This window comes from Nonomuraea sp. NPDC005501 (assembly GCF_040605905.1).
In the GTDB taxonomy this organism is placed as follows: Bacteria; Actinomycetota; Actinomycetes; order Streptosporangiales; family Streptosporangiaceae; genus Nonomuraea.
The window spans coordinates 1-56,378 of sequence record NZ_JBEXDT010000048.1 but is presented as its reverse complement, the minus strand read 5'-3'; the positions used below and the strand labels follow the sequence as shown (position 1 = coordinate 56,378).

Here is a 56,378-nt window from a genome sequence, read left to right as displayed (position 1 = left end):
AGCGCCGGGTCGCGCCGGCCGACGACCTGTTCAGCGTGATGGTCCGGGCCCGCGACACCGAGGCGGTGATGAGCGAGCAGGAGCTGGTGACGTTCGGCGTCACCCTGCTCGTGGTCGGCCACGAGACCACCGTCAACGAGCTCGCCGACATGATGTTCGTCATGCTCCGCGACGGCCTCTACGCGGAGCTGGCCGAGGGCCGCGGCGCGCCGCTGCCGAGGGTGGTCGAGGAGTTGCTGCGCTTCATCCCGCTGGAGAGCCCGGGAGGGTTCGCCCGGGTCGCCACCGAGGACGTCACCATCGGCGACACCCTCATCGCCAAGGGGGAGGCCGTCTACACCCAGTTGTCGGCGGCCAACCGCGACCCGCGGGTCTTCTCCGACCCCGACGAGATCGACGCCGAGGCGGCCAGGGAGCAGCACCTGACCTTCGGTTTCGGGCCGCACCGGTGCATGGGCGCGGCACTGGCCAAGGTGGAGATCGAGCTGGCTATCGAGGCCCTGCTGCGCAGGTTCCCCGGTCTGCGGCTCGCCGTCGATCCGCAGCAGATCACCTGGAAGGCCGACCGGCTGGTACGAGGGCCTGAGGCGCTGCCGGTGACGTGGTGAGCCGGCCGGCGACAGGGCGGCCGGGGGGTGATCCAGCAGCCCGCCGGCGCCGGGCGGATCGGCGGGCCGCGTTGACAGGTAGGATAGCCCCTACTGATAATGTACTGGAGTCGACGGATATCGGGCCGCCGACGACAGTGCGATCAGGGGCTGCGAACCATGCCGCGGAGCGGGAAGACGACGACGCCGGACGGTGTCCCCACCCTGCTCGACGACGTGTTCCCGGCGCTGGCCAACCCGGTCCGGCGCCGCATCCTCCAGCTCCTGCTGCAGGGCCCGCAGTCGGTCAACAGCCTCGCCGCGCACTTCGACATGGCCCGCCCCAGCGTGTCGGAGCACCTCAAGGTGCTGCGGGACTCCGGCCTGGTGACGGAGCGCAGGGTCGGCCGGGAACGCCACTACTCACTGTGTCAGGCGCCCATGCAGGAGATCTCCGACTGGCTGCACCCGTACGAGGCCTACTGGAGAGATCGGCTGAGGCTCCTCCGCGACACCGTGGTGGAGGAGGAAGGCGATCATCAGGGCGGGTAGGGCCGCCCCTCACGGGCGACGTCCTGCCCGGCGACCTTGTCCGCGAGGACCGCTGCCAGCCGGCTGAACAGCCACGAGCGCCAGCCGCCGCCCATGATCCGGCGCGCCCGCTGCTGCAGCTCGTTGTCCGGGTCGAAGCCCTCGTGGTCGAAGAACAGGCGGGTGCCGTGGCCCTCGGCCACCAGCCGCCAGGTCGCCGTGCACCGCGCCCCGCTGGGACCGTGGTCGTCCCAGCTGATCCGCAGCATCCGCTCCGGCTCGACGGCCAGCACCTGGCAGTGGATGACGCCGCCGAACTTCGTCGTCGGAACGGCCTGCGCCACGATCGTGAACCGGTGGCCGACGATCGGCCGGAAATCCTCCGGCCCGAGCCACTTCATCACCAGCCGGGGCTCCGCGAACGCCCGCCACACGCGATCGGGGGGATACGGCAGGAACTCATCCAGTCTGATCGCCTGGGGGTCGTCCGTCATATCCGTCAGCTCTCGATCAGGGACTGAATGACCAGAGCGATTCTATCGCCACAGCCAAGACGGCGCACTGACGAAGGGGACACCCATGAAGATCGGAATCGGGTTGCCGGGTGACGAGCCGGACCTGTTGCTGGACTGGGCGCGGCAGGTGGAGGCGGGGCCGTTCAGCACGCTCGGACTGCTCGACCGCTTCATCTGGCGCAACCCGGAGCCGCTGGTGATGCTGGCCGCCGTCGCCGCCACCACACGACGGGTCCGGATCCAGACCGAGGTGCTGATCGGCCCGCTGCGCGACACCGCCCTGCTGGCCAAGCAGGTGGCCACGCTCGACCGGCTGGCCCACGGCCGGTTCACGCTGGGCATGGGCGTCGGCAGCCGGACCGACGACTTCGCCGCGGCCGGGATGCCGCTCAAGGGGCGTGGACGCCGGCTCGACGACCAGCTGATCGCGCTGCGGCAGCTGTGGGCGGGGGAGCGTACCCCGTGCGGACTCGGGCCGGTCGGGCCCGCGCCGGTGAGCCCGGGGGGCCCGGAGATCCTGTTCGGGGCGTTCGCGCCGGCGGCGCTGGCCCGGGTGGCCCGGTTCGGCCACGGACTGCTGTGCGCCGCGCCTCCGCCGTGGGCCGGCGACCTCTTCCGCGCCGTCGACAAGGAGTGGTCGCAGGCGGGCCGGGCCGACCGCCCGCGCAACGTCGGCCAGCTCAACGTCGCCTTCGGCTCGGACGAGACGGTCGCCACGGCCAAGGCGGCGATCAGCGAGTGCTACGCCATCGTCGGCGCCTCCCACTGGATGGTGGAGGGCATGCTCACCACCGAGGACCAGATCCGTACGGCGCTGCGAGGCTTCGAGGAGCTCGGGGCGGACGAGGTCATCCTCTACTGCTGGTCGCCCGAGGTCGGCCAGGTGGCCCGGCTCGCCGACCTCGTCGACCGATACACCGCCGACAACCCCGGCCATCATCAGCACACGAAGTCATGACGAATTCGGCCGCCGAAAACCCGCTTATCCATAGTCAAATCGCTGAGTCGGCGACATTCCACTTCAACCACGCCTTCTCTGTGGTTACCATCTCATCGACCCCGGTATCTCCCACTTCCACGAGATCGGGCGATGATGGCGACGCAGGAAGAGATAGACGCCGCCCGGCGTCATATCGAGCGATTACGCGACGAGCATGCGAGCGACGTGATCGCGCTCGTCCGGCTGGTCGATGACGGCGCGCTGAAAGGCGAGGCCGGGGACAGGCTGGCCGCCGATCTGCGCGCGTGGGACCGGGGCTTCAAGGACCTGTTCACCCGGGCCCTGTCCGTGCTGGACTCCGTCCGGCCGTCCGAGGGGGCGGCCCCCCGGTGAGCCCCATGGTCGGCATCAACCCCGCGCTGATGACGCAACTGATCAACGGCATGAAACGGGTGAGCGGCACGATCCCGGACGTCGGCCTCCAGGTGGAGCGGGCGCTGACCTCGTTGGACATCCCGCTGTGGGGCCCGACCCCGCTCGGCTCCATCGGCCGGCAGATGAGCGAGCAGATTCCCGCACTCCAGGGCCGCCTCGACCTGATCCTCGCCACCCCCGACCGCGAATCCGGCAAAGGCGGCACCCTGTGGGCCAACGAGTCGGACTGGCTGTCGAAGTCACCCGCCGAGGGCGCGGCCTCGGCCAAGGCCGTGGCCGCCGAGCTACGCGAACAGCTCGAAGGCCACACGCTCGACGCCAAGACGGTGGCCGAGCTCGAACGGCACAAGAACGACCCGTACTTCGCCCTGGCCCTCGCCAAGGAGATACCCGCGCGCGAGCTCAAGGCCCTGGTCGCCAGGGCGTACGGGACCGGCCTGCCGCGCTCGGAGCGCCCTTCCCAGCGCGACGTCCGGACCCAGGACAGGCTCGCCACCATGCTCAGCAGGATCCTGGGCGCGGCCTCGCACGGCGTGGGCTCGATGAAGCTGCCCGCCGACTACGCCGATCGGCTGGTCGAGGACATCGACGACCCGCAGAACGCGTTCGCGCTGAAACGGCTGCTCCAGGACGGGGACTTCGACCACACGTTCCTGCTCACGCTGGCCCGCAAGCTGTACGACAAGGACGTGGCGCATCCACCCGACCCGAGCCTGCCGCGTGACCCGTGGACGATGCCCGGCCCCAAGGACATCTCACCAGGCGACCTCAGCCCCATGGGCACGGCCCTGGTGGCGCTGGCCCACCATCCCGCCGTCGCGCAGGACTTCTTCACCGACCCGCAGCGCCGGCCGCTGGCCTACCTGATGCGCAAGCACGCTTGGGACGGCGACGCGGACGGGGATCTGGGGTGGGCGATCCAGGCGGCGAGTACGGAGTTCCGCGACCATGATCTGCCGCCGGGGGGTTCGCGGGGGTACAAGTCCGCGCTGATCGCCTCGTGGGCGGTCCGCTTCTGGAGCGACCCCAAGGTCCAGGCAAACCTGCCCCACACCCGCGCCCACCTCGGTACGGTCTTGGCCCAGTACACGGGGGACGTGCACCGTGATCTGCAGTCCTTCAGCACGAAAATGCCTGCCGTGGTGACGAAAGCGGATGCGGACAAGAACCTGCAAAGCGCGGAGCCCTATGGGAGCCAAGTTCAATGCGCAGGACACCAAGAGCGCCATGAAGTGGGCATTCGACGATGATGAGGCGTTCCAGACCGTGGCGGCTGCTCACGGGCTGTATGCCGCCAGGATGCTGGACGAACTGGCCGGCAGAATCGCGGGCGAGGTTGACGCTGACTTCGCGGAGTGGCGGAAGTCGCATCCGGACGCCACGCGGCAGCAGCTCGACGCCAAGCGCCAGGACATACTCGAAGAGCGTATGAGCCGCAGCGGAGGTGCCGCATTCTCCTGGGCAGCGGGCAACCTCAGCAGAACGACGTTTGTGATCACCGATGCCGCCAACCTCTCCGCCATCGAAGCGGCGAAGGCCGAAGATGCGCGCTTCGCTGCTTTCAAGGAAATGGCCGAGAAGGTTGCCGGACTGGCGCCGGGCCCTCAGGGGAAGTTCATGGGGCTCATGGTTGACAAAGCCAAAGAGGCCATCTTCGGAAAAGTGAAGTCCAGCAGCGAGGACAAGGCTCGTGAAGGAGCGGACACCGCGCTGGAAGTGTCCCAGGGCATGTTCACCGATCTCACGGTGGCCACGATGATGCGACACGGCCTCTTCGGTGATCCGGCTGTGCCCGCCAAGACGCACCCATACCACTACAAGGACTTCTCTCCCGGCGCTGACGGCCACTTCATGGATGACGGGAAGGTTCTGGCTCGGGACGAGATGAATGCCGACCAACTCGACAGCTACAAGGAGTGGCTGGGCCTGAGTGACGTCGGTCGCGTCCTCGGCCGGCCGGGTGACGCCATTGAGGACGGCTTCGACGCTGCCAAGAACTACTACGGGCGTGGCTCATGAGGATGACAGCGGCGGTGGGATCCATCCTGGCTGTTCTTGCCTTGGCGGCGGCTTGTTCGGCCCCCTCACCTCCGCCGCCGGACCAGCGGCCGCTGGGCGACGTGACCGCAGCCCCACAAGAATGCGATCTGATCTCAGCGGACGCCATCAAGATCGCCACAGGTCTCCATGACTACAAGGCCTCTGGCACGAAAATGGATATGGGCCGGCGTTTCGCGTCATGCACAGTGCGTGAGAAAGGCGTGTCCGACAGCAGTCTGGGCCTCCTGATCGAAGTCTTCGACCCGTCGCCGGATGACGCGGAAGACTTGGAGAACACCAAGCTGTCCACTCGGGGGAGTGATCTGCCCGAGGCATTGGGGCCAGGCTTCGCAGCGCGGCGGAAGAACGCCAAGGACAAGACCATCGCTTTCGTCTACGGATGGACGCCCGACTACAAGCGTCTTCTCACCGTCAACATCATCGAGCACGCCCCCGGCCGGGACTCGCTGGCCGACGCGACCGAGTTCTTCCGCCAGCTCAAACCCCTCCTCCTCGACAAGCCCGTACCATCGTGACCTGAGTCACATCCTCCTCCCCGACGTCACACCACAAGCCCTGGTTTCTCTCTCATATGCGCCATCGAACTCCTGCCCACGAGAGAGAACCCCATGATCCTCATAACCGGCGCGACCGGCACCATCGGACGTCTCATCACCGAGCAGCTCTCCGCCGAAGGCGTCCCCGTGCGCGCCGTCAGCCGCTCACCCGAGCACGCCGGCCTCCCGGCCGGGGTGCAGATCGTCCAGGGCGACCCGGCCCGGCCGGACACGATGGCCGCCCACTTCGACGGCGTCGAGGCCGTCTTCCTGCACCCGCGCACCTTCGGCGACACCGCCGACCGGCTGCTCGCCCTGGCCGCCGAGCGGGGCGTGAGGAAGGTGGTGGCCCTCTCCGCCATGAACATCGACGACCCGTTCGACCTACAGCCCTCCCGCTGGCGGGGCGACCGCAACAAGGAGGCCGAGGAGGCGGCCGTCGCCAGCGGCCTGGCCTGGACCAGCCTCCGGGCCGGCAGCTTCGCCGGCAACACCGCGCAGGCGTGGGGCGCCCAGATCCGCGCGGGCGACGTCGTCCGCTACGTGTACGCCACGTTCCGGGAGCCCCTGATCGACGAGCGGGACCTGGCCGAGGTCGCGGTTCGCGCGCTGCTCACCGACGAGCTCGTGGGCCGCAGGCTGGAGCTCACCGGGCCGCAGTCGCTGTCGCACGAGGAGATGGTCGGTGTGATCGCCTCCGCGCTCGGCAGGCCGCTGCGCTTCGAGGAGATCCCGGCGCAGGTCGCCGCCCGGCGCCTGGCCGGCAACGGGTTTCCCGAGCCATGGGCCGGCGCCCTGATGGCCAGGTATGCCCACTACCTGGGCCGGGACCAGAATCCCGTGACCGGGGACGTGGACAGGGCCCTCGGCCGTCCGGCCCGGAGCTACGCCGACTGGGTGGCCCACCACCTCTCCGCCTTCCGGAACGGATGAGTCTCCCCGTGTCGACCGCCTACGTCGTCACGGCTCTGGTGACCGTCGCCGTCAACACGTTCTCCGGATTCGCGGCCATGACCCGGTTGGCGCCGATCATGCGTACCCTCGGCCCGGCACTCGACCGGGCCGGCGTGCCGGAGTCGTGGCTGTTCTGGCCGATCGGCGCGCTCAAGGCCCTGGGCGCGCTCGGGCTGGCGCTGGGACTGCTCGGCGTGCCGCTCATCGGCACGGCGGCCGCTGCGGGGCTCGTCCTGTACTTCGTCTGCGCGCTGTACACCCACCTGCGCGTCGGCGACTTCTCCCCGCAGTTCTACCTGGCGATCGTGTTCCTCGGCCTGGCGGTCGGCACCCTGGCCCTCGACCCCGCGCTCGTCCTGGACACGACACGCTGAGAGCCCTGGTCGAACCCTACGCTCGGCGGGGCAGACCCAGCTCGCCCGCGCGCAGCCCGGCCTGGAAGCGGGAGTCGGCCTCCAGCTTGGCCATCAGCTCGGCGACGCGCCGCCGGTAGGTGCGCAGCGAGACGCCGAGCCGTCTGGCCGCCGCCTCGTCGGTGAGTCCCGAGCCGAGGGCTTCGAGGATGGTGCGGCCGTCGGCGTCGAGATGGGGGAGGTCGCCGCGCAGATAGGTGTCGAGGTCATGGGAGTTGTCCCAGATCGCCGAGAACAGGGAGTAGACACCGTCGACCAGGATCTGCGACGTCGTCACGGTGTACTCGCGGCCGGCGGGGGTGTCCTTGCCGGCGAGGATCATCACCCGCCGGTCGATGATGATCGTCTCGTGCGGCAGCGGCGAGCCGCTGATCCGGACGACAGCCCCCTGGCTCTGCACCTGTCTCAGGTGCGCGCGGGCCTCCTCCTCGGCGAGCGCCACCGGGCTGAGCAGCTTGCGGGAGGTGAAGCCGGGGGAGTCCGGGGCCCGCATCCGGTGCCGGATCGCCGCCCTGGCCTCCGGTTGCGACCAGGTCCTGAGGTCCCGGGCGGCGCACAGGAACTCGGTGTACGCGGACTCGAAGAGATGGCCGGCACGCGCGAGCAACTCCGCGTCCCCTTGGACGGAGAACACCTGTTCATTGCGCACCCTGCCAGTCTGGCAGCAAGCTGCCACCAGCTCGCCGGGCGAGGTGGCGGCGGACACCATGAGCCTCATGACGACGAAGACTTTCTCCCTCGGCGGAGACCTGACGGTCAACCGGCTCGGCTTCGGCGCGATGCGCCTGGCGATGGGCACCTTCGACGGTCCGACGCGAGCCCCCGAGAACGGCGTCGCGGTGCTCCGGCGCGCCGTGGAGCTGGGCGTGAACCACATCGACACGGCCGGCTTCTACGGCCGGGAAGGGGTGTGGGCCAACGAGCTGATCCGTACGGCGTTGACCCCCTACCGTGACGACCTGGTGATCGCGACGAAGGTCGGGCCGCTGCTCGCGCCGGACGGTGTGCCGAGCGGGCAGGCGACCCCTGATCAGCTGCGCGGTCTGGTCGAGGCGGATCTGCGCTCCCTCGGGCTGGACCGGCTCGACCTGGTCTACCTGCGGGTGGGCGGGATCACCGGGCCGGGGGGCGAGTCGATCGCCGAACGCTTCGCGGTGCTGGCCGAGCTGCGGGCGGAAGGGCTGATCCGGCACCTGGGCGTCAGCAACGTCGACGCCGCCCAGCTCGCCGAGGCCCGGGCGATCGCGCCCGTCGCGGCGGTGCAGAACGCCTACAGCGACGACATGGGGCTGCTCGCGGAATGCGAGGAGGCGGGTATCGCGTATGTGCCGTTCTTCCTGCTCGGCGGTGGCCGCGACCCTCTCGACGTCGAACGGCTCGGCAAGGTCGCGGCACGCCTGGGCGCCACCACCGCGCAGGTGCAGATCGCCCTGCTGCTGGCGACGTCACCGTCGGTGCTGGCGATCCCGGGCACCGGTGCTCTCGATCACCTGGAGGAGAACCTCGCGGCGAACGAGCTCAGTCTCAGTGAGGAGGACCTGTCCGACCTGCGCGGCTGACGGGCCGGACCGCCAAGGACGCCTGTGCGGCTGACGGGCCGGACTGCCAACGACGCGTGCGCGGATGACGGGCCGGACCGCTAAGGACGCCTGCGCGCGAAGGCCGGCGCGTGCTCCGGCCGCGGGCCGAAGCCCACGAACCGCGCCGGTATCGCGCGAAGCCGGGGAACCAGGCGGCTGAGAAGCAGGAGCGTCCTGGGGGGCCCGGAGAACCTCCCCGCGAAAAGCGGCTCGAAGACGACCCGCTGGAGCATCCGCTGGAACGCCTGGACGATCACGGTGGGCCGGTGCCTGCGCCGCTGCACGGCGGCCAGGTCGGCCGGCGTGACGGCGTGCCGCCGCAGGGGCTCGGCGAGGATGGCGGCGGCGGCCACCGCGTCCTGGACGGCGAGGTTGATGCCCACGCCGCCGGCGGGCGACATGGCGTGCGCGGCGTCGCCGATGAGCAGCAGCCCGTCGAAGTGCCAGCGTTCGAGGCGGTTCAGCTTCACGTCGAGCACGAACACCTCGTCCATGCTCCTGAGGTGGTCCACGTGGCCGGCGAAGTCCGGCCGCAGGCGGGCGACCCGCTCACGGAACCGCTCGATCCCCTCGGCCCGCAGCCGCGCGTCGGAGCCTTTGGCGGTGAAGTACGCCACCTGGTAGAAGTCCTCGCGAGTCAGGGAGATCAGCGCCTCGGAGCCCCGCGCGACCGGCACGATGCCGGCGGGCACGCCTGCGTCGCTCTCCCACTTGGGCAGGCGGAACCACCAGACGTCGAACGGCACCCGGAACTCCTCCGGCACCAGGCCCGCGGCCCGCCGGAGGGTGGAGTGCCTGCCGTCGCACCCCACCGTCAGCTCGGCGCGGATCTCCCCTTCCTCGCCGTCCGCCGTGCGGTACCTGACTCCGGCGACCTTCTCGCCGTCTCTGACCAGCGCGGTCGCCTCGGTGTTCATGCGCAGGGAGAAGCCCGGCTCGTCGCCGGCCGCCTCGGCGAGGAAGGCGAGCAGGTCCCACTGGGGCACCATCGCGACGTAGTCGTACGGCGCGGGCAGCATCCCGAAGTCGGCGAAGGCGATCATGCTGCCGTCGGAGGCGGGGAACGACAGGTTGCCCAGGCGGCTCTGCGGCAGGGCGCGGAAGCCCTCGCCGAGGCCGAGCTCGTCCATGAGGCGGACGGTGGAGGGATGGACGGTGTCCCCTCGGAAGTCGCGCAGGAAGTCGCCGTGCTTCTCCAGCACGGTGACCTCGATCCCCGCCCTGGCCAGCAGCAGGCCCAGCATCATGCCCGCCGGCCCGCCGCCGCACACCAGGACGCCGGTGTTTCGCGTGATCATGGCTCTCCCTTTCCAGGCTTTAATTCATCGTACGATGAAATGCCGGGAAAGAGTAGAGGGCCGATCACGCGGGCACGGCGCGTACCCTTCAATGGCAGCGGTCGCCGATCCGAGGGAGCACTGCTTGCCCAGCAACCCGGCCGAGTTACGCGCCAGAACGGCGACCGCGATCTACCCCGCGGGCGTGCTCGCGACGCCGCCCCGCACCCTCGTCGACGTCCTCGACGACACCACGCGCCGGCACCCGCACGCGCTCGCGATCGACGACGGAACCGTGCGCCTCGACTACCGCTCGCTGCGCGCCGAGGTGGACCGGCTCGTCGCCGAGCTGGGCGCGGCAGGGGTCGGCCACGGCGACCGGGTCGGCGTGCGCGTCGCGTCGGGAACCGCCGAGCTGTACCTGTCCATCCTCGCCGTGCTCGCCGCCGGCGCCGCGTACGTGCCCGTCGACGCCGACGACCCGGCGGAACGGGCCGCGCTGGTCTTCGCCGAGGCCGAGGTCGGCGCGGTCATCTCGGGCGAGCTGACGGTGAGCGGCAGCGCCGCGTCGGCCCCCGCGCCGCCCGCCCTCGACGACGACGCGTGGATCATCTTCACCTCCGGCTCGACCGGCCGGCCGAAGGGCGTCGCGGTGACGCACCGGTCGGCGGCCGCGTTCGTGGACGCCGAGGCCGGGCTCTTCCTGGGGGAGCGGCCGCTGGGCCCCGGCGACCGGGTGCTCGCCGGGTTGTCGGTGGCCTTCGACGCCTCCTGCGAGGAGATGTGGCTGGCGTGGCGGCACGGCGCCTGCCTGGTGCCCGCGCCCCGAGCCCTCGTACGCACCGGGATGGATCTCGGCCCCTGGCTGGCGGAGCAGCGGATCACCGCCGTCTCGACCGTGCCCACGCTGGCCGCGCTGTGGCCCGCCGAGCACCTCGACGGCATCCGGCTGCTCATCTTCGGCGGGGAGGCCTGCCCGCCCGAGCTGGCCGAGCGGCTCGCCGTACCGGGGCGTGAGGTGTGGAACACCTACGGGCCCACCGAGGCGACGGTGGTGGCCTCCGCGGCCCGGCTCACCGGCGACGGCCCGGTACGCATCGGCCTGCCCCTCGACGGGTGGGACCTGGCGGTGGTCGACGGCGCGGGCGAGCCGGTCGCGATGGGGGAGACCGGTGAGCTGGTGATCGGCGGCGTGGGCCTGGCCCGCTACCTGGACCCGGTCAAGGACGCCGAGAAGTACGCGCCGCTGCCGTCGCTGGGCTGGGAGCGCGCCTACCGCAGCGGCGACCTGGTACGGGCCGACCCCGAGGGCCTCGTCTTCGCCGGCCGCGCCGACGACCAGGTGAAGCTGGGCGGGCGCCGGATCGAGCTGGGCGAGGTGGACGCCGCGCTGCGGGCGCTGCCCGGGGTCGCGGGCGCGGCCGCGGCCGTCCGCACCGCCGGCGGCGGCCACCAGGTGCTCGTCGGCTACGTCGTCGCCGAGCCCGGCTTCGACCTCCGCCGGGCGCGGGAGCTGCTCGCCGACTCGCTGCCCGCGGCCCTGGTGCCGCGCCTGGCGCCGATCGACGCGCTCCCGGTCCGGACCTCGGGGAAGATCGATCGTGACGCGCTGCCCTGGCCGCTGGCCACGCCGCCGGTCACGCCGGAGGGCGGGCTGAGCCCGGCCGAGGCGTCGCTGGCCGAGCGGTGGACCGCCGTCCTCGGCGTGGCGCCGAGCGGACGGGACGCCGACTTCTTCGCCGACGGCGGCACGAGCCTGGCGGCGGCCCGGCTGGTGTCGGCGCTGCGCGCCGACCATCCCGACGTGGCCGTGGGCGATGTGTACGCGCGGCCGACGCTCGGCGGGCTGGCGCGGTTGCTGGACGGCCGGGGCGAGGCGGAGCCGGGCCGGCGGCCCGTGACGCCGATGCCCCGACGGGCCGCGCTGGCGCAGTCGGCGCTCATGATCCCGCTGCTGGGCGTGGGCGCGATCCGCTGGATCGTGCTGCTCGCCGCGGTCGGCAACGTCCTGGCGCCCGCGTGGGCCCCGGCCCTGTCGTGGTGGTGGGTGACACTGGGCGCTCTGCTGTTCGTCACCCCTCCCGGGCGGATGGGACTGTCGGCGGCCGTGGCCCGGCTCCTGCTGCGCGGCGTGCGGCCGGGCAGTCATCCGCGCGGCGGGGCCGTACACCTGAGGTTGTGGTTCGCGGAGCGGTTCGCCGAGCGGCTCGGCGTTCCCGACCTGGCCGGCGCCCCCTACCTGGCGTGGTACGCCCGGCTGCTGGGCGCGCAGGTGGGGGACGACGCCGACCTGCACTCGCCGCCGCCCGTCACCGGGCTGCTCAAGCTGGGCCGGGGCGCGTCGGTCGAGCAGGAGGTCGATCTCTGCGGCCACTGGTACGACGGCGACCGGCTGCACATCGGCGAGATCAGGATCGGCGCCGGCGCGAGGGTCGGCTCCCGCTCGACGCTGCTGCCCGGCACGAGAATCGGGAAGAACGCCGAGATCGCCCCCGGATCGGCGGTCGCCGGGAGCGTGCCGGCGGGGCGGCTCTGGGCCGGCGCCCCCGCGTTCAGGCAGGGCAAGTCGCGCAGGTCGCGGCCGGCGGAGCGGCCCGCCCGCTCCCGGTTCTGGGCCGCGCTGTACGGGCTGACCGCCGTCCTGCTCAGCCTGCTGCCGGTGGTCGCGGCCGCAGCCGGGCTCGCGGTGCTGGCCGGGTTCGCCGGCGACGCGCGCACGCTGGGCCAGGCCCTGGCCGCCGCCCTGCCGGGCGTGCCGCCGGCGACGATCGCCGGCATGGCCGCCTTCGCGCTGGTCACACTGGTCAGCGTGCGGCTGCTCGGCATGGGACTGCGCGCGGGACGCCATCCCGTGCACAGCCGCCAGGCGTGGCAGGCGTGGGCGACGGGCCGGCTGATGGCCTCGGCGCGCGTCTGGCTGTTCCCCCTGTACGCCAGCGTCCTGACGCCCGCGTGGCTGCGGGCGCTCGGCATGAAGGTGGGCCGCGGCGCCGAGCTGTCCACGGTCCTGGCGCTGCCCTCGATGACGTCCGTCGGGGACGGCGCCTTCCTGGCCGACGACACGATGGTCGCCCCGTACGAGCTGGACGGCGGCTGGATGCGCATCGCCTCGGCCCGCATCGGCAAGCGCGCCTTCCTCGGCAACTCGGGGATGACCGCGCCCGGCCGCAAGGTGCCCAAGGACGGCCTGGTCGGGGTGCTGTCGGCGACGCCGAAGAAGGCCAGGTCCGGCTCGTCGTACGTGGGCATGCCGCCCATGGAGCTGCGCCGTACCGCCGAGGAGGGCGACCGGAGCCGCACCTACGACCCGCCCGCCCGGTACAAGGCGGCCAGGGCGCTGGTCGAGGCGTTCCGGGTGGTGCCCGCGATGTGCGCGGTCGCGCTCGCGGTCCTGGTCGCGGCCGCCTTCGAGTGGCTGGCGGCCGGCTACGGCTTCGCCGCGGCGCTCGCGCTGGGCGGCGTGGTGCTGGCGGTCGCCGGAGTGGCCGCCGCGACGGTGGCGACGGCCGCGAAGTGGGCGCTGGTCGGCCGGATCAGGGCGGGCAGCCGGCCGCTGTGGAGCTCGTTCGTGTGGCGCAACGAGCTCGCGGACAACTTCGTGGAGGTGCTGGCGGCGCCCTGGTTCGCGCGGCCGTGGCTGGGGACCGCGCCGTTGAACGCGTGGTTGCGTTCGCTCGGGGCGCGCATCGGGCATGGGGTCACCTGTGACACGTACTGGCTGCCGGAGGCGGATCTGGTGACGCTCGGGGACGGCGCCTGCGTCAACCGGGGCTGCGTCCTGCAGACCCACCTGTTCCACGACCGGGTCATGAGCATGGACACGGTGACCCTGGAGGCCGGCGCGACGCTGGGCCCGCACGGTGTGGTGCTGCCCGCCGCGCGGGTGGGGGCCGACACCACGATCGGGCCCGCGTCGCTGGTCATGCGCGGTGAGGCGGTGCCCGCTCGCACGCGCTGGTTCGGCAATCCCATCTCGGCGTGGCGATGACGTCGTACTTCCCCGCGCACGGCGACCATCGGTACGGGGTGTCGCACTACGACCTGACGCTGAAGTACCGGGTGGCGGGCAACCGGCTCGACGGCACGGCCCGGCTGACCGTGTCGGCCGCCGAGCCTCTCGGCGTGCTCGACCTGGACCTCGGCCGGTTCCGGGTCTCGGGCGTCACCGTGGACGGGGTCCGGGCCCGCCACCTGCACGGCCGGGGCAAGCTGCGGGTCACCCTGCCCAGGCCGCTGCCCGCTGGAGGCGGCGCGGTCGTCGAGGTCCGCTACTCGGGCAACCCCGTGCCGGTGCCGAGTCCCTGGGGCGGCGTGGGGTGGGAGGAGCTGACCGACGGCGCGCTGGTGGCCGGCCAGCCGATCGGCGCGCCCTCCTGGTTCCCGTGCAACGACCGGCCCGACGACAAGGCGTCGTACCGGATGACCGTGACGACCGCGTCGCCGTACCAGGTCGTCGCGAACGGCGTGCTCGCCGGCCGGCGCCGCGGGGCCGGGACCACGACCTGGATCTACGACCAGCCGGAGCCCATGGCCGGCTACCTGGCCAGCGTGCAGATCGGGCGGTACGAGCTCGCCGAGGTCGCGGGCACCCGGCTGGCCCACCCGGCGCGCCTGGGCGCCCGCGTCCGGCACGACTTCGGCCGGCAGGGCGAGATGATGGCGGTGTTCGCCGACCGGTTCGGCCCCTACCCGTTCAGCGGCTACGTCGCCGTCGTGGCCGATGACGACCTGGACATCCCGGTCGAGGCGCAGGGCATGTCGATCTTCGGCCGGAACCACGTGGACGGCCGGCGCGGGTTCGAGCGGCTGGTCGCGCACGAGCTGGCGCACCAGTGGTTCGGCAACAGTCTCACGGTGTCCTGCTGGAGCGACATCTGGCTGCAGGAGGGCTTCGCCACGTACGCCGAGTGGCTCTGGTCCGAGGCGTCCGGCGGCCCGCCCGCCGCCGAGCACGCCCGGCGCTGGCATCAGCGGCTCGCCGGGCTGCCGCAGGATTTCGTGCTGGCCGATCCCGGCGTGGATCTGCTGTTCGACGACCGGGTGTACAAGCGGGGCGCGCTGACCGTGCACGCGCTGCGGCGGACGCTGGGCGACGGGGACTTCTTCGCCGTCCTGCGCGCCTGGACCGCGGCGCGCCGGTACGGCAACGTCAGCACGCGGGACTTCGCCGAGCACGTCCAGCGGCACACCACGCGGCCGGTGGGTCCGCTGCTGTCCGCCTGGCTGCACGACAAGCCTCTCCCACCGGCCGCCTGAGGTCACGGCGCCGCCGTCACCAGGTGACGGGCAGCTCGTGCATCCCGTAGACGGTGGCCTCGTCCTTGAACGAGAGCTGCTCGGCGGGGACGGCCAGCCGCAGGCCGGGAACCCGCCGGAACAGGGTGTTGAAGACGATCTCCAGCTCCACGCGGGCCAGGTTCTGGCCCAGGCACTGGTGCGGGCCGTAGCCGAAGGCCAGGTGGCTGCGGGCGTCGCGCTCGATGTCGAACGTGTCCGGGTCGGCGAACACCTCCGGATCGCGGTTGCCGGCGTTGGCGAGCGTGAGCACGCCTTCCCCCGCCGGGATGACCGTGCCGCCGAGCTCCACGTCCTCGACCGCGATCCGCATGATCGCGAACTCCGCGATGGTGAAGTGCCGCAGGAGCTCCTCCACCGCGCCCGGCGTCTTGGCCGGGTCCTCGCGCAGCGCGGCGAGCGCGTCGGGATGCCGCAGCAGCATGTACGTGCCCAGCGAGATCATGTTCGCCGTGGTCTCGTGCCCGGCGATCAGCAGCAGGAACGCCAGGCTGAGCAGCGCTCCATGGTCCACCTGGCCGCTCTCGCGCTGCTTGACCACCTGGCGGCTGAGCAGGTCGTCGGTGGGGTTCTCCTCCTTGACCCTGATCAGCTTGTCCAGGTAGACGGCCAGTTCGAGGGCCGCGTGCTGCCGCTCCTGCGCCGTGATGGTGCGGTCGAGCAGCTGCGCGGAGTGCGTCTGGAAGAACTCGTGCTCGTCGTACGGCACGCCGAGCAGCTCACAGATCACCAGCGAGGGCACCGGCAGGGCCAGCGCCTGCACCAGGTCGGCCGGGCGCGGGCCGGCCAGCATGGCGTCGAGGTGCTCGTCCACGATCTGCTGGATGCGCGGCCGCAGCGCCGCCATGCGCCTGACCGTGAACTCCCCGACCACCGCGCGCCGCGCCGGGCCGTGCTCGGGCGGGTCCATCTCCAGCATCATCTTGGGCAGCGGCGACTGGCCGGCCTCCGTCTCGCCGTTCAGCCTGGGGGCGTTGGGGTGCCGGCGGTCGGCGCTGAAGCGCGGGTCGCTCAGGACCGTGCGGATGTCCTGGTAGCGAGTGGCGATCCAGGCGCTCGAACCACCGGGCAACTCGACCTTGGCGACCGACTCCTCGCGCAGGAATCGAAGGTGCTGCTCCGGCGGAGCGTAAGGGCAGGTGCGGGTGATCTGGAGCGTCTCAGCGGAGTCAGTGGTCACGGGTGTCCCCCATCAGACATGCCAATCCAACTTCCCTACAAGTGCAGGCTAACCTACAGATGTAGGCGTCAGTACACTGAGGCGTGGCCCTCACCAGAGACAGAGACCGGGACCGAGGCGGTGACCTGGGCGACCCGCGGGTGCGCCGCACGCAGGCGGCCCTGCGGCACGCGCTGATCGACCTCGTCCAGGACCGCGAGCTGTCCCGGATCAGCGTGGCCGACGTCGCCGAACGCGCCGGGGTTAGCCGCTCCACGTTCTACGACCACTTCCGTGACGTGCACGAGCTGGCCGACGCGGCCTGCACCGCCATGATCGACGGGCTGATCGAGGCCATCCCCAACCCCGGGGCCGGCGACGTCCCGGACACGACGACCGGCACCCTGCTGACCTTCTTCGCGCACCTCGCCGAGCACGCCCGCCTCTACCGCAGGGTGCTGGGGCCGGAGGGGAGCGCGCGCGTCGTCGATCACGTGCGCCGCCGCGCCACCGTCGCCGCGCACGTCGGCGCCCACCGGACCGCCACCGGCGACGACGCCCCCGCGGACTACCCGGCTCAGACCCCGCACGACGTGCCCGCCGCGTTCACCGCGGGAGCGCTCATCGGCGTCGCCACGGACTGGCTTCAGCGTGGATGCCCGCGCCCACCCGACGAGATGGCCGCCCTGACCCGGCCGCTGCTGATGGCCCTGTACCGGGGAGACGGCTCTACGGATTGAGGACGACCTTTCCGGCGACGGTGCCGGACTCGGCCAGCCGCACGGCTTCGGCGACGCGGGCCAGCGGGAGCTGGGCGGCGATCTGGGCGGTGACGTCGCCGCGCTGGAGGGCGGCGAAGACCTGGGTGAGGTCGGCGCGCAGCCGGGCCCGGAACCGGTTCCGGGCCAGCGCCCGGCCGGCCCAGACGTTGAAGAAGTAGGCGCGGCGGCGGTTGGGCAGGGCGTTCCACAGCCACACCCGGCCGAGCAGCTTGAGCACGGGCCACTGCTTGGACCCCTCGTCGTCCCGGGTGGAGGCGCTGCCGTACGAGACGAGCGTGCCGCCGGGCGCGAGGAGGCGCCAGGAGTCGACGACACCGCGGCCGCCGACGTGGTCGAAGACGGCGTCCACCCCGCCGGGGGCGAGCTCGCGGACGCGCGTGGCGACGTCCTCGGTGCGGTAGTCGACGGGGAGCACGCCGCGCTGCCGCAGGGCGTCGTGGTGGCGCGCGGACGCCGTGCCGATCACCTTCACGCCCGCGGCCCGCGCCAGCTGGACCAGGACCGAGCCGACGCCGCCGTTGGCGCCGTGGACCAGAACGGTCTGACCCGCGCGGACCCGTGCCTTGCGGTGCAGCATCTGCCAGGCGGTGATGCCGTTGACCACCACGGTCTCCGCCTCGGCCGCGCCGACCCCCTCGGGCACCTCCACCACGTCGGCCGCGTCGACGATCACATGGCTGGCCCAGCCGCCGACCTTGACCAGCGCGGCCACCCGGGTGCCGGCCAGGCCCGGGTCGACGCCCGCACCGGTCGCCAGCACCGTGCCGACCAGGTCGTAGCCGGGCACGAACGGGAACGGCGGCTGGTCGTAGTAGCGGCCGCGGCGCATCTGCTGCTCGGCGAACGAGACCCCGGTCGCCTCCATCCGGATCAGGACCTGGCCCGGTCCGGCGGTGGGGACGGCTCCGTGCCTGATCCGCAGCCCTTCCGGCTCCACCTTGCCCGGCAGGACGACCTCGACGAGTCCTTCGGTGCTCATGACGACCTCCACGGTGTTGTGCGTTACGTGCTATCTCGTTCGTTATAGGTTCTAACTCACGGGGAGGGGCGGTGTCAACGGGCAGCGTGATACCTTCTAACCAATCCTTGAGGATGTAACCGATCGGGTGCGGAAGGCGGCGACGGCAGGTCATGGCGCAGACAGGCACGAAGGCCCCGCGGGAGCGCTACCGCACTCAGGTGCGGGCGGAGATCAAGGAGCGCGCGTGGGAGCAGATCGCCACGGCGGGGGCGTCCGCGCTGTCCCTCAACGCGATCGCCAAGCACATGGGCATGAGCGGGCCCGCGCTCTACCGGTACTTCGCCGGCCGCGACGAGCTGATCACCGAGCTCATCAGGGACGCGTACCGGAGCCTCGCCGACACCTTCCGCGCGGCCTCCGAGGCCGGCCCGGACGCCGCCGCGCTGGCCCGCGCGCTGCGCGGATGGGCGCTCGACGACCCTCAGCGGTACTTCCTCATCTACGGCACACCCGTCCCCGGCTACCACGCGCCCGACGACATCACCGCGATCGCGTCCGAGATCATGGCGACGCTGCTCGACGCCTGCGCCGCGCTGCCCTCCGACGGCCCCGCGACGCCGTTCGACGCCCACCTCGACGAGCACCGCCAGTGGGCGGAGGGCCACCCCGCCTCACCGGCGGCCCTCCACCGGGCCCTGCGTTTCTGGACCCGGCTGCACGGCGTCCTGTCGCTGGAGCTCGCCGGTCACTTCACCGGGATGGGATTCGACCCCGCGCTGCTCTTCCAGGCCGAACTGGACGACCTGGCGGCGCGCTGACCACGATCACCGGGTTCCGATGATCTGCGGCCACAGTCTGCGCACCGTCTCGGCGCGCTGCTCGATGAGCCGCATGCGCAGGGTCCACTCGGCCGGCGCGTAGTGGCCGGTGGCCGCCGTCTCCTGCCCCGGCCACTTCCGGTAGAGCAGGCCCACCTCGCTGTGGAAGTAGCCGTAGCTGACGACGCTGGCCGGTACGAGCAGCCCGGTGTCGTCCGATCCCGGCACCCCCATCCAGCCACCGAGGGCGACGGCTAACTCCCGCCGGATGCAGATGGTGGTGGGGTGCACCGGAAGCCGGTAATCGTGCGTGCGCCAGTGTTCGAGCACGAATCCCGGTTCCATCCGGCCCGGCGCCGGGTCGGTGTCGAACCCGACCGTCGAGCCGTCGGGCATCAGGTCGAGAGCCGGGGAGGTGGTCCACTGGACAAGGGGGTCCGACGACAGGACGTCGATGTCGCGGGCGAGCGCGCCGGGGGTGAGCACGTCGTCCTGGTCGAGATTCCGCACCAGCTCACCACCGGCGCGGGCGAGGGCGATGTTCCGCGTCAGCGCGACCCCGCCTCGGCGCCCCGTGGCGAACTTCACCATGGGATCGCCGGGCAGGATGTCCCTGACCGCTCCGGTGTCACCGTCCTCCTGGATGACCCACTCGACCTCCCAGTCCGCGGGCAGTTTCTGCGAGCGGACGGATTCGTAGGCTTCCAGGAGTTGTTCGCGCACGGGCTGGTGGCTCGGCGTGACGATGGAGAGCAAGGGCACCTGGTCGGCCCACCTTTCGAGCTTCGTCTATGCGTGATCTCTGTCGGGTCCCCTGGAAGAACCACTTCCGAGCACTGATCCATTTCCACCCGTAAGTGCCAGTTGGCGGCTTGTCCCGCGGCCGGATACGGTGCTGCACCGGCACGGCGAGCGATACCTGCTCCGTGCCACGCAGATCGTCTTGGAGTAGTCGCTGGTGCGCGGAACGCTGTTGATCCTGGCCCTTGTCCTGAGCCTGTGCGGCTGCGGGGTGATCCCCGGGCCGGCCGCCCGGCCCGCCGGCCACCCCACGCCGGCCCCGGTCGCGTCACCGCCGTCCGGCGCCACGCCCTCCGCGAGCGCCGCTCGCACTCCCTCCGCCACTCCCTCCGCGGCCAAGGCGGGGCTGACCATCCCGCAGGCCGGGCTGGCCGTGCGGCAGTGGGTGGCCAAGTACGACGCGATGCTGGAGACGCGGAAGTGGTGGCGGCAGAACGCCCTGCTGGAAGCGCTGTTCGTCGAGGGGGCGCTGCACCAGGGCGTGCTCGAACGCAACCATGAGACCTTCGGGTGGAAGCCGGGGCACAAGCCGATCCACCTGATCGGCGCCCCGAAGGTGTACCTGCCCAGGCCGGAGCAGCAGCCGCCGATCGGTGAGTGGTTCATCGCGCAGGCCACCTACAAGGACACCAAGGGTCATGCCCGCCCGCACGTGCTCGCGTTCTTCCGCGCCCCCGGCCGGCCCTTCAAGCTGGCCGTCGCGACCCCGATCCACTGGGGCCGGCGGATGCCCGCGCCGCTGCTCGACGCCGACGGTTACATCACCGACATGGACGACGCCGTGGCGCGCGCCGTGGCCGAGGAGTACCAGAACTTCTGGAACAACGAGAAGAAGGAGGGCGCCTCCGGCTACCGCCTGGCCAAGGACAGCTTCAGCCGCAAGGCGTTCCCCGCGGTCAACAAGGGGATGTACGTCGCCTTCGCGGGCCACGGCTCCGTCTTCGGCTTCCGTACGGCGGACGGCGGTTCGTTCTTCCTGTTCGCCATGGTCAACGACCCCAAGAGCGTCAACCAGGTGCTGAGCGAAGCGTTGATGGTGCCCAAGGGTAGTAAGACCATCCAGGAGCTCGGCGCCGACTGGTTCTCGTAGCGGCGCCGTCAAGCGGCACGCTCAGCACTCCGGTCGTCACAGGTGACGGGACTCAGCCCGTGTAGTCGGTGGCATGGGTCGCGGTGCCGGTCGGCCAGAGATACCTGCCGTTGTCGGCTGTCGAATAGCTGGTGTTGTCATCTCCCGTACGGGCCTGGATGAGGTTGCGGCGCCAGGTGGAGCCGCGCGCCGAGCCGCCCCAGATGTTGCCGTACAGGAAGCCGTACAACTGCTCGAGCTCTGCCGAGAAGACGTTGTCGGTGACGGTGATGTTGGTGGCGTTGTTCACGACGCCTATGGAGACCGCATAGCCCCAGCCGGAGACGTAGTTGTTCGTGAACGAGATGTGGTCGTACACGCCGCTTCCCTGCAGGGCCAGGGCGTTGGTGTTCCCCACGGAGGCCAGGGTGTTGTGGTCGACGATCATGGGGCCGCCGTCGCCCTCGCTCTGCGGGCCGATGCCGTCGTGGTGGTAGACGTCATGCGAGGTGTCGGCCATGTCGTGGATGTAATTGTTCGTCCAGGTCGACGGGCGCCCTGGGAAGCCCGTCACCATGATCATGCCTGCGTTGCCCCAGATGTCATTGTGGTCCATGACGGCCACGGCTTCCTTCATCGTCGTGGCCAGCTGCCAGGACTTGTCGAAGGGCGTTCCGGGCTTGGTGTGGGACGACGAGACGGTGCCGTCGTTGCCGGGAGGCATCGCGTAGGAGCTCGGCTTGAACGTCGAGTAGAGGAACTTGATGTTGTTGTCCGAGTAGATCTGGACGAGATTGTCGTTGGGGTTGGTGCCCTCGAACAGGCAGCCGACGAAGGTGAGATTGTCGCCGTAGATCAGTACCTTCAGGCTCAGGAACCGCTTGTACGAGATGACGCTGTTGTCGGGGAACCTGAGCGTCAACGGTTTGTCGGCGCTCATGCCCGACGTGTAGTCGGTGAGCTTACCCGGGTACGCGCCCAGGCCCAGCCCGCCGGCGTTGGCCGGCGTGTTGGCATAGCCGGTGTTCGAGAAGTCCGGCCAGTAGCCGGAGCCGTCGTTGGGCCGGGCGTCGATGGCCCTGACGACCTCTTCCGACCCGCGGGTACGGAATTCGGCGCCGGTGACGACGCTCGTGGACAGGGCGGCGGCGAGGACCGCGAGGGCGACGGCGGCGGAGAAGGAACTGCGGGCGAGCGCACGGACGAGCGGTAAGCGGGGCCGGTCGTCCATTCCCTGGCGAGGAAAAGTCTTGATGTCGTCCTCCTGGAGGGTCGATACCCGCTCATGCCGTCCAGCGGCAGAGGCGGTGCTTCGGCACGAGGCAGTGGGCTCATTCCACCGTGACGTCGCTGGTCACGGCTTCGTCGGTGATCATCGTTCTTGATTCCAGCAGCAGGAAGGCCCCTGGTGGAAGGGCCGTCGACCAAGATCGACGATCTCCGCCAGGGGCTGTGTGCTGTTTTACCGTGCCGCACTGCCGTTGTCATCCCCGTCCGTAAGTTGCCTGGCCGGCGCGCTGCTCAGCGGGCGCTGCCCCTTCGGCGCATGGCATCCGCGGCGCAGTTGCCGGAGCCGCCGGAGGCCTGGATACCGGAGGCGCGTTCGTCGGCCCTGCTGCTGACCGTTCCCTGGAAGGTGACGCATCTGCCGTTGGCTCGTGCTTTCACCGGGCCCGCGTAGAACTTGAAGGCTCCCTGGTCGGTGTATCTCGCGGGACCGAAGATGGTGTTGGTCTCCACGACGAGGGTCGCCCTGGTCATGGTGGGTGTGCCGACGAAATCCGACTTGATGGTGACGGCGCAGTGCTCTCCGGTGCGGGCGTTGTAGAGCAGGTACGCGTAGCCCCGGATGGTGTTCGTGTGGTCGGTCACCGGTTGGGTGCCTGAGCTCACCCTGGCGAAGCCACCGCCGCACACCTGCTCGGGCGTGTACCCGATCGTCGCGGCGCCGGCGGGTGCGGGCAACGAGGCGATGGCGGCGGCGATCAGGGTCGCCGAGGCGAGTCGCGGGAAGACGTTACCGTTCACGAAATCCTCCAGATCCAGTGGCGCGTTCTTCGCCGGGTTGACGGCCGGTGGCCTGACGGAGCCCGGGGCGACGAGGCGGCCCGGGTGGTGATCACCGGCTTCTCGAAGGCTGACGGCGCCGGCGGTTGTCCGGAAGCAGCGGCGCGAAAGAGCCGAGGAAGTCCGGACAATGGGTTGTCCGCGGACAACGGGTTCTGTTGACTTGATCATCGGGCGAAAGGGGCGCAGGAGGAGGCCGCTGCGATGAACCGCAAGGTGGGCAGGCCCCAGGGCGGCCCTCGTGGCCGCACGCGGCAGGCCAACGAGCTGGCGGAGTTCCTGCTGACGCTCACGGCCGGGCTGACCGTCCGCGAGCTCGCCGCGCGCTACCACGTCGGGAAGACGCTCTGGGGCGAGTACCGTTCGGGCCAGAAGATCATCCCGTTGGACCTGCTGGTGCGGCTGGTGCGGGACCAGGCGCCGGACGGGCACACCAGTGATCTTCGCGCGGAGAGCGCCGCCCGGCTGCACGCGGCGGCCCTCGAAGGAGCACGCCAGGCACCGGCGCCAGTGGCTCCGCCGCCTGCACCTGCACCTGCGCCCGGACCTGCGCCTGCGCCTCCACCTGCGCCTACGTTCGCTGAACCGGCAGCCGCGCGGGAAGGGCCCGCCGCGAACCCCGACGAGGCGCCCGCGCGGAGATCCCGTCCACGCGCCCTGATTCTCGCCGGCGGTGCCGCCGCGATCGCGGTCCTCACCGTGCTCGCCCTGCTGCTCCGGCCGGGCCCCGCGGGCGGGGGCGACGTGTTCGCCGTGGGGCCGGGTGGCCATGGCATCTTCCGATGGGACGGCTCGGACGCGAGCGGATGGACCAGGATCGGTGACGGCGCGAAGCGCCTCTCCTCCGGACCCGCCGGTCTGTTCGCGATCGGACTGGACGACCGCCTCTACAAGTACGGTGGCCGTCCTGGCCTGTGGTCACGCATCAGTGAGCCGGTCAGTGACTTCGCGGTCAGCGGCGCACACGTCTACCGGATGCCCGCCGACCGTCACTCCGTCGACGTGTGGAACGGGCAGGGCATGTCGTGGACCGAGATCGGCGGCCCGGCGGTGCGGTTGTACGGCGGTGAGCCAGGGTTGTTCGCCACGAGTCCGAAGGACGGCTGGATCTTCCGGTACTCCGGCCGCCCCGCGGACTGGAAGCCCGTCGGCTCGGCGGGAGCCTCGTTCGCGCTCACCGACAGCGATCTGTACGGCCTCACCCCGGACCGTTCCGTGGTCAACCGCTGGCTCGCCGACGACCAGCCGAACCCATGGCCGCCCTGGGCCTACGCGGCAGGTCCGGCGGCGGAGCTGTACGGGGGCCCCGCCGGGCTCTTCGCCACGGACCCGTCGCACGAGCGGCTGCGCGTCCTCGCGGGGCCGGCGACCCGTGTCACCGGCCAGACCTGGCAGGACATCGGCGCGGCGGGCGCGGAGGTGGCGGTCGGCCGGGAGGCGGTGTACGTCCTGACCGAAGATCGCTCACAGATCCTCCGCTGGTCCCGAGACTCCGGCGCCTGGCAGCGTATCGGCGGCCCCGCCCAGACGCTGACAGCGGGATGATGCCGCCCCGCGATCATCGCTACCCTGCGACAATGTCACTCACTCATCGATCATCCGGCGCGACGGCGCTCGCGGTGGTCGCCGCGCTCGCCACAGCCACCCCCGCGCTCGCCCAGGCGCACGAAGCGCCCACGGCCGCGGCGGATCGCGTCTTACGGGTCTACAGCGACAACATCGAGAACCTGGTGAGGAACAACGCCGACGGCTCGTGCACCCGGATCCCAGGTCCGGACCACCTCACGTCGATGCTGGTCGATGACCACGGTGCGACGGGCACCTCCGGCGTACGGGCTCCCGATCTCCTCATCGTGCAGCAGGTGCGTGGCACCGGACAGGCCACGGCCTACGCCGACCAGCTCTCGGCCAAGTTCGGCTACCCGGCCGGCACGTACAAGGCGCACGTGGCCTGGGACGACCCGGAGGAGTGGGGCGGCTCCCACAAGTGCAGTGATCAGGCGCTCGGCGACCTGAAGAAGAGGCAGACCAACGGGATCATCTACAACACCAGGACGCTGAGCCTGGCCGCGGGCGACATCTCGAAATACTGGAGCGCGGGCTGGTTGAAGCCCGGAACAGCGTACGACGGCGGGGCCGGGTGCACGCTGTACAAGCCGCCGGACAACGACGACGGCGCCACCAACGCATACAAGTGGAAGCGCACGAGCGCCATCGCGGCGAGGTTCACGATCAGGGAAACGGGGACCACGGTGTTCGCCGCGACCATGCACCTGCCGGAACAGAACGGAGCGAATGCCTGCGCGGGTCCGGGCGACCCGGGCATCGCCAAGTCCGGCATCCGCGTCGGCGCGGACGCCACGAGCCTGATGAACGCGTCGACGATCCGCGTGATCGGAATCGACGCGAATCGCGCGAACATCGCCTCCACCACACTCGGAGGCTTCGGCATGACCGGCTATGGAGCGAAAGCGACCATGGGTTCCAGAAAGATCGACTACCTGTTCGTCAAGGGCGCCGTGCAGCCGTCGAGCATCGATCACACGGTGAGCAGCACGAAGTCGAACCATCTGGCGCTGTACGGATTCATCACGTTCTGACTCCACGGGGACCACCCTCGAACCAGGCGCGCATCTCCGCCTCGGTGCGCGCCTGGTGTGACCGGCTACGGCCGGGTGGCCCTGGTCAGGCCGGCGGGGACACCGGCTGAGCCGCCGCCCGCGCGATGCGCGCCTTGACGTCGCGGAAGTGCAGCCGCATCGCTTCCCGGGCGGCCTCGGAGTCCCGGGCGCGAAGCGCCGCCACGATCCGGCGGTGGTTGCCGACGATCTCCGCCGTCCGCTCCTCCGGCGGGCCCAGCGTCGGCTCGACCTCGTGGTAGACGTCCCAGAACAGGCCGATCAGCTGCAGCACCAGCTCGTTGCCGCACGACTCGTACAGCAGCGCGTGGAATGCCCGGTCGGCTTCCCGGTCCCGGTCCATGCCGTTGACCAGGGCGGCCAACGCGGCGAGCCGGGTGGCGCTGGTGCTCCGGGCCACCTGGCCGATCAGTCCCGTCTCGAGCAGCTCGCGGACCTCGACGAGATCGTGCAGCGCGCGGATACCGCCGCCCGGCCCGGAACGCACCTGGAAGGTGAGCGAGGGGGTGAGGACGTCGAGCGAGGCGTGCCCGACGAACGTCCCATGTCCGTGCCGGATCTCCACGATGCCCAAGGCCCGCAGGGCCCGCACGGCCTCGCGGACGCTGTTGCGGCTCGCCCCGAGCAGCTCCATCAATTGCACTTCGGTCGGCATCGGTGACCCGGGGGCCAGTTCGCGCTCGTGGATCAGGGCGACGATGCGCTCCTGAAGCGACGCGCCGTCACGCGTACGCATGCTGCCCCCAGATTCGTCGAAAGACTCTGTGTCGAACATCCCACCTCTCGGTCCCGGAAGGGCGGGCGAGGCAGAGAATTCTACGCCGACGCCACGGACGGCCATCGGACGTACATGACTTGGTCACCATACGGTCAAGACATAGGATGTCCCATGTGTACGGAACACTTTGCGGGGCGTCGTGGACAGATTGACGCCGGGGACGCTCGGCGGCACCTGGGGCACGGTCCTGCTGCCCGTCCGGGACGACGACTCGATCGACTGGGCCCGCCTTGAGGCGGAACTGGACGTGCTCGTCGCCGTGGGGCTCGACGGCCTGTACGCGCACGGTACCGCCGGCGAGTTCCACGCGCTCGCCGAGGACGAGTACGACCGCGTCAACGCGCTGCTGGCCGAGCGGTGCGAGCGGCACCGGCTGCCGTTCCAGATCGGCGCCGGCCACATGAGCGCGCAGACCGGCCTGGCCCGGGTGGCCCGCGCACGGGAGCTCCGGCCCGGTGCGATCCAGGTGACGCTGCCGGACTGGGTGCCGCTCTCGCGCGGCGAGGTGGTGCGCTTCCTGGCCCGCGTCGCGGCCGCCGCCGACCCGGTGCCGCTCGTGCTGTACAACCCGCCGCACGCCAAGACGCAGGTGCCGGCCGAGCTGTATCCGGTGATCCGCCGCGAGGTTCCCGCGGTCATCGGGATCAAGGTGGCCGGCGGGGACGCGCGGTGGTACGCGGAGATGGAGCGCCACGCGGCCGGCCTCGCCGTCTTCGTCGCCGGCCACGACCTGGCGACCGGACGGCGGCACGGTGCCGCCGGCTCCTACTCGAACATCGCCGCCCTCAGCCCGGCCGGCGCCATGGCATGGCAGCGGATGATGGTCGCGCGACCCGATGCCGCGCTGGATGTGGAGCGACGGATCCACGAGTTCTTCGCCGCGCACGTCCAGCCGCTCCAGCGCAGCGGGTACGCCAACCCCGCGCTGGACAAGTTCCTGGCCCACCTCGGCGGCTGGGCCGACATCGGCACCCGGGTCCGGTGGCCGTACGACTCGGTCGCCGCCTCGCTCGCCGTACGGCTCAGGCCACTGGCCCGGGCGCACCTGCCCGAGCTCTTCCCAGGGGCGTAGCGGGTTCCTCCGGTTCATGACCGGCGTCCGGATGCCGTCAGGGCGCGGCGACGGCGCCCACCGGGGCCCGGTGAGCGCCATCGCCAAGCGGTTCGTGTCTTCTCAACCGATGTGGTCGAACGGCAGGCGCAGCCCGAGCTGACCGCCGATCGGCAGGTTCGCCCGCCGGATCAGGTCCAGCTCGGTGCCGGTGAGGGCGCGCCGGTAGACGCGGACCTCGTCCAGCGTCCCGCGGAAGCGGTCCACGCCGTCCAGCCGCTGTCCGACGTGGATTCCCTCGATCCCGAACTCCTTGCCCAGGGTCAGCGAACCGGCCGGCGCCGCCGCCGCCGAGACCTGTACGCCGTCCACCAGGAGCCGGAGCTCGCCCTGCGCCCGCTGGAGCGCCACGAAGTGCCACCGCCCGTCGTTGTACGCGCTCGGCGACTGCACGGTCACGTTGAACCGGTCGACGGAGAGGACCGCCCGGATGCGGTTGCTGGCCGGTTCGGCCCGCAGCCACAGCGCCGGCGGGTTGGTGCCCCGGTTCACCCGGTGGAACCAGAGAATCGTGTGCGCGCCGGTCTTCTCCGAGTACCGGATCCAGGAGGTCAGCGTGAAGTCCTTCGCGCCGAGGTCGACGGACTTGTCGAACGGCACCTCCACCCGGTCGTCCACCCGGTCCAGGGCCAGCCCGTTGCCGAACCGCCCGTCGGTGGGCTGCGCACCGCCGCGGACGTACGCCGTGTTGCGGTTCGGCGACCTGTCCGGCGTCGTCGGACCGGGCGCCGGGGGCCCCGGGATGCCGGGCGGGGTGCCGTTGGGCGTCTCCAGGTACGCCTCGTTGAACCGCGCGAACCGGATCTGCTCGTACGGTGTGACGGTGCCGGCCTCGTACATCAGGGCCGCCTCGTCGCCGTCCAGGCGCACCATGTCCGAGTACGCCGACGGCCCCCAGTAGAAGACCTTGCCCTCGTTCCAGGTCTCGAAGCTGCGCCCCTCGTCGTAGGACGACCGGATCCCCATCGCCTCCCGGGCGCTCGGGTGCATCGGCGCGGAGAAGAGGATGCGCTTGTCGCCGAAGCGCAGCAGCGACGCCTGGATGTCGGTCGTGGCCAGGGCCGGCATGGTGCGGAACGGCTCGTCCCACGTCTGGCCGCCGTCGCTGCTGGTCGCGTACGCCCGGCTGCCCACGTCGGTCCCGCGCTCGCGGGCCGAGGCGTAGATCCGCCCGTCGGTGAGCTCGATGACGGTGACCTCCTGGGCGATGACCGTGCCGTCGTCGCGGGACGTCTCGGCGCCGATGTTCCAGGTCACGCCGCTGTCGTCGCTGTAGAGCAGGTGCGTGCCGTAGACGTGCTTGCCGACCCGGTCCCAGCTCTCGAAACTCGCCCCGACGACCAGCCGCCCGGCGTGCGGGCCGAGCTTGAGCTGGATGCCGTGCATCGGGCCGGTGGCGTACCAGAAGTTCCACTCCGGACGCTTGCCCTCGGTCATCTCCCTGGCGGCCGACCAGGTCGCCCCGTGGTCGTCACTGAACTGCACCCACGGGTCGCGGTCACAGCCGTTCGGGCACGGCTCCCCGCCGTTGTGGGTGCTCACCAGCACGACCCGCCCGGTGCGCTCGTCGACGATCGGCACCGGGTTGCCGTGGGTCGTGCCGTTGCCCTCCGAGACCACCTGCAGGGGGCCCCAGGTCCGCCCGCCGTCGGCGGAACGGCGCAGCACGAGGTCGATGTCCTCGTCGTCGCCGCAGTCCTTCACCCGTCCCTCGGCGAACGCCAGGAGCATGCCGTTCGTGGCCCGCACCACGGCGGGGATCCGGAAGCAGCCGTATCCGAAGTCGCCCTGCTTGTAGAGCACCTGCTCGTCCACGAACGGTGCGGTGTCGCCGGTCGTGGCGGCCTCGGAGGTCGTGGCGGCCTCGAAGGTCCGCGCCGGCGCCGCGGTCGCCGGCGCGCCGAACGCGCTGACGAGTAAGCCGGCGAGCACCATCACGGCGCCCGCCCGGCGGCGCCGGGAGCTCCCGGTACGGCCCCCCGGGAGATAACTGTCGTGCATGTCCTCGCCCTTCCTGGAAGGAGAAGTGATGAGGAGACGTCCTACGTCCCACGTCGGATGTTAAACAGGGTGTGAACCTTGAATGTCGGTAGCGGACGGATATGTTGCTGACTTGTTACGGCGTGTCCGCTTCCACGGCATTGCCCTGGTCCTCCCGGCACGCGCCGGGCCCCTGGAAGCCCCGTCCCTCTGCACGGACGGCAGCGCGGCGGCCTGTACCGCGTCGAAACGCGGCCACGATGGCTCTGAGCTGTGGTTCGGCCGGGTCAGGTCCCCGGCGGGACGTTCGGGGTGTGGAGAGCGGGTGAAGGCAGGCCGGGGCTGATCGAGCCGTTGGGGGGTAGCGGTAAGCAGTCCGTTGCCTGGCCGATGCAGGCGGCCGCACGGGAAGCGACAGAACGATCACTGGCCTGCGGGCGTCTTGATGAGTTCACCGTGGTCCACTACTCGGTGATCGCGTCCTTCCCGGAGATGTAGCGCTCGCACTCGAGGACGGTCGAGGAGGTCTTGCGCGCCTCTTGATTTCGCCATTGGCCGCATCGAGAGTAGGCGGCGGAGGTTGCATGGTGACGAGGTGGATCCGCGGGCGGTTGCGGGCGCGATGGAACCGCTATGCGCGTACGGGTGATCCCCGCCACCTCAAAGGCGACCAGGTCCACGCGATGATGTGTCACCTGGTCGTCGCGGGAGAGGATGAGGCCGACAGCCGGCTGGTCAGCTCGGTGCTGGCGGCTCGCGGGGCCCACCTGGTGACGCCGGGGGAGAGGCTTGTCCACGCGATGCAGCTGTCCGAGATCACCCTGCTGCGGCTCGGCGTGCCGCCCGAGGAGGTGCCCGAGCACCTGGAGGAGTCGTTACGCCAGTTGACGCGTGGCGGGCGGGAGGAGCCGGAGCCCGCCGCGACCCGGTTCGAGGACAGGGAGCAGCCGGCCCACGCCGCCGCCTCCGAGCGCGACCGCTTCCTCGACGATCTCGCCGTCGAGGTCGCCGAGGGGCCAGGTCGCCGAGCTTCCGCCTGGTCATCCCGACCGTCCCGCCCGGCTGTTCCAGCACGCGCAGGCGCTGCTGTGGCGGTTCGAGGCGCACGCCGAGCGAGCAGACCTGGAGCAGGCGGTCGCCCTCGGCCGGGAGGCGGTCGCGACGGTGACGGCCGATCCGGCGCGGGCGCGGGCGCGCACGGTGCTGGCGCAGGCCATGCGGACGCGCTTCCAGCTCTCCGGCGACCTGGACGACATCGACGAGTCCGCACGCCTGGCCCGCGAGGGGCACGAGTTGGCTGAGCCGGGGTCGGTGGAGGAGATCGCGACGCTCTCCCACCTCGACGCCGCGCTGCTCCTGAAGACGGGCAGGTGGAACGCCGTCAACCACGGCCCGGGCGGCGATCAGCCGTCTCGTCTCGGCCCAGGTGCGGGTGTTGAGGTCGTCCCGGACCACCATCAGCGGTCGCCGAGTTGCTGGTGAGCAGCGCTGAATAGCGCCGCGTAGTCGGCCTCGGCGAATGCGGGCCGCTCGCCCAACCGCGCCACCGCTGCTATCACCGCCAGGTGCCGGCCCTACGCCTGCTCCTTGTACACCGCCTCGATGTTGTTGCCGTCCGGGTCATCGACGAACGCGCAATAGGCGCCATATTCGGGCCAGAGCCGGGGTTCGTGCCGGGACTTGCCGCCGGCAGCCAGCGCGGCCGCGTGGAAGGCGTCGACCGCGGCCCGGTCGCGGGCGGTGAATGCGATGTGCGCGCCCCGTGTCACCGTGGCGTCGCCAACGGGATACAGACCGAAGGAAGGTGTGTCCAACCGCTCTTCCCAGAACTCCGTTCCGCCGTCAGCCGCCTCTCCGACAACACCCAGAGGCTTCAGCGCGGCGGTGTAGAAGCGCGTGCTCGCCTCGAGGTCCGCGGCGATGAAGGTCACGTGGTGGATGAAAGGCCATCGTTCTGTCATGGCCGCCGAGTCTACGAGAGCCGGCGCCGAATCCTGCTGCCGGGCCTGATGCAGCTCGCGGAACTCGTCGTCCGAGAACGCGATTCCGAAACCAGCTCTCGAGGACATCGGCGACCCGGGATCGTGCTGCTGCCGGCCAGTCATGGCAGAACGGGTACCTCGTACCCGGGCCGGATCCGGTGGGCCGAAGTCGGCGGCATCGTCGCACGTCATCGTGCGCAACTACGACGGCTGCCGAGGAGGGCCGCCGCTGCAGCCGTAGATACTTGCACCGAGGATGAGGTGTAAGTACGAGCACGCGAAGAGCTCCCATGAGCGATGCCGGAGAACAACCGCGAACAAGGAAGCCGGCATCGGGCAATAAGCGCCGACCTCTTTCGAGAAAGGCGCCGGATGCATGACCCTTCTTCATACCCCGCCACACGGCTGGCCGCGGAGCCCGACGACGCGTCGGTCATCGCGAACTCGCGGCACGAGCCGGAGTGGTTCTCGTTGATCTTCGATCGGTACTTCACCGCGATCCACCGCTACGCCGCCGCCCGGCTCGGGCCCGGCGCCGCCGACGACGTGGCCGCGGAGACGTTCCTGGCCGCGTTCGATCAGCGCGACCGCTACGACCTGACCCGACCGGAGGCCAGGGCCTGGCTGTACGGCATCGCCACCAACCTCATCGGCCGTCATCGCCGCGGCGAGCTCCGCCTCTACCGGGCCCTCAGCCGCTCGGCCGCCCGCGACGACGTCGAGGGCCACGCCGAGCGGGTCACCGACCGGGTGACCGCCGAGCAGCTCAGCCCCCGGCTGGCACGCGGCCTGGAGAGCCTGTCCCGGGGTGACCGCGACGCCCTGATGCTGGTGGCCTGTGCCGACCTCAGCTATGCGGAGGTGGCCTTCGCCCTGGGCATCCCGATCGGCACTGTCAGCTCCCGGGTGAACCGGGCCAGGACCAAGCTACGCAGGACACTGGGTCACGCGGCGAAGGGGGTCTGAATCATGGAAGAACTGCAGGAGCTGCGCCGCTATCACGACGCGCTGCCGGGGGCCGCTCCGGAGTCCATCGGGGCGGCCCGGTCCCGCCTGGCCAGTCACATACACGGGAACCGGCGTCCGCGGGCACGTCGCATCCGTGCGGTGTGGGGGCTGAGCCTGACCGGGGCGGCTGCCGCCGCGCTGCTCGCCGTGGCCATGACGGTCGTCCCGGGCGTCACCCGGGAAGCTCCGGACGTCCCTCGGGACGAGGGCGTCGAGGTTCCCCATGCGCGGCCCTCCGCCGCCGTCACCGAGCTGCGGCTGCGCCCGGTGGCCAGCGCCCGGGACCTGGCCGGCAACGCGGCGGTGCTGGCCTCCGACGAGCCCGAATGGAGCGCCGGGCCCACGCAGTGGGGCTACGTGAAGACTCTGCGCGCCCAGACGCGGGTGGACGGCAGGGAATGGCTGCGCGGCGAGCCCGCGGTGACGAACACTCGCGAGCAGTGGCGGCAGCTCAACGACAAGGCCTTCGCCACCGTCGAGAAGGGCAAGCTGAAGATCTTCAAGGGCTCGGAGTTCGAGGTGACCTACCCCTACCTGCTCGCCCTGCCGACCGACGCCGATCAGTTGCTGGCCCGGATCTACGAGACCATCGACACGGAGAACGCCAGGAATCGCGCCTCCGACCTGCGCTCCACCCAGGAACGGGCGGAGAGCAGGGGCAAGACCCCCGAGGAGGCGAAGCGGCTGGCCGAGAAATCAGTGCCCCCCCTCACCCGCGTACAGCGCGACAGATGGGCGTTCCAGCTGATCGCGATGGGCATGGGGGACGCGGCCCTTCCCCCCAGGCTCCGCGCCGCCATGTACGGCGCCATGGCCGAGATCCAGGGCGTCCGATACGAAGCCAAGTCCTCTGATCTGCTCAAACGCCGGGGCATCACCCTGTACCACGTCCTGGACGGCTACCTGCGCGACGAGATCTTCATCGATCCGAAGACCTACGAGTACCTGGGCTACCGCACCATCGTGGTCAAGGACCACAAGGACGGACCCTTCGGCACCATGAAGAAGGGCGAGATCCACAACTGGGACGCCCTGATCAAGGTCGCTGTCGTCGATGAGGCGGGGCAACGGCCCCGCTGAGGTCGGAACCCGTTCCGCATTGCTCGTGGTCGCCGTTCGAGGAAGATGGGAGACGCCGCTCAAGCTCTTGGCAGGGAGGGAACAGGGTGGGCCGACGGCAGAAGCCACCGGACGGCTCGACCGGAGCCGAGCGTTTCGCCCTGCGGTTACGCGAGGTGCGGGCCAGCAGAGGCTTCACGGTTCGGCGATTAGCCGACAAGGCTGGATATGCGGCCAGCACGCTGTCCAAGGCCGAGTCGGGCGATCAGGTGCCCTCCTGGGAGGTGGCCGAGGCATTCGTCCAGGCGTGCGGTGAAGATCCGGCCACCTGGCGGTCGAGCCGGCTCACGGCCGCCGCCTCCACCGCCCGCGCGCAGGAGCCCCCGGCCTTGGAGGGGACGGGACTCACCGCCCCTCAGGTGAGCCCGTCCCTCCAGCGCGGTCGCCCGGAAGCGGGCCTGCCTACTTGATCGCGCCCGCGCCGATGCCCTTCACGATGTGACGCTGCGCCATCAGATAGAAGATCACCACCGGCACGATCGAGATGGTCGTGGCGGCCAGGAGGATCTGCTGCTGCGGCGTCTCGGCCGAGGTGAACGCGGTCAGGCCGCGCTGGATCGGCATGAGGGAGTTGTCCTCGAACAGGACGAGCGCCATGAGGTACTCGTTCCACGCGCCCAGCCCCTGGATGACCGCCACGGCGGCGAGGCCGGGCCGGGCCAGCGGGAGGATCACGTTCCAGAAGATGCGCAGCGGGCCGGCGCCGTCCAGCGCGGCCGCCTCCTCCAGGGCGCGGGGCTGGCTGACGAAGAAGCCGCGCATGATGAGCGTCGACATGGGGATGCCGGAGGTGATGAGGATCAGCACGTAGCCTGCGGGATTGTTCGTCAGGTTCAGCGAGATGAGCAGCTTGTACTGCGCGAGGAACATGGCGGGCGCAGGGATGATCATCACGGCGAGGATGACGAACGTGAACACGCCCTTGCCGGCGAAGTCGAGCCGCGCGAGCGCGTACCCGGCGAGGCTTGACACCGCCAGGATGCCGACGACCGCAGATCCGGTGTAGAGCACACTGTTGCGCAGGTAGACGCCGAGTTCTCCCTCCACCCACGCGGTCACGTAGTTGTGCCACTGCGGGTCGGCGGGCAGGAAGCTGTCGTTCGCGAGCAGCTCCGTGAGGCTCTGCAGAGACCCGGACACCATCCACAGCAGCGGGAACAGCGCGATCAGCGCGGCGACGCCCAGCAGTCCGTACAGGCCGACCTTGTCCAGACGTACCCCCCGTCGGGTCCCGCCTGCGGCACCTTCTGTCATCCGGCCGCTCATGCGCGGGACCTCCGCCTGGTGATGGTGAGCTGGAGCACGGACAGCAGCACGAGGGCGCCGCCGAAGATGACCGACATGGCCGCGGCGCTGCCGTACCGCCAGTTGACGAACGCCTCGTTGTAGATGGCCAGGGTCGGCACCATCGTGTGATGGCCGGGTCCGCCGTTGGTCAGCACCTGCACCGTGCCGAAGATCTGGAGGGCGGCGAGCAGGGTGAGCAGGCTGACGATCGACGTGACCGGGGCCAGTTGCGGCCAGGTGATGTAGCGGAACCTCGCCCAGCGGTTCGCGCCGTCGAGCTCGGCGGCCTCGTACAGCTCCTTGGGCACGTCCTGCAGCCCGGCGAGGAAGAGCAGGAAGCCGAAGCCCCAGTGGAACCAGACGAACACCGCCGCCACGACGGGCAGCGCGACGGCCGGGTCGCCGAGCCAGTTCTGCTCCAGCGCGCCCAGCCCCACCAGGCCGAGCAGCCGGTTGAGTACGCCGGATCCGGGGGCCAGGATGAAGGAGAACAGCAGGCCGACGACGACGACCGACAACACGCCCGGCAGGTAGAAGACGGTGCGGAAGAACGTCCTGCCGCGCGTGATGCCGTTGACGGCCAGCGCCATGCCCAGGGCGGCTCCGTTGCCGACGACGAAGCCGACGACCCCGAAGAACAGGACGTTGCGCATGGACGCCCAGAAGATCGGGTCGGAGGCGACGAAGTCGTAGTTGGCCAGCCCCACCCACGGGGTGTCGGGGCTGACGCCGTCCCAGGACTGGAAGCTCAGCAGGATGGCCTGCGCGAACGGGGTGATCGTGAAGATCCCGACGAGCGCGATGGCCGGAGCCAGGAACAACCAGCCGATCAAGTTACGCCGGAGAGCGCGCCTCCCTCGCGGCGCCTTCCCGCGCGGCGCCTGCCGGCGCCGCGCGGGAAGTGCGAGGTGCTGCGTCGTCATGACGTGCGATCCTGCGCTGCCTGGATGTTGGCGAGCACCTCGTCCACCGTCGCCTCGCCCAGGACCAGGCGCTGGGACTCCGCCCTGATCGCGGTGTTCACGTCAGGCGTGAAGGTCGTCGACATGACCTGCATGTCCTTCACGCCGGCGGCGAAGCCGGTGAGCTGGGCGGGGATGTCCGTGCCGGCGAGGAGCTCCGGATTGCTGGGCAGGATGCGGGCGTCCTTGGCGAACACCGCCTGCTGCTCGGGCTCGGTCAGCCACTTGACGAACGCGAGCGCCTCCTTGGCGTGCTTGCCCCTCGGATTGATCACCGCGCCCTTGCCGGGGATGCCGGGCGAGCGCGGGTCGTGGACGCTTCCGGGAGCCTTGGGCAGTCCGGTGGAGAAATAGTCCTCGAAATCCGGGTTAGTCCGGTGGCCGACTGAGACGCCGGGAGCGGCGTCGAAGATGGCGCCCATCGACTTGGTGAAGAAGGACGCCTCCACGGTCGGGTGGTCGTCCTGGCCGCCGGGGATGGAGTTGTCGGCGAGGACGCCGGCCTTCTTCAGGTCGAGCAGGAACTGGAAGGCGTTGCGCCAGCCGTCCTGTTTCCAGCTCGCTTTTCCGTTGAGGGTCGCTTCGATGTCGGCGTCGGTCAGCCAGTTCGAGGCGAGGCCCTGGATGATGTTCGGCGTCTGCGAGGCCGCGATGGAGAATTTCGCTCCCTTCGCGGCGAGCGCATCGATGAACTCGGCCGTCGTCGCGGGCGGCTTCTCCGCCGATATCCCGGTCAGCGCCGGGTTGATGAGGAAGCCGTACGTCTGGGTCTCCCAGTGCACCGAGTAGGTGCCGGGCTTGACGCCGAGGTTGTTGCCCTCCGGGAACGTCGACATCTTGAGCACGGCGGGGCTGAAGTTCTTGCTCCAGCCGGCGTTCAACTCGGCAGAGAGGTCCATCGCCCAGCCGGCCTTGTAGAACGGCGCCATCTGCGACGCGTCGAACGACGAGTAGATGTCGGGCATCGACCTGGACTGCGCCTTCGCCTGGAGCTTGGGCAGGTAGTCGACGGGCCCGGGTGAGTCGATGGTGACCTTGACGCCGGTCTTCTGGGTGTACTGCTGCGCGAGTTTGGTGAGCGCGGCCTCTTGCCCGCGCGACTGGTTCAGGAAAGTCAGTCCGACGTCCCCCGTGGTGGATTCATCGGACGACGAGCAACCTGCCAGAGCAAGCGCCCCGACGATCGCCAATGCCCCTGCCGCGACGATGGTGCGGCGACGGGTGCCGCGTGCTGAAGAATAATTACCCATGGTCCTCACCTTTGGAAGCCTTGGATCGGGGAAAGAGGCCACTCTGCTGTGCCCACCCCGGCATTTCGCGGTGGGCGCCGTACAACGTAATTGATATGGTTCTTGCTGCTGGTCGCCGATCGTTTCGGCGCTGTCGGCCGGTGATTCTCCTTTCGGCGCATGAAAGTCAATCTGGTGCGGACAGGACGCGGGGGCGGGGGAGCGCGCCCAGCCCTTCTGACGTGATCACCCAGCCGTCGGGAAGCTCCGCTCCCTGGTGCGCCGCCGTGGCGAGATGCGCCATCGCGGCCAGCAGTCCTCCGTTCGCCGGCAGATATACGGTGAGAAATCCCGGCATTTGCGGATTGTGTCCGTTGGGGAGGAACACGTTCTTGGGGGAGGGGAGCAGGAGGGCGTCGATGGCCCGGCCGGCGTCGCCGAGGCGGGCCGCGGTCATCGCCATGACGGGGTAGTCCCAGCCCCAGCTGGACTGCAGGTCCCAGTGCTCCCACACCGAGTCGAGCGTGGCCGACATCGTGGCCGGGTCCACGAGATGGGTGTCCGGAAGCCACCCCAGGGCCATGAGCATGGACGGGTGATCCTTGCGGACGAGCAGCGGAGGCGTCGCGATCGCGGCGTACGTGCCGTCGGGCAGCAGGGCGGGCCGGCGCATGTTCCGCGCCACCCGGTCCCACTCCCGGCTCGGCTCGAGACCGAGCTCGCTTCTCCACTCGTTCGCCACGCTGAGCGCCCACGACCAGTACGCCAGCTCGAAGGTCGGATCGGTGTTCGTCTCCCGGTCGACGAGGTAGCTCTCCTGCGCGGGAATGAGCGGGGGCGGCAGCACGTACGAGCCGTCGCGCTCCTCGGCGAAGTCGGCCATGAAGTCGGCGGTCGCCTCGATGAGCGGGTAGTGCTCACGCAGGAACGCCTCCTCGCGCCCCGCGCCGCGCAGCAACTCCAGCAGGTGGATCACGTGCGGCTGCTGCCACACGAGGAACACGCCGATGTTGCTCGGCGACTCGCGCGCGGACGGATCGGTCTGCTTCGGCCAGCGGGCTCCCCGGTACCCCTGCCGGCGAGCGGTCGCCTTCGCCGCCTCCAGCGCGTCGTGATACCAGCCGATGCTGCGCTCCAGCAGGTGCCCTCGTCCCCACATCGGGAAATGCGCCGCGTGCCACCAGTGCATCTCGAGGTGGAACTTGCCCGTCCAGGTGTTGTACGTCAGCCCGGACTCCGCGGGAGGCGTGACGCCGGCGCTGTTGACGGCCAGAAGGTACTGCGACAGCACGACGCGGCGTTCGAGCTCGCCGGCGCGGGCGTCCGTGCTGCCGGCGAGGCTGACCGCGGCGCCGGCGCTCCAGTGCTCCATCCACCAGGCCTGCGCAGAGCCGAGGACGGCGGAGAAGCCGGGCTCGTCCTGCAGCCGCTGATGATCCGGCATCAGCGTCACCACGACCTCAAGAGCGGCGGTGCCGGTGCGCGCGACGACGGCATCGGCTGCCTCGTGCAGGCTGCCGGTGGTGCGGACGCCGACGCCGTAGGACAGGGTCTCCACCGTGCGCCGGGCGTGCCAGTGACGCTCCGTCCACCGGTCCCAGGCCGTCTCCTCCCCGAGGGGAAGCTCGAAGGCGGCCAGGTCGTCCGGCTGTTCGTCGAACACCCAGGCGACGCCCCATCCCCGGAGCAGCAGGCCTGACTCAACCCGCACGGCGAAGCGGTGATCGTGCGGGTCGGCGACGGTGGTGACGCGCACGGGCTCACCGTCGAGCACGTACGCGGCGTGGATCGTTCCCGTCCACAGATCGAGCTCGGTACGGACGTCCGTCAGCGCGGCGGGCTCGTCGAGTCCCGTCCCGTCGGGGCGGACCAGGGCGAGACGGCCGAGATGGGCGCGGCGGGGGTTGAAGTGGTACCAGGCGCCCGTGGCGAACTCCTCGGCGATCGGGTCGCCGGCCCGCTGCAGACCCATGCGGTCGAGGTAGGGCACCGGGCCGCGGGACGTCTCGTACAGCGTGGTCGCGTCCGCCAACCGGAGCTCCCGGTCGGTGCGCGTCTCGTACCAGCCCCAGGTCGACTGGGTGCGCAAAGGGATCTGGAAGTCGTCGGGGTCGAAGACACGCGAGCGCTGCTCCGGCAGACCGGACAACCCGTCGCGCACGACGCGGCGCGGGTCGGGGACCAGCTCGTGGAAGGACGGGAACGTCTGCAGTCCGGAGATGTCGACCGTGAGCGCGATGTCACCGTTGCCGACCGTCAGGACGTCGGCGGGGTGCGCGGACGTCAGCACGGGGTTGTGCCGTCGCACGAGTCGGCGGCGGTCGATTGCTTCGGGCATCCTCGTCTTTCCTCTTGCTCGTCATTCTCGGCTGCGGTGCGGGGTAGGGCCGCGGTCGGACCCGCGCAGGTGGATCCGAGGGCCGGTCCGGGCGGGCGCGGCTAGGTTGCCGGAGGCGCGCTGTCGCGGAGCGCGCCGGCCTTGGCGACGCCGCCCAGCCACGCCAGGCTCGGCTTGGGCCGGCGCTCGAACGTCTCCCGGTCGACGGCGACGAGGCCGAACGTCGGGTCCCAGTGCCCCCACTCGTAGTTGTCGAGCAGGCTCCAATGGAGGTAGCCCCGCACGTCCACGCCGTCATCCATCGCCTCGGACAGCGCGGCGAGCGCGGTGGTGGTGTACGCGATGCGCCGGGAGTCGTCGCCGGTCGCGATGCCGTTCTCGGTGACGACGATCGGGACGCCGGGCAGCACCTCGGCGGTGTGCCGGGCGGCGATGCCGAGGGCGTCGGGGCGGTACGCCGTCCGCACGAGGGTGTTGTCCGGGTGCACCGGATGCGGTTCGATGCCGTCCGGCCCCACCCACTGCGCCGAGTAGGCCTGCACCCCGATGAAGTCGTCGCCGCGCGCCGCCTCGAGGTAGAGGTCCTCCCAGACGTACTCCAGTTTCCGGCGCACCTCCTCCGCCCCGGGGCGGGTCTCGAACGCGCGGCTCGCGACCGACCAGCCCACCCGGGCGTCCGTGCGCTCGCGCAGCACGTCCCGGGCCGCGTGGTGCGCCTCGATGAGACAGCGCCCGATCTCCACCGGCGGAGCCGGCTTCACCGGCCGGGGCGTGTCCGCCTCCAGGGTGGGGCTCAGCCACTCCGGGCCCGCATCGGGGCCCAGGGTGGCCTCCGCCTCGCGCACCATGATCGCGAGAATGTTCGGCTCGTTGATCGTGCATACCCACTCGACGCCGTCGAGGATCGAGGTGGCCGTCTCGACGTAGGCGCGGAAGCGGTCCACGGCCCGTTCCCCGCGCCAGCCGCCCTCCTCGGCGAACCATCTCGGCGAGGTGAAGTGATGGATCGTGACGAACGGGGTGACGTCCGCGGCGAGACATGCGTCGATCATGCGCCGGTAGTGGGCGAGCGCCGCACGGGACACCCGTCCGGGGGCCGGCTCGATGCGCGCCCACTCGATGCCGAAGCGGTAGGTGTTCAGGCCCGAGTCCGCGACGAGCCGGATGTCCTCGGGGTAGCGGTGGTAGCTGTCGAGCGCGTCGCCGCTGCGGTCCGCCCCCGGCATGCGCTCCTCCTGCGCCCAGAAGTCGCTGTTGACGTTGTTGCCCTCGACCTGGTGGGGCGCGCTCGCCGCGCCCCAGAGAAAGCCGTCGGGGAAGGTGTGCATGCGTCTCTCGATCACGTCTCGGTGCCGCAGAAATGGCTGGCAGAGGCGGGGCGAGCCCCGGAATGCGAGTTAACGTAGCCGTTACGTCGCACGGAGGTCAAGAAAAATGTGTACCGGTCTACGACGTCCTTACCAGTCGAGGTGCCCGGCTGATGCGGCTTTCGTTATCGTTCATAGACCGGTCTACGCGTGCGACGATCTCGGCACCGTAGGATCGGCAGAACTTCGGTTTGAGAAGGGAAGCCCATGGTCGCGCCCGAGCGACGACGAAGAGCAACCATTTCTGACGTGGCGCAACACGCCGGGGTGTCCAAGGCGGCGGTCTCCAAGGTGATCCGCAACGACTACGGCGTCAGCGAGGCGATGCGCGACCGCGTCCAGCGAGCCATCGACGAGCTGGGCTACCGGCCCCAGGCCGCCGCACGGGCGCTGCGCGGGCGGGCGTACACCATCGGCGTGCTCCTGCAGCACATCGGCATCCCGTTCTACGCCGAGATCGTGACCGGCCTGGTGGACGAGCTCGCCGAGTCCGACTACCAAGCGATCATGATCCAGGGCGGCACGCGCGACAAGACCGAGAAGCGGGCCATCGACGCCCTCATCGACCGGCAGGTGGACGGCATCCTCATGATCGCCCCCCTGGCCGGGCGTACGCACCTGGAGCAGGTGGCCCGCGAGATCCCCACGCTGCTGCTCGGCAGGCACGACCGGTCCCCGGCCTTCGACTCGATCGTCGACGACGACCGGGTCGGCTCCGAGCTCGTCATGGAACACCTGATCGGGCTCGGCCACCGGCGCATCGGGCACATCACCTTCGACAAGGAGCACGGGCAGGCCGCGGACCGGGCGCCGCAGATCAGGGCCGAGACCTACGAGCGCGTGATGCGCGAGCACGGGCTGGCCGCCGAGATCGCCGTCGCCACGACCTCCTACACCGAGGAGGGGGGCCGCCGCGGCGCGCAGGAGCTGCTGAGCCGGTCGCCGCGCCCCACCGCCATCTTCGCCGGAGCCGACGAAGCGGCTCTCGGCGTCCTGGCCGCGCTGCACGAGGCCGGCCTGTCCGTCCCGGGCGACGTCTCCGTGGCCGGTTACGACAACACCAAACTGGCCGCCCATCCCAACATCTCGCTGACCACCGTCAACCAGGACGGGATCGTCATGGGCCGCACGGCCGGGCGGCTGCTGCTGGAGCGCATCGAAGGCCGCACGTCGGCGGTGCACTTCTCGGTCATCCCCACCCTGGTCGTACGCGGCTCCACCGCTTCCCCCGGCCCGAACCCCGCAGAGGCCGGAACGCCGCGCGAAACGTCCGCGACATGACCGCGACCGCCCCGGCCCGCGACCCGGTCGACGTACCGGTCATGGTGGCGAAGCCGGCCCGGTGACCAGGGCCGGCGCCGGATGTGCGGGCGCCCGAATCTCCACCACTACCTTGTGAGCCTTGATGCGCGAGTATGGCAATCCAGTCATCGGCGGATTCTTCCCCGACCCGAGCGTGTGCCGGGTCGGCGATGACTATTACCTGGTGTGCTCCAGCTTCGAGTACTTCCCCGGCGTGCCGATCTTCCACAGCCGGGATCTGGTGCACTGGCAGCAGATCGGCAACGTCCTGGACCGGCCTGCACAACTACGGCTCCCCCCGGGCATCCCGGCATCGCGTGGCGTCTACGCTCCCACCATCCGCCACCACGACGGCCGGTTCTACATGATCACCACGTTGGTCGGCGCCGGTGGCACCTGCATCGTCTCCAGCGACCGTCCCGAAGGCCCCTGGTCCGACCCGGTGTGGTTCGACCTGCCCGGCATCGACCCCGACCTGGCCTGGGACGAGAGCGGCGACTGCTGGTGCGCCGTCTCCGGCATCAACGTGGCCCGCATCGATCTCCGGCGCGGCACGGTGCTGGAGGGCCCCTATCCGGCCTGGCCGGGCACCGGCCTGCAGTTCCCGGAGGCGCCGCACCTCTACCGGATCGGCGACTGGTGGTACCTGCTGATCGCCGAAGGCGGCACCGCGCGCGGCCACTGCGTGTCCGTGGCCCGCGCTCGCTCACCACGGGGCCCGTACGAGACGGCGCCGGCCAATCCGATTCTGACCCACCGCAGCACCAACCGGCCGATCCAGAGCACCGGCCACGCCGATCTCATCCAGGCAGCCGACGGCACCTGGTGGATGCTGCTGCTCGGCACCCGCCCACGCGGCGGCACTCCCGGCTTCCACGTGCTCGGGCGCGAGACCTTCCTCGTCCCGGTGACCTGGCAGGACGGCTGGCCCACCACCGGGCCGGTGGAGGAGCGCCACTCCGCCCCCTCGACGTGGCACCCCCTGCCCGAGCCCGCATCCCGGGACGACTTCGACGGGCCGTCCCTGGCACCCTGCTGGGTCTCACCCCGCAGCCGTCCCCACACCTCGTGGTCACTGACCGAACGTCCCGGCTGGCTGACCCTGCACGCCACCGGCCCCACCTTGGACCGCCCCGGCCATACCTTCATCGGCCGCCGCCAGCAGCACCATGACTGCCGCATCCAGGCCCGGATGGATCCCGGTACGGCCACCGGCGGTCTGTCCGTCCGCCTCGACGAGGCTCATCACTACGATCTGGAGGTGGGTGGCGGGCACGTGCGCGTGATCGCCAGAATCGGCCCCCTGCGCCAGCAGGTGGCGAGCCGCCCGCTACCGCCCGGCCCGGTGAACCTGGCCATCGACATCCGTACGCACGGCATCCTGCCGCCGTCCCTCAGCAGCTCCGACCAGCTCGACAGCGAACCCTTGGGCGTGTTCGCCACCGGGCCGGACACCATCGTCCTGTCGGCGGGGGAGGAGCCGCTGGCCGAGTTGGACGGCCGCTACCTGTCCACGGAAGTCGCCACCGGCTTCACCGGGCGGGTCATCGGCATGTACGCCACCGCGCGCTCGGCCGCCTTCGACTGGTTCACCTACCAACCCGTGCAGCCCTGAGCAGAGGGCGGCTCGACCTTCATCAACGGCCAACTCGTCGAGCGTCCAGAAGGGGCCGCGGCATGAACGACAAGCCCACCACCGGAACACTGCACCACGTCGAGATATGGGTGCCTGACCTCCAGCGCGCCGTCGTCAGCTGGCAGTGGCTGCTGCAGGCGCTCGGCTACACCCTCTTCCAGGACTGGAGCGATGGGCGCAGCTGGCGGCTGGGGGCCACCTATCTGGTCCTGGAGCAGTCACCCGCGCTCAGCGCCGACCGGCACGACCGTTGCCGTCCTGGATTGAACCACCTGGCCTTCCACGTGGAAAGCCGCGCCCTGGTCGACGCTCTGGCCGAGCATGCGCCCGAACATGGCTGGACCCTGATGTTCCCCGATCGCCACCCGCACGCCGGTGGCGAACAGCATTACGCCGCCTATCTGGAGGACATGGACGGGTTCGAGGTCGAGCTCGTCGCCACCGACATGACAGACCAGTCCTGAGAATCCTGCTGCAACCGGCCACAACTCTTGGCGATTGCTCCACGAGATCGCGATGCCAACGCGAGATCGTCGCGGGTGTGACTACTGAGCCGGCCCGGCGCAGTACACCTTCTTGACGAGAGTGTCGATCAGCTTCTGGAAGTCCTTCGCCGGGCCCCTGGTGGCCTCGTCCACCCAGGTCACCGAGGCGGTCGGGTCTTCTTGCCGTCGGGTGAGCTGTACATCAGCGCCCCGTAGCCGTGCGGGGGGCTGCCGTTGTGCTGGTAGACGGTGCCGCAGTCCGGGCCCAGGTCCTGCACGAACAGCCCGAAGCCGTAGCCGAGCTCCCCGTACGGCTTGCGCATCTCGGCCAGCAGCGGGGCCGGCAGGAGCTTGCCGCCCATCAGCACGGAGATGAACGTGTGGAGGTCCTGGGTGGTCGAGATCATGTCACCGGCGCCGGCCAGGAGGGACTGGTTCTGGCGGGCGATGTCGACCGTCCTCCACTGGCCGGCGTCCTCGTAGCGGTAGTAGCCGTGGGCGTGCGGGCCGGGGAGCTCGGCCCGGTTTCCCCGCACCACGGTGCCGCGCAGCCCGAGCGGCCCCAGGATCCGCCGCCGCATCTCCTTGGCATAGGTACGGCCGGTGATCTTCTCGATCAGCAGCAGGGCCAGCGTGTAGTTGGTGTTGGAGTACTTCTGGCCCGTCCCCGGCTCGAACCGCGCCGGCCTCACATCCGCCGGGGCCTCGCCCTATCACGTTGTGCGGGCTCTGCGGCCTACCGGGGCAGGCCGGCGCGTGCGACAGTCGAGGCCAGGGCCCGGTTGACCGCCGCAGCGTAACGGTAGAACGCCGTGGTGCGGTTGGCCGGGTTCTCGATCCAGGAGCGGGCCAGCCTTCCGTCTTTGAAGAACTGCTCGCGTTGGCCTTGGGACAGTTCGAGCTGGACGCCCCGGTCCCTGAGGTTTCTGTTGGCGATGTTGCGCGGGCTGTCTCCGCCGATCTCTTCGGGGACCGAGTCAGCGACCGTGAAGCCGGCGGCGCGGAGCTCGGCGCTGATAGTTTCGATCAACACGGTGTCGCGGCCTCCCACGTATGTGGCCGCCTTGGCGCCGGACGCGCCGTGCCAGGAGACGGTGTAGCTGCTCTGAGCGACCAGCCTCACCGCACTCGGCTCGTCGAAGCGGGTGGAGGTGAGATGCAGGTCGGAGTTGCCGGCGGGCTTGATGCCCTCGAAGGAGTAGAAGGCGTGGTCGCCCGCCTTCGCCGCGTAGTCCGCGAGCTGAGTGGTGGGGGCTTCGATGGCGCCGCCGTGGATGGCGATGTGCGCCACCTTCGCTCCGCGAGTGGACCGCTGGGCGATCCGGTAGTCCTTGCCCTTCACCTCGTGCGCCGCGAGCTCGGCGTAGCTGCCGTACTCGTCAGCCGCCTGCGCCGGTACCGCGCTGCCGACCAAGCCGGCCACGACTCCGAAGACGAGTAGAGCTCTCTTCACCGAATGCTCCCGACGTGATCTTGGACATTGCGGGCGAGAGCCTAGCAAGTGTCGGCGTACGGAGCCACGTGCAGAGTCAGGTATCTACGGCCGCCCGCAAGTCTCAGCAGGCGTGCCCCGACGCGGACGGTGGCATCGCCGAGAACGCGGCGTGGTCGCGCCGGATCGCCGAGGCCGGCGCCCGCAACGGCGGGCCGCTGATCGGGGCGCCAATGCGCTCTACTCCCCGCCCAATTGCCTGATGCTGGCCGGGCTCATGCAAGCCGCTCTGAACCGTGCCGAGCTGCCCGTTCCGAACACGCCGGAGGAGGCCGCCCTCCAGAACACCGCCGCGCATGCCGGTGCAACGACATCGAATGGCCGAACTCGATCGCCCGGCACCAGCGGCAGGTCAAGCGCAACCTGGCCGTCTACCCGCTGACTGCGGGCATGCCGGGTCAACCTCGGGCCGTGCGCGCACTGGCCGTTCAAGCCCGCTGAGCGAGCCACGCGGATCAGCTCGCGCGGCCCGCAATGTCCTGCTGATCCAGAATCGGCGCGATCCGTCCACGCCCTGCAGCGGGGCGCTGAAGATGCGCGAGGCGATGATGACCGACAAGTTCGCAACGGACATCGTGCTCGAAGCTGCTGAACTTTTCTCACGTCCGTCCTATCCAACCCTGATGTGAACAAGATCCAGAAACTTGCCGCCCTGTCCGTGCTCCCTGTCGCCGCAGCTCTCCTGGCGCTCCCCGCACAGGCGGCGGAGCGCCCGAGCTGCCCCGTCCCCAGCAAGGTGGAGGCGAAGCGGTCGTTTGATGCCAAGTCCGACAAGCCGCCGAGAGGTGCCACCGCCATCAAGGGACTGCACGTCAACCACCTGCCGAAGGGCTTCACGTACGGACAGGTCGTCGTCAACAAGCACGACGGCATCACCGAGTACGGCTACCAGTGGACCGACGACCGCGACGACGTGGACCTCCGGCACCGGTCGCTGTGGGTCAGGGTGGTGTGCTGGCCGAAGGCAAGCTCACTGGCACAGCTCAGGAACGCGCCGTTCGACACGGGGACGTTCTCCGGAAACACCAGGACCGTGAAGATCGGCGACCGTCAGGTGCTCACCCAGAAGGGTGACGGCGCGCTGGGCCACGGCCGGTACGCCGGCTGGGTCGAGCGGAAGGGCGTCGTCGTCACCGTGATGGCCAGTCAGCCTCTCGTGCCCGAGCTGACGAAGGTCATCAAGGGCATCGAGCTCTGAACCGGCCGACCCCGGCCTCCACGCGTTGCCGCGACGCGCCGCCCAGCAGGGAATCCTGGGCTCCTCACCGACCTGGGAGTGTCCGGACGTACGAGGAGTCGCGACCTCACGGGGCCTCATGCGCGACTGTGGGCGCAGCGCGCGCTCCGTCGTCAATCCGGGACAGACGCGGGAACTGCTGACGGCGGTCACCTACGTCGGGCGTTCGCGGTCCGATGCTGCGTAACTCCCGCCCTTACGCCGCGTGCCGGCTGCCTACGAGACCCGCTTCAACGAATACGCCCGCATCGCCCCTTGCGCCAGGAGGGCTGGCGTCCCCTTAAGTCGGACACGGGTGACGGCGTGGCGGTCGATCTCCAGGACCTCGATCTGCCAGTCGTCGCCCGTGACCGTGTCCTCTTGCTGCGATCACGCTATCGGGTCGTATCTCACAGCCGCGGTAACGGGCACCGGGGTCCGAAGGATTCCTCATCGTGGGTTTCTATGTGCGTACCAGGCTCAGGGCTGGACCGTTCCGTTTCACCCTCAGCCAGGCTGGGATGGGGGTCTCGGCCGGAATCCCGGGTCTTCGGGTGGGGATGACCCCCCGCGGCAACGTCGTGCGCATGGGACGCGGAGGGATCTCCTACCGCACCGTCGCGCCCGACCGTGACGTGGTCATGCACGATGTCGTCAGCCTGGTCCCGGCCCAGCCGAGTGACGTCGTCCAGCAGTTGCAGAAGGCCGCCGAACGCCGGCCGTACTGGCCGTTCGCCCTGGCCGCCCTGCTCGTCGCGGGGCTGGTGACAGGACGCTTCGGCCTGGTCATCGTCGCCGTCGGGCTGCCTTGCGTGATCTGGGTGGCGTTGCGCGATCGGGCGGCTCGCGCGGTGGTCGTCATGTACGACGTGACCGACGAGGCCGCTTGGCGCTTCGATCACCTCGTCAGCTCGATCACCGGCCTCCAACGGGCCCACGGGTTCTGGCTGATCACCGCATCCGGCGCGATCACCAACACTCACCAGTTCAAGGTGAACGCCGGCGCCTCCAGAGTGATGCGCAGGCTGAACGCCTCGGCCCGGTTGGCGGGACCGCGGATCCTGGTCACCAACGTCGCCGTCCCGACCCTGACCGCAGGCAGCCTGTCGGTGCACTTCCTCCCCGACCGGGTCCTGATCCGTGACGGCCGCCATGTCGCCGACCTCGCCTATCAGCACCTCCAAGTCGGCGTGGAACACGCCCGCTTCATCGAAGAAGGCCCGGTGCCACGCGACGGCACGGTCGTGGACTCCACCTGGCGCTACGTCAACGTCAAGGGCGGCCCCGACCGCCGTTTCAAGAACAACGCCCGCCTGCCCATCCTGGTGTACGGCAGGCTCATCCTCCGCAGCCACAGCGGTCTCAACCTCGTCTGGGATGCCTCTCAGGTCCCGCTGGTCCAGGCTGTGGCGAACGCCCTCCACCAGTCCATCGCCGCTCGCCCATCTGTGATCCACCCCTGAGGAGCCCCACCGAGCCCCGGGCGCACCGGGGAGTGCCCCGCCGTGGCCGTGTGGACGGTCGAGCAACTGACCGAGTAACGTCAAGATCCAGTGCGTGCCACGGACAAGCCGCGCGAGCTGCGCGAGCCCGCGGACCCCCGCCGCTGGAAGGCGCTGACGGTGATATGCACGGCGCAGCTCATGCTGATGCTGGACCTCACCGTGATCAATGTCGCCTTGCCTGATCTCGGCGCCGACCTGGGCCTGAGCCGTGGGGCCTTCACCTGGCTGGTCAGCGTCTACACGCTGTTCCTCGGCGGGCAGCTGCTGCTCGGCGGCCGGCTCGCCGACGTCTTCGGTGCGCGTTCTATGATCCTGACCGGTCTGGCGGTCTTCATCCTCGCCTCCCTGGTCAATGGCTTGGCGCAAAACGAGAACCTGCTGATCGGTGGCCGCCTCTGTCAGGGCATCGGGGCCGCGGTGCTGTCCCCGGCCGCGCTGCGAGCCCTCACCGGCATCTTCCACGCACCGAACGCCACAAGGCGCTGGGCGTGTGGCCCTCTCTCGGCGGCATCGGCTTCGCCGTCGGGGTGTTCGCCGGTGGGCTGCTTACCAGCGGCCCTGGCTGGCGCTGGGTTTTTTTCATCAATATTCCGATCGGTCTCGTCGCTCTGGTCGCCATCCGGGTCCTGGTGCTAGAGCGCAGGACAGAGGGCGCCACCTGGCGTATCGACGCACTGGGTGCGGTGACCGTCACCGCCGCCACCGGCTCGTTCATCTACGGCATGATCAACGCAGGTGACCATGGCTGGGCGGATCCCGGCACGCTGGTGCCCATCGCGGCCGCCGTCGTCTTGTACGTGGCGTTCACGGTCGTCGAAACGCAAAGTGCAGAATCCCTTGATGCGCCCGGACATGCTGGTGCGTCGTCCGGTCGCGACCGGCGCCTTTCCCATGCTCATCGCGGCCGGCGTGAGAGTCGCGGACCTGTTCATCACTTCGCAGTATCTGCAGCACCTTCGCGGCTACAGCGCGCTGGAGACCGGCCTGTTCTTCCTGCCCACGGCCCTGGCCACCATGGTCGGTGCCATTGTGGGCGGCCGCCTGGTCGGCACCATCGGCACCCGCCCCGTCGCCGTCGCCGGCCTGGCCCTGGTCGCCATCGGCAACGGACTGCTCATCGGCCTGTCGGCAACCGGCAACGTCTACGCCCGAGCCCCTGAACCGTCGCCCCGCGACAATCCGGCGGATCTGATCGACGTGGCTGTCGAGGAGTTGCTCCGGCTCCGGCTGGAGCTGCTCGGATACACGACGCTACGACGTACGCACCCTGCTCTACACCGCTGCCGCAATCCCATGATTTCGCGCAGGAGGACGCCATTCAGGGCTCCGCAAGGTCGTTGAGCCTGTGCTCGGCTGCCACCGAGCGCGGTGGTCCAGCGGTATCGGGTGGCCGCAGGCTCTCGCCCCGGGGAAAGCCGCGCAGACCCATGCATTACGGTTTCAGGGCATCCTAAAAGTAATGGACATCCCGACTGCGCACGTACGAGCCCATAACCCCCGGAGGTCGCGATGCAGTACGCCCTCTTGATCTACACCAAGCCGGGCTACCACGAGGCGTTGTCCGATGCGGAACGCGAGGAGGCCTATGCGGAGTATTTCGCGCTGGCCGACGACGCCCGCTACGTCGCCGGCGCGCAGCTGCAACCCGCCGAGACGGCGACCACCGTGCGGATGGTCGGCGACCGGATGCTGACGACCGACGGCCCCTTCGCCGACACCAAGGAGGTCCTCGGCGGCCTCTGCCTGATCGAGGCGGCCGACCTGCAGGAGGCGCTCGACCTGGCGGCTCGCATCCCGGCTGCCCGGTTCGGCGCCACGGTCGAGGTCAGGCCGCTGGTGCGGCGCTGATGCTGCTCGACGCGGTCTTCCGGGATGAATGGGGCCGGGTGCTGGCCTCACTGGTCGGCTATCTCGGGGACTTCGACAAGGCAGAGGAAGCCGCGCAGGAGGCATTCGCGATCGCGGCGGAGCGCTGGCCCGCCTCGGGCATGCCGCCCAAGCCGGGGGCGTGGCTGGTGACCACGGCCCGCAACCGGGCGATCGACCGGATCCGCCGTGAGCGGACCCTGGCAGAGAAGATCCCCCTGCTGCCGGTGCCGGAGGCCGTTATGGACGAGCTCGACGAAAGCGTGATCAAGGACGAGCGGCTCGAGCTGATCTACATGTGCTGCCATCCGGCGCTACTACTGGAAGGGCAGGTGGCACTCACCCTGCGTGCCCTTGGAGGCCTGCAGACCGCCGAGATCGCCAGGGCGTTCATGGTCTCCGAGGAGACCATGAAGCGCCGCCTGTCCCGGGCCAAGAGCAAGATCCAGGCGGCCGCGATGCCGTTCGCGGTACCCGATGCCCGTCAGCTTCCCGAGCGCCTCGATGCGGTGCTGACCGTCATCTATCTGATCTACAACGAGGGCTACAGCGGCCGCGTCGACCTTGGCGCCGAGGCCATCCGCCTGGGGCGACTGCTCATCGGGCTCCTGCCGGACGAACCCGAGGCGCACGGGCTGCTCGCGCTGATGATGATCCACCACGCCCGGCGGCAGGCCCGGTTCTCCGGCGAAGATCTTGTCCTGCTCGACGATCAGGACCGCTCGCTCTGGGACATGGGTCAGATCGACGAGGGACGCGCGGTGCTCGACCAGGCGCTCGTCCTCGGCGGGCGGGGCGCTTACGTCGTCCAGGCCGTGATCGCGTCCCTGCAGACACACGAGCGCATCGATTGGCGCCAGGTCGCGGAGCTGTACGGGCGTCTGGTGAAGCTCACCGGTTCGCCCGTGGTCGAGCTGAATCGTGCGGCGGCGCTCGCCCAGGCCGGCGACCCCGTCGCCGCCCTGAGCGTCGTCGACGGCCTTGACCTGCACGACTACCTCTACTTCCACTCCACCCGCGCCGAGCTGCTGCGGCGTCTCGGCCGCAGGGAAGAGGCCAGAGCGGCCTACGGCCGGGCGCTGCAGATGGTCACCTCGACGCCCGAGCGCCGATTCCTCACCCGGCGGCTCGAAAATATTTGAACCGGGTTGTCCCCCCGGCGGGTCCTCGTTCGTCGCCTGGATGAAAGCGACGAATCTGAACCCGCGAAGGGGTAGCGATGCCAACGCAGCGCGAGACGGACGAGGCCGAGATCCGCGGCCGGATCGACAAGATCATCGAAGGGCTGCGCGCCAAGGATCTTGAGGGCCTGAAGCAGGTGTACTCCACGGACATCGTGTCCTTCGACATCGAGTCGCCTCTCCAGGACGTGGGGATCGAGGCGAAGCTCAAGAACTGGGCGAAGGTGTTCACGCTGTTCGAGAGCGTGAACTACGAGATCCGCGACCTGACGCTGACCGTGGGCGATGAGGTGGCCTTCGGGCACGCCTTCGGCCGGCTCAGCGGCACGCTGAAGGGCGGGCCGGCGACGAGCGGCATGTGGGTGAGGGTCACCTACGGCTTCCGTAGGATCGACGGCAGCTGGTGGATCACGCACGACCAGGTCTCGGTGCCGCTCGATGTCCAGAGCGGCAAGGGCATGACCGGCCTCGAGCCCCTGAGCGGCGCACGGTAACGGGTGACGACCTCAATGGACATCTTCCTGTGGATCCTCCAGGTCCTGCTGGCCGCCATGTTCGCCATGTCCGGCCTGGAGAAGGCCACCCAGCCAAGAGACAAGCTGATCGGCAAGTACCCGTGGATGGGGGACGTCCCCCTGGCGGCGGTGCGGCTCATCGCCGTGCCAGAGCTGCTCGGCGCGCTCGGCCTGATCCTCCCCGCCGCCACCGGGATCGCACCGATCCTGACGCCGATCGCCGCGACGGGACTGGCGATCCTGACCGTATGTGCTGCGGCCATGCACCTGCGCCGCAAGGAGACCTCCGGCCTCGCGGTCACGGCCGTCCTGTTCCTGATGAGCGTGGTCGTCGCCTGGGGCCGATTCGGCCCCTACGGCTGGTAGTCACCGCGCGGGCACGGCCGACCAGCAGTTCGACCATCGACATTTTTTCCTGTGTGGAAGGAACATCATGAGTTCAGAGCGTGAAACCTCGCGCCCCGGCTTCGGCGGGGACATCATCGCACCGGGCGCGGAAGCCTACGAAGCGGCCAGCCGCTCGATGCTGGTCGCGGGAGTCCAGCCATGATCCTGCGGCCCGAGAGCGTCACGGACGTGCAGGCCGCTGTCGAGCTCGCCATCGGCACGGGGCTCGTCCTGTCTGTATGAGCCCGCTCTGGGTCGTCCAGGCCGCCCTGCCTCATCTGCGCGAGCAGGGCGGCGGGCACATCATTCAGATCTCCTCCGTCGGCGGCCTCACCGTGTTCCCGCTCGGTGGTGGGTATGTCGCCTCCCAGTGGGCTCTGGAAGGCCTGAGTGAAACCCTCGCCCAGGAGGTCGCCGCGTTCGGGATCAAGGTGACCCTGGTCGAGCCCGGCTCCTACGACACCGAGGGTTACGCCACCGAAGATGCCGCCGGCGGCGTAACCGCCGACCGCAACCCGCTGTATGACGGCCTGCGTGCGAGCTTCGCCGAGTTCGCCAAGACACTCGATCTCGGCGACCCGGCCGCGGCAGGCCAGGCGATCCTGAAGATCGCCGATGCGGACAATCCGCCGCTGCGCGTGTTCTTCGGCATCCACGGCGACCAGATGGTCTCCCAGGTCTACGCCGACCGGCTCAAGACCTGGGCCGACTGGCAGGACCTATCGGTGCAGGCACACGGATCCCCCGGTGACCTCGGCCGCCTGAACCGGCGACCTCGCTGACAAGGGAAACGGCCCCAGTCGTTGCGAAAGAAGAATCTTATGAGAGTCCAACCGTTCCTGATCGCCCTCCTGGCCGCGCTGCCCCTGGCCACGGCCCCGTTGCCCGCCGCCGCGGATGGCGGGCGATTCAGCGGCAGGTGGAGCGACGGCTGGGCGACAGCTGTCCAGCGGCCCACCCTCGCCTGGTTCCCCACCTGGTCGCAGCAGGGCTTCGACAACCACTCCGTCCGGCAGATGATCCAGACCACTGCGGCCGGCGTACCCCTGCGCGTCCGGATGTCCAACGCCTACGGCACCACTCCGCTGCGGCTGACCTGAGCCACCATCGCCAAGACGAGAACGGGAGCTGCGGTGCGGCCGGGCACGTCCGGCCGCTGACCTTCGCCCGCTGACTTGAACCCACGACCCACGGATGTGGGCTAGATCCATCGGAGGCAGTGGGGCGGCGACCTGCGTCCCCTCGCGATGGTGATCACGCTCTCAATCGGGGACTCGAACCCCGGATGCTGTTGCCACCAAACGCATCAGCAGCTCGAATCTCGCCCGTTCCGATCGGTTCAGCGTAGGCCAACGGACGCAGACGGCGGGTGGCATCATCTCGGTGATGCGCGCCCCTCCGGTGGGTGTTCGCATCTCGTGCATGGTGATCACGGCGCCCGTCATGACGTGCTGGCAGCGCTCAGGGGTGAGGGGTGAGGGGTATGAGCCGCGGCGATGCGCAGGCGTAGCCGGCGGCCGCCGCGCACGAACCGTCCGGCCACCGCGAACAGCCGCAGGCGCAGGCGTTCGGGCTCGTAGGTCTGGGCGGCGGTGCCGGGCAGGGCGAGCAGTTGCATCCAGGCCAGGAGTTCGCAGGCCAGGGCGACGAGTTCACACCAGATCTGGTTGCGGGTGCAGTGGTGCAGCGGCAGGGTGGTCAGGCCGGTGTCCTTGGCGCAGCGGATGCGGTCTTCGGCGCGGGCGCGGCGGCGGTGACGGAGTTCCAGGTCGGCGAGCTGGCTGCGTTTGGCGTCGGAGACGAAGCAGGTGACGCGGTTGCCGTCGAGGTCGGTGAAGCGCAGCTGGGCGCCGGGATGCGGGCGCTCCTTGCGGGCGATAACGCGCATCCCTCTCGGCCAGCCGGGCAACTCCAGCAGGCCGGTGAGTTCGGCTACCCAGGCGCCGGGCCGCACGTGCCGGTCGGCGTCATAGGCGGGCGTCCACGCACTGGCGGGCAGGCGCACCGACCTGCCGGATCTCCTCGGCGAGGGTGAACCCGATCGAGTACGACAAGCGGCGGCCCGGTTTGGTGAGCCAGGTGAGCTACTCGTGGGTGCCGCCGCCGGAGTCGGTGTGGATCAGCACCTGCCGTCGGCGGTGCTTGGGAAGCTGGGCTGGCGCCAGGCGAATGGCCTCGATGTAGTCGGCGGCGGTGTTGGAAGCCGGCGTTGCCCGTCGCAACACGATGGCCAGCGGTTCACCGGACCCTTGCGGGCCGTGGTCGGCGAAGACCGTCATCGGGTGGAAGCCGAAGGTGTGTTTCCAAGTCGGCGCGGCGTGCTGTTTGTCAGAGTGGGCGATGACGATGGTGGCGTCGAGGTCGAGCGGGATCAGCTCGCCGTCACCGCCTGGCGCCCGTGTTGCGGCCAGGTTCCAGGCTCGTTCGCGGGCCAGGGCCCGTGCCGCGCGCAGGGCCTTGAGCGCCTTGGCCTCATCACGGGCGAGCCGGTCGATCAGCCGGGAGACGGTGGGGTCGGAGGCGACGGAACCGAACAGGTCGGGCTGGGCGCGCAGCAGGGCGATGTCGGCCAGGCAGTCCCCGCCCAGGGCAAGGCTGACGGCCAGGTCGGCCACGATTTTGCCGGGATCGTGCACCGCGCGGGCCGGTCGCCAGTGCTCCAGCTGCGCCGACAGTGCCCGGTCCAGGTCGGTGACGTGCAGGGTCTTGAGCAGCAGCAGGCTCCCGGCATGGGAGAGCAGCCCGGTGCCGTCCGCGGAGGCGGTGATGGTGCGGTGGGAGGCGATAGTCTTCACGTGGAAAGTGGAGAAGGAGGTCTTGCGCAAGGCCGCGGCTTTCTTCGCGCGGAGGATCTTGTTCTCACGACGCAGCCGAGCCAGTTCCTCCTTCTCGGCGCTGGTCAGCCCGTCCTGGCGGCGGCCATCATCGAGGTCGGCCTGGCGCACCCAGGTACGGATCGACTGCGCGGAGGGCTGGAAGTCCTTGGCCAGTTCCTCCGGCGTCCGTCCGGCACGCACCAGCTCCAGCATCTGCCGGCGAAACCCCGGCGGATAGTTGTTCGGCACTGCAGACTCCTTCTTCGGGGAACCAGGGTTCCCCAGAGATCAGGTGTCCACCAAACCGGGCCAACTCCACATTGAAGAGTAGGGCGGGTGGGACTTGAACCCACGACCCACGAATTATGAGTGGAGCGCTGCCCTTTCCCTGAGCGGCACGCTGATCGGCGGCGGGTGTAGTCATTCCCTCCCGGCCGAGGGGAGGCGTTCCGCGCATGTTCCGGATCTTGTTCTCGACCTGATCGATCAAGAGCGGCTCTGTCCGACCGTCACCCAGGTACTCGGTGGGCCGGGGCTGAGGAACGAAGCCCCGGACCGGCGATCGCCCCCGACCACGTGCGGAAACTAGTCACCGCAGGGCGATCGTGAGTGCCGCACCACTCTCCTACCGGAAAGCAATTGAGCTACAGTTCCATTCTGGGATGTTCGCTACGAAATGTCACAACTTTATGGCAGCCGACCTTGAAGGCATCTCGTGATCCGAGTCATCGCTCAGGTCCGTGGTCTATCAACAGCGTTGATCGCGTGCTCGTACGCGGCGGCCGTACTCACACTGACGTGGTTGACCAACGACGGTCACCTCGGCGATGCCATGTACGGGGTGCTGGCCATGGTCATGATGGCCTTCCCCCTCTCCCTTGTCGGGACGTCCTTGAACGGAACGCTGAAAGAAGCGGTCTACCCCAAGAAGCTCGATGACCCCACCTACGGTTGGGACTACCCATACGGCTGGGATTACGTCCTGATGGCCTGGCCGGGGATCATCACGGCCATCGTCTTGGCGCTCCTGCTGACATGGCGGCGCACCCGTTCGGCAGGACATGTCACGGGCTGGATCCTGGCCGCGGCCGTCTTCGTGGTGGGACTGATCACCACCTTCGACGGGTGGGCGCCACGCCGTCCATACGGCTGGCCCTTCCTCGTGTACGGACTGATCATGGTCATCGGTGCAATCGCCGCCGCACGTAAGTCTGCACCGAAGGAAGCTGTCACCAGCGGTGTGTAGCGGGCCTTGGCTCGTGTTCCACGTGTGAGGAATCACAACATCTGGGCGCGGCCCACGTGCGGCGGGTCGAATGGGTACGGCGGGGCCGGCGCGAGGTGGGCGGCCCCGAGTCCCGCCGCCGTCCGGGACCGGCGCCCACGCCGCACGCCC

Annotated in this window: 54 protein-coding genes and 3 pseudogenes (1 of these 57 running past the window's edge); 37 read left to right on the top strand and 20 right to left on the bottom strand. The window is 70.0% G+C overall.

Going from position 1 to position 56,378, the window contains the following annotated elements; translation table 11 throughout:
- Both ABZS51_RS23185 and ABZS51_RS23180 read left to right on the top strand, forming a co-directional pair.
- Positions 1–608, top strand: the 3' portion of a protein-coding gene (locus tag ABZS51_RS23185; protein WP_355444526.1) for a cytochrome P450. It extends 592 nt beyond the left edge of the window; the window shows 608 of its 1,200 coding nt (coding positions 593–1,200); its start codon lies beyond the left edge, outside the window; the stop codon is at positions 606–608.
- 159 nt (positions 609–767) lie between these two features.
- A complete protein-coding gene (locus ABZS51_RS23180; protein ID WP_310713601.1) occupies positions 768–1,139 on the top strand; it encodes a metalloregulator ArsR/SmtB family transcription factor in 372 nt (123 codons plus the stop codon).
- Here ABZS51_RS23180 and ABZS51_RS23175 read toward each other — a convergent pair.
- Entirely contained in the window at positions 1,127–1,612 is a 486-nt protein-coding gene (locus ABZS51_RS23175; RefSeq protein ID WP_310713603.1) for an SRPBCC domain-containing protein, read from the bottom strand. The genes ABZS51_RS23180 and ABZS51_RS23175 overlap by 13 nt on opposite strands.
- Before the next feature lie 85 nt (positions 1,613–1,697).
- Between ABZS51_RS23175 and ABZS51_RS23170 the strand changes: the two genes are divergently transcribed.
- The 7 genes from ABZS51_RS23170 to ABZS51_RS23140 all read left to right on the top strand — a co-directional run bounded on the left by ABZS51_RS23170 (position 1,698) and on the right by ABZS51_RS23140 (position 6,933).
- Positions 1,698–2,591: an LLM class flavin-dependent oxidoreductase gene (locus ABZS51_RS23170; RefSeq protein ID WP_355444522.1), complete on the top strand. Its 894-nt coding sequence runs from the start codon at positions 1,698–1,700 to the stop codon at positions 2,589–2,591.
- 132 nt (positions 2,592–2,723) lie between these two features.
- Positions 2,724–2,966, top strand: a complete 243-nt coding sequence (locus ABZS51_RS23165) for a hypothetical protein (RefSeq protein WP_355444519.1) — start codon at positions 2,724–2,726, stop codon at positions 2,964–2,966.
- Positions 2,963–4,258 (top strand): hypothetical protein, encoded by a 1,296-nt coding sequence (locus ABZS51_RS23160; RefSeq protein WP_355444516.1) that lies wholly within the window; start codon positions 2,963–2,965, stop codon positions 4,256–4,258. The genes ABZS51_RS23165 and ABZS51_RS23160 overlap by 4 nt, the downstream gene beginning before the upstream one ends.
- Entirely contained in the window at positions 4,197–5,027 is an 831-nt protein-coding gene (locus tag ABZS51_RS23155; protein ID WP_355444513.1) for a hypothetical protein, read from the top strand. The genes ABZS51_RS23160 and ABZS51_RS23155 overlap by 62 nt, the downstream gene beginning before the upstream one ends.
- Positions 5,028–5,041: 14 nt before the next feature.
- The gene (locus ABZS51_RS23150) at positions 5,042–5,584 is read left to right on the top strand and encodes a hypothetical protein (protein WP_355444510.1); all 543 of its coding nucleotides are present in this window, start codon (positions 5,042–5,044) and stop codon (positions 5,582–5,584) included.
- Between the two features lie 93 nt (positions 5,585–5,677).
- The gene (locus ABZS51_RS23145; protein ID WP_355444507.1) at positions 5,678–6,538 is read left to right on the top strand and encodes an NAD(P)H-binding protein; all 861 of its coding nucleotides are present in this window, start codon (positions 5,678–5,680) and stop codon (positions 6,536–6,538) included.
- Between the two features lie 8 nt (positions 6,539–6,546).
- Positions 6,547–6,933 carry a DoxX family protein gene (locus ABZS51_RS23140; RefSeq protein ID WP_355444504.1) on the top strand — a complete coding sequence of 129 codons (387 nt, stop codon included), beginning with the start codon at positions 6,547–6,549 and terminating at the stop codon, positions 6,931–6,933.
- A gap of 16 nt (positions 6,934–6,949) precedes the next feature.
- Here ABZS51_RS23140 and ABZS51_RS23135 read toward each other — a convergent pair whose 3' ends face one another.
- The gene (locus tag ABZS51_RS23135; RefSeq protein ID WP_355444501.1) at positions 6,950–7,690 is read right to left on the bottom strand and encodes a DNA-binding response regulator; all 741 of its coding nucleotides are present in this window, start codon (positions 7,688–7,690) and stop codon (positions 6,950–6,952) included.
- On the opposite strand from ABZS51_RS23135, the gene ABZS51_RS23130 reads away from it, so the two are divergent.
- Positions 7,689–8,531 carry an oxidoreductase gene (locus ABZS51_RS23130; RefSeq protein WP_355444498.1) on the top strand — a complete coding sequence of 281 codons (843 nt, stop codon included), beginning with the start codon at positions 7,689–7,691 and terminating at the stop codon, positions 8,529–8,531. The two genes, ABZS51_RS23135 and ABZS51_RS23130, sit on opposite strands and share 2 nt — an antisense overlap.
- A gap of 80 nt (positions 8,532–8,611) precedes the next feature.
- On the opposite strand, the gene ABZS51_RS23125 is transcribed toward ABZS51_RS23130, so the two are convergent.
- Entirely contained in the window at positions 8,612–9,850 is a 1,239-nt protein-coding gene (locus ABZS51_RS23125; protein WP_355444495.1) for an FAD-dependent oxidoreductase, read from the bottom strand.
- Between the two features lie 124 nt (positions 9,851–9,974).
- Between ABZS51_RS23125 and ABZS51_RS23120 the strand changes: the two genes are divergently transcribed.
- Both ABZS51_RS23120 and ABZS51_RS23115 read left to right on the top strand, forming a co-directional pair.
- Positions 9,975–13,817: a Pls/PosA family non-ribosomal peptide synthetase gene (locus ABZS51_RS23120; protein WP_355444492.1), complete on the top strand. Its 3,843-nt coding sequence runs from the start codon at positions 9,975–9,977 to the stop codon at positions 13,815–13,817.
- Entirely contained in the window at positions 13,814–15,085 is a 1,272-nt protein-coding gene (locus ABZS51_RS23115) for a M1 family metallopeptidase (protein ID WP_355444556.1), read from the top strand. The genes ABZS51_RS23120 and ABZS51_RS23115 overlap by 4 nt, the downstream gene beginning before the upstream one ends.
- Positions 15,086–15,101: 16 nt before the next feature.
- Here the strand turns inward: ABZS51_RS23115 and ABZS51_RS23110 are convergent, their stop codons facing one another.
- Positions 15,102–16,304: a cytochrome P450 gene (locus tag ABZS51_RS23110; RefSeq protein ID WP_355444489.1), complete on the bottom strand. Its 1,203-nt coding sequence runs from the start codon at positions 16,302–16,304 to the stop codon at positions 15,102–15,104.
- A gap of 83 nt (positions 16,305–16,387) precedes the next feature.
- On the opposite strand from ABZS51_RS23110, the gene ABZS51_RS23105 reads away from it, so the two are divergent.
- Positions 16,388–17,023, top strand: a complete 636-nt coding sequence (locus ABZS51_RS23105) for a TetR/AcrR family transcriptional regulator (RefSeq protein ID WP_355444486.1) — start codon at positions 16,388–16,390, stop codon at positions 17,021–17,023.
- Here the strand turns inward: ABZS51_RS23105 and ABZS51_RS23100 are convergent.
- The gene (locus ABZS51_RS23100; RefSeq protein ID WP_355444483.1) at positions 17,013–18,044 is read right to left on the bottom strand and encodes a medium chain dehydrogenase/reductase family protein; all 1,032 of its coding nucleotides are present in this window, start codon (positions 18,042–18,044) and stop codon (positions 17,013–17,015) included. The two genes, ABZS51_RS23105 and ABZS51_RS23100, sit on opposite strands and share 11 nt — an antisense overlap.
- A 152-nt stretch (positions 18,045–18,196) precedes the next feature.
- On the opposite strand from ABZS51_RS23100, the gene ABZS51_RS23095 reads away from it, so the two are divergent.
- On the top strand, positions 18,197–18,844 hold the full coding sequence (locus ABZS51_RS23095; protein WP_355444480.1) for a TetR/AcrR family transcriptional regulator: 648 nt from the start codon (positions 18,197–18,199) through the stop codon (positions 18,842–18,844).
- A gap of 6 nt (positions 18,845–18,850) precedes the next feature.
- Here ABZS51_RS23095 and ABZS51_RS23090 read toward each other — a convergent pair whose 3' ends face one another.
- Positions 18,851–19,606 carry a glycosyltransferase gene (locus tag ABZS51_RS23090; RefSeq protein WP_355444477.1) on the bottom strand — a complete coding sequence of 252 codons (756 nt, stop codon included), beginning with the start codon at positions 19,604–19,606 and terminating at the stop codon, positions 18,851–18,853.
- Positions 19,607–19,802: 196 nt separating this feature from the next.
- Between ABZS51_RS23090 and ABZS51_RS23085 the strand changes: the two genes are divergently transcribed.
- Positions 19,803–20,735, top strand: a complete 933-nt coding sequence (locus tag ABZS51_RS23085; protein ID WP_355444474.1) for a hypothetical protein — start codon at positions 19,803–19,805, stop codon at positions 20,733–20,735.
- 52 nt (positions 20,736–20,787) lie between these two features.
- Here the strand turns inward: ABZS51_RS23085 and ABZS51_RS23080 are convergent, their stop codons facing one another.
- Positions 20,788–21,945, bottom strand: a complete 1,158-nt coding sequence (locus tag ABZS51_RS23080) for a hypothetical protein (protein ID WP_355444471.1) — start codon at positions 21,943–21,945, stop codon at positions 20,788–20,790.
- 290 nt (positions 21,946–22,235) lie between these two features.
- Positions 22,236–22,742, bottom strand: coding sequence for a hypothetical protein (locus ABZS51_RS23075; protein WP_355444468.1), 507 nt, complete (start codon positions 22,740–22,742; stop codon positions 22,236–22,238).
- Between the two features lie 243 nt (positions 22,743–22,985).
- Between ABZS51_RS23075 and ABZS51_RS23070 the strand changes: the two genes are divergently transcribed.
- Both ABZS51_RS23070 and ABZS51_RS23065 read left to right on the top strand, forming a co-directional pair.
- Positions 22,986–24,326 (top strand): hypothetical protein, encoded by a 1,341-nt coding sequence (locus ABZS51_RS23070; RefSeq protein WP_355444465.1) that lies wholly within the window; start codon positions 22,986–22,988, stop codon positions 24,324–24,326.
- 74 nt (positions 24,327–24,400) lie between these two features.
- Complete coding sequence (locus tag ABZS51_RS23065) at positions 24,401–25,381, top strand: hypothetical protein (protein WP_355444462.1); 981 nt, start codon at positions 24,401–24,403, stop codon at positions 25,379–25,381.
- An 85-nt stretch (positions 25,382–25,466) separates the two neighbouring features.
- On the opposite strand, the gene ABZS51_RS23060 is transcribed toward ABZS51_RS23065, so the two are convergent.
- Positions 25,467–26,156 carry a FadR/GntR family transcriptional regulator gene (locus ABZS51_RS23060; protein WP_355444459.1) on the bottom strand — a complete coding sequence of 230 codons (690 nt, stop codon included), beginning with the start codon at positions 26,154–26,156 and terminating at the stop codon, positions 25,467–25,469.
- A gap of 181 nt (positions 26,157–26,337) precedes the next feature.
- On the opposite strand from ABZS51_RS23060, the gene ABZS51_RS23055 reads away from it, so the two are divergent.
- Entirely contained in the window at positions 26,338–27,270 is a 933-nt protein-coding gene (locus ABZS51_RS23055) for a dihydrodipicolinate synthase family protein (RefSeq protein WP_355444456.1), read from the top strand.
- Between the two features lie 102 nt (positions 27,271–27,372).
- Here the strand turns inward: ABZS51_RS23055 and ABZS51_RS23050 are convergent, their stop codons facing one another.
- The gene (locus ABZS51_RS23050) at positions 27,373–29,310 is read right to left on the bottom strand and encodes a sialidase family protein (protein WP_355444453.1); all 1,938 of its coding nucleotides are present in this window, start codon (positions 29,308–29,310) and stop codon (positions 27,373–27,375) included.
- Positions 29,311–30,180: 870 nt separating this feature from the next.
- Here ABZS51_RS23050 and ABZS51_RS23045 point away from each other — a divergent pair.
- Positions 30,181–30,771, top strand: a complete 591-nt coding sequence (locus tag ABZS51_RS23045; protein WP_355444450.1) for a hypothetical protein — start codon at positions 30,181–30,183, stop codon at positions 30,769–30,771.
- A gap of 92 nt (positions 30,772–30,863) precedes the next feature.
- Here ABZS51_RS23045 and ABZS51_RS23040 read toward each other — a convergent pair whose 3' ends face one another.
- The gene (locus ABZS51_RS23040; RefSeq protein ID WP_355444447.1) at positions 30,864–31,220 is read right to left on the bottom strand and encodes a VOC family protein; all 357 of its coding nucleotides are present in this window, start codon (positions 31,218–31,220) and stop codon (positions 30,864–30,866) included.
- 423 nt (positions 31,221–31,643) lie between these two features.
- Here ABZS51_RS23040 and ABZS51_RS23035 point away from each other — a divergent pair, with 423 nt between their 5' ends.
- The 3 genes from ABZS51_RS23035 to ABZS51_RS23025 all read left to right on the top strand — a co-directional run bounded on the left by ABZS51_RS23035 (position 31,644) and on the right by ABZS51_RS23025 (position 33,808).
- Positions 31,644–32,237: an RNA polymerase sigma factor gene (locus tag ABZS51_RS23035; RefSeq protein WP_355444444.1), complete on the top strand. Its 594-nt coding sequence runs from the start codon at positions 31,644–31,646 to the stop codon at positions 32,235–32,237.
- 3 nt (positions 32,238–32,240) lie between these two features.
- Positions 32,241–33,359: a hypothetical protein gene (locus ABZS51_RS23030; RefSeq protein ID WP_355444441.1), complete on the top strand. Its 1,119-nt coding sequence runs from the start codon at positions 32,241–32,243 to the stop codon at positions 33,357–33,359.
- A gap of 86 nt (positions 33,360–33,445) precedes the next feature.
- Positions 33,446–33,808: a helix-turn-helix transcriptional regulator gene (locus ABZS51_RS23025; protein ID WP_355444438.1), complete on the top strand. Its 363-nt coding sequence runs from the start codon at positions 33,446–33,448 to the stop codon at positions 33,806–33,808.
- Here ABZS51_RS23025 and ABZS51_RS23020 read toward each other — a convergent pair.
- From ABZS51_RS23020 to ABZS51_RS23000, 5 genes are all read right to left on the bottom strand, one after another.
- On the bottom strand, positions 33,801–34,652 hold the full coding sequence (locus ABZS51_RS23020; RefSeq protein ID WP_355444436.1) for a carbohydrate ABC transporter permease: 852 nt from the start codon (positions 34,650–34,652) through the stop codon (positions 33,801–33,803). The two genes, ABZS51_RS23025 and ABZS51_RS23020, sit on opposite strands and share 8 nt — an antisense overlap.
- Before the next feature lie 8 nt (positions 34,653–34,660).
- Complete coding sequence (locus ABZS51_RS23015) at positions 34,661–35,518, bottom strand: sugar ABC transporter permease (RefSeq protein ID WP_355444433.1); 858 nt, start codon at positions 35,516–35,518, stop codon at positions 34,661–34,663.
- An 86-nt stretch (positions 35,519–35,604) separates the two neighbouring features.
- On the bottom strand, positions 35,605–36,897 hold the full coding sequence (locus ABZS51_RS23010) for an ABC transporter substrate-binding protein (RefSeq protein ID WP_355444553.1): 1,293 nt from the start codon (positions 36,895–36,897) through the stop codon (positions 35,605–35,607).
- A gap of 166 nt (positions 36,898–37,063) precedes the next feature.
- Positions 37,064–39,214: a hypothetical protein gene (locus tag ABZS51_RS23005; RefSeq protein ID WP_355444430.1), complete on the bottom strand. Its 2,151-nt coding sequence runs from the start codon at positions 39,212–39,214 to the stop codon at positions 37,064–37,066.
- Between the two features lie 101 nt (positions 39,215–39,315).
- A complete protein-coding gene (locus ABZS51_RS23000) occupies positions 39,316–40,542 on the bottom strand; it encodes a family 1 glycosylhydrolase (RefSeq protein WP_355444427.1) in 1,227 nt (408 codons plus the stop codon).
- 288 nt (positions 40,543–40,830) lie between these two features.
- Here ABZS51_RS23000 and ABZS51_RS22995 point away from each other — a divergent pair, with 288 nt between their 5' ends.
- From ABZS51_RS22995 to ABZS51_RS22985, 3 genes are all read left to right on the top strand, one after another.
- The gene (locus ABZS51_RS22995) at positions 40,831–41,862 is read left to right on the top strand and encodes a LacI family DNA-binding transcriptional regulator (protein WP_355444424.1); all 1,032 of its coding nucleotides are present in this window, start codon (positions 40,831–40,833) and stop codon (positions 41,860–41,862) included.
- A 124-nt stretch (positions 41,863–41,986) separates the two neighbouring features.
- Positions 41,987–43,498 carry a glycoside hydrolase family 43 protein gene (locus tag ABZS51_RS22990; protein WP_355444550.1) on the top strand — a complete coding sequence of 504 codons (1,512 nt, stop codon included), beginning with the start codon at positions 41,987–41,989 and terminating at the stop codon, positions 43,496–43,498.
- A 62-nt stretch (positions 43,499–43,560) separates the two neighbouring features.
- Complete coding sequence (locus ABZS51_RS22985) at positions 43,561–43,983, top strand: VOC family protein (protein WP_355444421.1); 423 nt, start codon at positions 43,561–43,563, stop codon at positions 43,981–43,983.
- A 179-nt stretch (positions 43,984–44,162) separates the two neighbouring features.
- Here ABZS51_RS22985 and ABZS51_RS22980 read toward each other — a convergent pair whose 3' ends face one another.
- Positions 44,163–44,696 (bottom strand): serine hydrolase domain-containing protein, encoded by a 534-nt coding sequence (locus ABZS51_RS22980; protein ID WP_355444418.1) that lies wholly within the window; start codon positions 44,694–44,696, stop codon positions 44,163–44,165.
- A gap of 44 nt (positions 44,697–44,740) precedes the next feature.
- Positions 44,741–45,457 (bottom strand): poly-gamma-glutamate hydrolase family protein, encoded by a 717-nt coding sequence (locus tag ABZS51_RS22975; RefSeq protein WP_355444416.1) that lies wholly within the window; start codon positions 45,455–45,457, stop codon positions 44,741–44,743.
- Between the two features lie 356 nt (positions 45,458–45,813).
- Here ABZS51_RS22975 and ABZS51_RS22970 point away from each other — a divergent pair, with 356 nt between their 5' ends.
- From ABZS51_RS22970 to ABZS51_RS22920, 11 genes and pseudogenes are all read left to right on the top strand, one after another.
- Positions 45,814–46,125 (top strand): alpha/beta hydrolase, encoded by a 312-nt coding sequence (locus ABZS51_RS22970; RefSeq protein WP_355444413.1) that lies wholly within the window; start codon positions 45,814–45,816, stop codon positions 46,123–46,125.
- Positions 46,122–46,694 (top strand): hypothetical protein, encoded by a 573-nt coding sequence (locus tag ABZS51_RS22965; RefSeq protein ID WP_355444410.1) that lies wholly within the window; start codon positions 46,122–46,124, stop codon positions 46,692–46,694. The genes ABZS51_RS22970 and ABZS51_RS22965 overlap by 4 nt, the downstream gene beginning before the upstream one ends.
- A 473-nt stretch (positions 46,695–47,167) precedes the next feature.
- Positions 47,168–48,175: a DUF4236 domain-containing protein gene (locus ABZS51_RS22960; RefSeq protein ID WP_355444407.1), complete on the top strand. Its 1,008-nt coding sequence runs from the start codon at positions 47,168–47,170 to the stop codon at positions 48,173–48,175.
- A 180-nt stretch (positions 48,176–48,355) separates the two neighbouring features.
- Positions 48,356–48,825: pseudogene (locus tag ABZS51_RS22955) on the top strand (MFS transporter); the annotation flags it as partial.
- 232 nt (positions 48,826–49,057) lie between these two features.
- Positions 49,058–49,558, top strand: coding sequence for a hypothetical protein (locus ABZS51_RS22950; RefSeq protein ID WP_355444560.1), 501 nt, complete (start codon positions 49,058–49,060; stop codon positions 49,556–49,558).
- 168 nt (positions 49,559–49,726) lie between these two features.
- Positions 49,727–50,065 carry a YciI family protein gene (locus ABZS51_RS22945; protein ID WP_355444404.1) on the top strand — a complete coding sequence of 113 codons (339 nt, stop codon included), beginning with the start codon at positions 49,727–49,729 and terminating at the stop codon, positions 50,063–50,065.
- Entirely contained in the window at positions 50,065–51,225 is a 1,161-nt protein-coding gene (locus ABZS51_RS22940; protein ID WP_355444401.1) for a sigma-70 family RNA polymerase sigma factor, read from the top strand. Before ABZS51_RS22945 ends, ABZS51_RS22940 begins: the two co-directional genes overlap by 1 nt.
- A gap of 77 nt (positions 51,226–51,302) precedes the next feature.
- Positions 51,303–51,758 (top strand): nuclear transport factor 2 family protein, encoded by a 456-nt coding sequence (locus ABZS51_RS22935; protein WP_355444398.1) that lies wholly within the window; start codon positions 51,303–51,305, stop codon positions 51,756–51,758.
- 15 nt (positions 51,759–51,773) lie between these two features.
- On the top strand, positions 51,774–52,145 hold the full coding sequence (locus tag ABZS51_RS22930) for a DoxX family protein (protein ID WP_355444395.1): 372 nt from the start codon (positions 51,774–51,776) through the stop codon (positions 52,143–52,145).
- A 260-nt stretch (positions 52,146–52,405) separates the two neighbouring features.
- Positions 52,406–52,948, top strand: coding sequence for an SDR family NAD(P)-dependent oxidoreductase (locus ABZS51_RS22925; protein WP_355444392.1), 543 nt, complete (start codon positions 52,406–52,408; stop codon positions 52,946–52,948).
- A gap of 39 nt (positions 52,949–52,987) precedes the next feature.
- A complete protein-coding gene (locus ABZS51_RS22920) occupies positions 52,988–53,266 on the top strand; it encodes a hypothetical protein (protein ID WP_355444389.1) in 279 nt (92 codons plus the stop codon).
- A 341-nt stretch (positions 53,267–53,607) separates the two neighbouring features.
- Here ABZS51_RS22920 and ABZS51_RS22915 read toward each other — a convergent pair.
- Both ABZS51_RS22915 and ABZS51_RS22910 read right to left on the bottom strand, forming a co-directional pair.
- Positions 53,608–54,961 (bottom strand): annotated as a pseudogene (locus tag ABZS51_RS22915) (IS1380 family transposase).
- 69 nt (positions 54,962–55,030) lie between these two features.
- Positions 55,031–55,231: pseudogene (locus ABZS51_RS22910) on the bottom strand (transposase); the annotation flags it as partial.
- Positions 55,232–55,784: 553 nt separating this feature from the next.
- Here ABZS51_RS22910 and ABZS51_RS22905 point away from each other — a divergent pair.
- Positions 55,785–56,228, top strand: a complete 444-nt coding sequence (locus ABZS51_RS22905) for a hypothetical protein (RefSeq protein ID WP_355444386.1) — start codon at positions 55,785–55,787, stop codon at positions 56,226–56,228.
- Positions 56,229–56,378: the final 150 nt, after the last annotated feature.

Coding starts and splice junctions, on each gene's coding strand:
- ABZS51_RS23180 (WP_310713601.1), top strand. CDS start 768: ATGCCGCGGAGCGGGAAGACGACGACGCCGGACGGTGTCCCCACCCTG.
- ABZS51_RS23175 (WP_310713603.1), bottom strand. CDS start 1,612: ATGACGGACGACCCCCAGGCGATCAGACTGGATGAGTTCCTGCCGTAT.
- ABZS51_RS23170 (WP_355444522.1), top strand. CDS start 1,698: ATGAAGATCGGAATCGGGTTGCCGGGTGACGAGCCGGACCTGTTGCTG.
- ABZS51_RS23165 (WP_355444519.1), top strand. CDS start 2,724: ATGATGGCGACGCAGGAAGAGATAGACGCCGCCCGGCGTCATATCGAG.
- ABZS51_RS23155 (WP_355444513.1), top strand. CDS start 4,197: ATGGGAGCCAAGTTCAATGCGCAGGACACCAAGAGCGCCATGAAGTGG.
- ABZS51_RS23145 (WP_355444507.1), top strand. CDS start 5,678: ATGATCCTCATAACCGGCGCGACCGGCACCATCGGACGTCTCATCACC.
- ABZS51_RS23130 (WP_355444498.1), top strand. CDS start 7,689: ATGACGACGAAGACTTTCTCCCTCGGCGGAGACCTGACGGTCAACCGG.
- ABZS51_RS23135 (WP_355444501.1), bottom strand. CDS start 7,690: ATGAGGCTCATGGTGTCCGCCGCCACCTCGCCCGGCGAGCTGGTGGCA.
- ABZS51_RS23125 (WP_355444495.1), bottom strand. CDS start 9,850: ATGATCACGCGAAACACCGGCGTCCTGGTGTGCGGCGGCGGGCCGGCG.
- ABZS51_RS23115 (WP_355444556.1), top strand. CDS start 13,814: ATGACGTCGTACTTCCCCGCGCACGGCGACCATCGGTACGGGGTGTCG.
- ABZS51_RS23100 (WP_355444483.1), bottom strand. CDS start 18,044: ATGAGCACCGAAGGACTCGTCGAGGTCGTCCTGCCGGGCAAGGTGGAG.
- ABZS51_RS23095 (WP_355444480.1), top strand. CDS start 18,197: ATGGCGCAGACAGGCACGAAGGCCCCGCGGGAGCGCTACCGCACTCAG.
- ABZS51_RS23080 (WP_355444471.1), bottom strand. CDS start 21,945: ATGGACGACCGGCCCCGCTTACCGCTCGTCCGTGCGCTCGCCCGCAGT.
- ABZS51_RS23070 (WP_355444465.1), top strand. CDS start 22,986: ATGAACCGCAAGGTGGGCAGGCCCCAGGGCGGCCCTCGTGGCCGCACG.
- ABZS51_RS23060 (WP_355444459.1), bottom strand. CDS start 26,156: ATGCGTACGCGTGACGGCGCGTCGCTTCAGGAGCGCATCGTCGCCCTG.
- ABZS51_RS23050 (WP_355444453.1), bottom strand. CDS start 29,310: ATGCACGACAGTTATCTCCCGGGGGGCCGTACCGGGAGCTCCCGGCGC.
- ABZS51_RS23035 (WP_355444444.1), top strand. CDS start 31,644: ATGCATGACCCTTCTTCATACCCCGCCACACGGCTGGCCGCGGAGCCC.
- ABZS51_RS23030 (WP_355444441.1), top strand. CDS start 32,241: ATGGAAGAACTGCAGGAGCTGCGCCGCTATCACGACGCGCTGCCGGGG.
- ABZS51_RS23020 (WP_355444436.1), bottom strand. CDS start 34,652: ATGACAGAAGGTGCCGCAGGCGGGACCCGACGGGGGGTACGTCTGGAC.
- ABZS51_RS23010 (WP_355444553.1), bottom strand. CDS start 36,897: ATGGGTAATTATTCTTCAGCACGCGGCACCCGTCGCCGCACCATCGTC.
- ABZS51_RS23005 (WP_355444430.1), bottom strand. CDS start 39,214: ATGCCCGAAGCAATCGACCGCCGCCGACTCGTGCGACGGCACAACCCC.
- ABZS51_RS23000 (WP_355444427.1), bottom strand. CDS start 40,542: ATGCACACCTTCCCCGACGGCTTTCTCTGGGGCGCGGCGAGCGCGCCC.
- ABZS51_RS22990 (WP_355444550.1), top strand. CDS start 41,987: ATGCGCGAGTATGGCAATCCAGTCATCGGCGGATTCTTCCCCGACCCG.
- ABZS51_RS22985 (WP_355444421.1), top strand. CDS start 43,561: ATGAACGACAAGCCCACCACCGGAACACTGCACCACGTCGAGATATGG.
- ABZS51_RS22970 (WP_355444413.1), top strand. CDS start 45,814: ATGGCCGAACTCGATCGCCCGGCACCAGCGGCAGGTCAAGCGCAACCT.
- ABZS51_RS22950 (WP_355444560.1), top strand. CDS start 49,058: ATGCGCCCGGACATGCTGGTGCGTCGTCCGGTCGCGACCGGCGCCTTT.
- ABZS51_RS22945 (WP_355444404.1), top strand. CDS start 49,727: ATGCAGTACGCCCTCTTGATCTACACCAAGCCGGGCTACCACGAGGCG.
- ABZS51_RS22940 (WP_355444401.1), top strand. CDS start 50,065: ATGCTGCTCGACGCGGTCTTCCGGGATGAATGGGGCCGGGTGCTGGCC.
- ABZS51_RS22935 (WP_355444398.1), top strand. CDS start 51,303: ATGCCAACGCAGCGCGAGACGGACGAGGCCGAGATCCGCGGCCGGATC.
- ABZS51_RS22930 (WP_355444395.1), top strand. CDS start 51,774: ATGGACATCTTCCTGTGGATCCTCCAGGTCCTGCTGGCCGCCATGTTC.
- ABZS51_RS22925 (WP_355444392.1), top strand. CDS start 52,406: ATGAGCCCGCTCTGGGTCGTCCAGGCCGCCCTGCCTCATCTGCGCGAG.
- ABZS51_RS22920 (WP_355444389.1), top strand. CDS start 52,988: ATGAGAGTCCAACCGTTCCTGATCGCCCTCCTGGCCGCGCTGCCCCTG.